Source organism: Pseudomonas sp. GW822-FHT04H02, assembly GCF_058800645.1.
Window position 1 is genome coordinate 367,922 of the sequence record NZ_JBXAMM010000004.1, and the last position, 57,671, is coordinate 425,592.

Sequence of the window (57,671 nt, forward strand, 5' to 3'; positions counted from 1 at the left end):
CCGGGCCGAGAGGATTGCCCTGGAAAATCCCGTTATCATCGGCCGCCATCTCACTTCACCGGCGCCCATGGGCCCGGGCAAACCCTCACCGGCAGGATTCGCCATGCACCTTCTCTACCCCAGCGACCCCTTCGACCCGAAGCGCCCGGACGAGCAGTACCTCGACGAATACCAGGCGATTCTGGCCGCCGGCCTGAGCGCTTCGCTATTTTCCTTCGAGGATTTCGAGAGCGGCAATTTCCGGGCGCGGCCAGCCCTCGAAGGAGGCACCCCGGTGCTGTACCGCGGCTGGATGCTGACGCCCGAAGGCTACCGCGAACTGGTGGAGCATCTGCAACGCCTGGGCGCCGTTGCCTTCACCAGCGTTGCCGACTACCGGGACTGCCATCACTTGCCCCAGTGGTATCCGCGGCTGGCCCGCTTCACTTGCGAAACCCGGGTGCTGGCGGCCGACGCCAACTTCACCCAGGCCCTGGCGGACCTCCACTGGCCGGGGTATTTCATCAAGGACTACGTCAAATCGCTGAACACCGGCAGCGGTAGCCTGGTGCACACCCCCGCGGATATCGCGCCACTGATCGAACGCATGCGCCAGTATCGCGGCCAGATCGAAGGTGGTGTCTGCGTCAGGCGTCGCGAGGACTACCAGGATGACACCGAGCGCCGCTACTTCGTCCTCAACGGCCAGGCTTACGGTGCTAGCGGTGAAGTACCGGCGCTGGTGCACGAATGCGCGGCACTGATCGACAGTCGGTTCTTCTCGGTGGATGTGGTGTTGCGGGCCGACGGCGTACTGCGCCTCGTGGAGGTGGGCGACGGCCAGGTGTCGGACCGCAAGGAATGGCCAGCCCGGCGCTTTGCCGCGATGCTCGCCGGCGCCCTGTAGAAAGCCGCTTAGCGCAGCAAGCGGCGCAGCCCCGCTTCGAAAGCGCCCTCCAGCGCCTGCGCGCCCTCCCCGGCCAGGGCCAGCGCCAGGGCGTGGCCGTGGCTGTAGTCCACCAGCAGGTCGAACAGCGCCGGGTCTGCATCGAAGGCCCGTACTTCCTCGCGCAAGCGCTGGCTGAAGGTGGCCAGGGAGCCGCCGAACAGCTGCGGGTCACCGAGAACGCACAGGGTCAGCGCCGGATGGCGGCGGACCCGGGCCATGTACTCCCCCAACAGCGCCTGGATTCTTGCCTCGGGTGGCCACTGCGCTGCCGGCTCGGCCAGCGGCTCGGCGTGCACCCGCTCCACCAGCAGGCGCATCAGGTTGCGCTGGTCGCCCACGTGGTAGGCCACCGACATCGGGGTAATCCCCAGCTGCCGCGCCAGGGCCCGGCCACCGAACCCCTGGGGCCCCAGCTCCTCCAGCAGCTCCAGGCCCACGTCGAGAACCTGGTCCAGGCTCAGTTCACGCCCTGCGGCAGGGCGGCCGCTGCGCTTGGGCCGGTCAGTCATGGACGGCGCCCCGCTCCACCCGGTAGCGGGTGCTCACCAGCCCATCCGGATACCGCCGGGAATCGACGCAGCGCAGGTGCAGGTCCCGGGGCAGTGCGCCGAACAGGGGGCGGCCCGTGCCCAGCAGCACCGGCACCCGGGTCAGGGTCATTTCATCGATCAGCCCGGCCTGGAGAAAGGCTTGAATCAGGGTGCCGCCATCGATGTAGGCGGTTCTCCAGCCCTCGGCCCGCAACTGCGCCACCAGCGCCACCGGTTGCAGCGCGCTGATGCGTACTTTGCCCTCCAGGCGCTGCGGCACGTCCTGCGTACTGAGGGTGCGGCTGAGCACCACCACCGGCTTGTCGAAAGGCCAGGGGGTGAAACCCAGCACGCTGTCGTAGGTAGCACGGCCCATGACAATTCCGTCCACCGACGCCATGAAGGCGCCGTAGCCGTAGTCCTCACCGGACTCGCCACTGGGCAGCCAGTCGATGGCACCGTCGTTGCGGGCGATGAAACCATCGACCGAGGTGGCGATGAATACCTTGCCGAATACCATGGGCGTTGCCTCCTGGGGGCTTAAACATACAGCGTATGATAAACCGCTGCCGGGGCCACCTGGCAACCCTTGCCGACACCCTGGCGGTCAATCGCCCCCGGCATAGGCCGCCAGCCCCTGCACCAGCGCGGCGAAGGTCACCGCGCAGCGCGGGCTGTTGCGCAGGTCTTCATGCATCGCCACCCAGGCTTCCAGGCTCGGTGCGAACTGCTCCGCCAGGACCCGCACCAGGCGTGGATCAGCTTCGGCCAGGCGCACCTGGCAGGCACCAATGCCAAACCCCGCGCGCAATGCCGCCAACTGCGCCAGGTCACTGTCACTGCGCCAGGCGAAGGCGCCCCGGGCCAGCATCGGGTACTGCTGTTGCAGGCGGCGGATAAACGCGGTTTCACGGTCGAAGCCAATCAGGGCGTGCCCGGCCAACTGCTCCAGCGAGAGCGGCGTGCCCTGCTGCTGCAGATAGTCCCGGTGGGCATGCAGGCCCAGTTCGATGTCGGCGACCCGGCGCACCAGCAGCGCTTCCTGGGTCGGGCGGAACATCCGCACGGCAATATCGGCCTGGCGTTGCAGCAGGTCGTCGGCACGGTTGGACAGCACCAGCTCCACCACCAACTGCGGATGCTGCTGGCGCAAGGTGGCGAGAATCGGCGGCAACACCTCCACCCCGATGATTTCGCTGGCCGAGATCCGCACACTGCCCTGCACCCCGGCGCCATGGCTGCTGGCCACCCGGCGCAAGGCCGCCTCCCCCGCCGCCAGCTGCAGCAGGTAGGGCTTGAGCTCCAGCGCCGCTTCGGTGGCGGCGAATCCGTCGAAGGAACGGGTGAACAGCTTCAGGCCCAGGGCCGCTTCCAACTGGTCGATATGCCGGCCCACCGTGGGCTGGGTCAAACCCATGGCACGGCCGGCGGCAGACAGGGAGCCACTGTCCAGCACTGCGAGAAAGGTGCGGTACCAGTCCCAGTGGGGGGGAGTATCCGTGGGGCTATGCATTTTTTTATAGAAACCATCGAAGTCTGGGCAATTTCCATTTAGCCGAGGAACTCGCACTCTGCAAGCTCTGTTCATCCACGAGGAACCCCGTCATGCCCCAAGTAGCCTTGTTCGGCGCCGTCGGCGCCATTGGCCAGAGCATTGCCCGGACCCTGCGCAGCCAGGGCCAGCCCTACCGCGTGGTGGGCCGCAGCCAGAGCAGCCTGCTAAAGGCCTATGGCGCCGACCCGTTGGCCGAGCCGGTCACCTGGGACCCCGACCAGCCCGCCTCGGTCGAGGCCGCAGCAGCCGGCATCGACACCTTGATCTATCTGGTGGGGGTGGACTATTGGCGCTTCGAACTGCACCCGCAACTGATGCGCCAGACCCTGGACGGCGCCATCGCCGCCGGGGTGCGCCGGATCCTGCTGATCGGCACCGTCTATCCCTACGGCATGGCTCGCAGCAACCCGGTGGCGGAGCAGCATCCGCGCCAGCCCAACAGCTTCAAGGGCCGCATGCGCAAGGCCCAGGAAGACCTGCTATGGAAGGCCCATGCCGACGGCAAGATCCAGGCCACGGTGCTGCGCCTGCCGGACTTCTACGGGCCCGGGGTCGATAAAAGCCTGCTGCACGGCGCGTTCCAGGCCGCGGTCCAGGGCGGCACGGCGAACCTGGTAGGCCCCCTGGACCGGCCCCATGAGTTTGTCTTCGTTCCCGACGTGGGGCCGGTGGTCTGCCGCTTGATCCAGCAGCCCGAAGCCTTCGGCAAGACCTGGCACCTGGGCGGCGCCGGGGTCACCAGCCAGCGCGAGCTGCTGGAGCTGATCCGGCAGCACGGCGGTACCCGCTTCAAGCAGCGGGTGATCGGCAAGCCCCTGCTGCGCCTGCTGGGGCTGTTCGACCCGCTGCTGCGCGAGATGGTGGAGATGCATTACCTGATCAGCTCGCCGCTGATCCTCGACGACTCGGCCCTGCAAGCTCTGATCGGGCCGATCGCCAAGACGTCCTATACCGAAGGGGTGCGCCAGACACTCGCGGCGAGCGCCAGTGCCCCTCAGAACGTGAAGCGGTAACCGAGGTTGGCGGCCCAGGGCCGGTCGATGTTCGAGCCTTCGCTGGTCTCGACCTCGGCATACACCTGATGCTGGCGGCTCAGCTCACCGGTCACGCCAACCCCGGCATACCAGCCACCGCCGTTGCCATCGGGACGGCTGGCGATGCCGTTGGTGCGGACCTTGTTCTGCGCCGACAGATCCTCGACCCAGCCAGCCTTGAGGTAGGGCTGCAAGCGTGTGCCATCTTGCAGCTGCAGGTTACGCCCGGCCCGGGCACCGGTGCGAATCTGGGTCGACAGCCCATCGCCGGGCTGCACCTGCAAGCCGTTGTCCAGGCGGTAGTTGTCGGAGCGGGCATAGAGCATGGAAACCTGCGCCTGGGGCTCGACGAACCAGCGGTTGCCCAGATCGATCTGCTTGCCGGCTTCCACCGACAGGCCCGCGCCCTTGCTGCGTGAATGCCCGGAGACCTTGGCGCCGTCGGTGCCCCATACATCCAGGCGGGTGGACCAGCGGTTCAGGGTCAGCAAGGTATCGGTATACCAGCCCGAGTCATCCAGGTAGGTGGCATAGCCGCCCAGGTGGTAGCTGTCGAGCTTGCCGCTGCCCTCGCCCTTGAAGTTGCGATCGGTCTGGCTGTAGCCGGCCAGCGCGCCAAGCACCAGGGTGCCACCGGCGGTGTCGAGCCGGGTGTCCATGCCCAGTTGCGTGCCCTGTACCTGTTGGGAAAACGTCCGGCCAACGCCGTTGTCCAGGGATTGCTGCTGGCCGAAACCACGGATCCACAGACCCTGGCGATCGGCCCCCTGGCGCAGGTCGCCGAGGCGCTGTACCAGGGTCGCCCGCTCGGCATCCCAGGTGGCCCGCAAGGTGGCGATGGCGCTGCTGTTGACCGCCGCGCTGGCGCCGGTGGAAAGGTTGTCCGGCCCCGGCGCCGGCTGGGTACGGCCGACGTTCACCAGGTTCCAGTTGCCCTGGGCATCGGCCGCAAGACCGTAGCGATAGGTCCCGGCATCCACCACCCCACCGCGGTTGGCCAGGCTGAACGAACCCGGGCCGCCGGCACTTTGCACCAGGGTCAGGCTCTGGCCCTCGGCCCCCGGTTCGCTGCCGGAGTTGCGCACCAGAATGTCGTTGTTACCGGTGACCTGGCCGCCGACGATCAACCGGTCACCCTGCTGCAGGCCCAGGTCGGTGTTCATGATGTAGTGGCCGTCGCCCTCGAGGTCGCCACTGACCTGCAACTGCTTGAAGGCCCCCGCCAGGCCGGGATCGGCGAACTCCACCACGCCGTTGTTGGCCAGGCGGGTGAGCTGGGAGTCGCCGCGCAGGGTCCAGACACTGCTGTCGTCCAGGCTTAGTTGGGTATCACGGCTGCCGCCCTTGATCGCCCCGTCCAGGCTGGAGTGGTCGGACAGGGACAGTTGCAGGCTGCCGCCGTCCACCAGCACATCACCGAACAGGTTCGAGCGCACGGCGTCCAGTTGCACCGCACCGGCCAGCACCCCGCTGGCGCGGTCGGTGATCCACAGCGCGGTGCCCTGCTCGCCACCGCTGCGGCCCACCAGGCTACTGTCGGTAAAGCGCGTGGTCAGGCCTCCGCCGTTGACCAGGATGCCGGCGCCGTCTTCAGTCTGGATATGGCTGGACGTGACCTCCACATCGTTCACCACCCCGGCGCCGGTGGCGAAACTGACGATGCCATGGGCGTTGCTGCCGTTGGTGACCACGGTCGAGCCCTGGAAGCGGGTCGTGGCGTTGTTGCTGATGGCCAGGCCGTGAGCCTGCTCGCCGGCGGTCTGCACGTCGCTGTCCTGCAGCTCCACGCTGGCACCGCGGCCCGAGGCGAACAGGCCATAGCCCAGGTCGCCGTGGGTGACGACGCTGCTGTTGCTCAGGCTGATGCTCGCCCCCGCCATGCGGGCCAGCGCCCCCACGGAGCCCCGGCCGCTGGTTTCGATCAGCACGCGGCTGACGTTGAACACCGCACCGGGGCTGTTTGTGGTGTCCGGCGAGGCGTACAGGGCATGGGAGTTGTCGCCAAGGGTGCTGATGACACCACCGTCCATGGTGAACACGCCGCCACGGTTGTCGATGGCCGCTGCACTAGAGCCTTGGGTTTCCAGGATGCTGTTCTTGACGTCGACCCGGGTGTTGTTGCCCGGCATCCAGATCGCCGATCCATGGTCGCCCAGGGTGGTGATCTGCAGGTTGTCCAGGTCGGCGCTGGCCTGGCTGGCGTTGACGTTGATGCCGTAGCCGTTCTGCGAGGTGATTCGGCTATTGCTGACCACCGCCGTGCCGCCCGGTTTCTGGTACACGCCGCTCAAGGTGATGCCGTCGCCCAAGGCGTTGATGCTGCCGTTGTGGAAGCTCAGAGCGGCACTGTTCACGCCAATGCCGCGGCCGCTTTCGGAGGTGATGTCAACCCCGTCGGCACTGAGAGAGGAACCAACACCCTCCACCACCACCGCACCAATGAACCCGTTGGAATGGATACTGACCCGTTGCAAATCGATGGACGCACCATCGGCGATGCTCACCACATTGACCGAACCGGTTCCGGTGGTGCTCAGGGTCAGGTCCGAGGCCTGGATGCTGGAGCCCTTGCCGGTGGCATACAAGACATCCGCCTGGTTGCCCGAGGTGGTGATGGCGCCGCCGGCCAGCTGCACTTGGCCGCCGGCCCTGGCCTCCACCCCGCGGCTCTGGTAGCCGCTGGTGGTGATCTGCACATCGTTCAGGGTCAGCTGGCTGCCGGCGCCGGTGGCTTGGGCCCCGGTGGCGTAATCAGAGTCGCCGGCGCGGATGCTCACGCCGCTCAGTTCGGCCTTGCCGCCGGCATCCACCTGCACGCCCACCACAGAACTGTGGGAGCTGTCCGGCGTGATCTGGATGTCATAGTTCTGACCTTGCAACTGGTTCTGTGCACCGCTCACCCGCACGGCCGGACCTTGGCCGGTGTAATCGATACCTACGTCATCCAGAGTCAGGGATTCACCTTCGGGAGAGGACAAGTCGATCTTTTCATAGTCGGCAGCGGTTGCCGGCTGAGCAACCAGCGTCAGCAACGATAGCGCGGAACTAACCGCGAGACTTATCGTCTTCTTAACCAGAACCATAACTTTAAAGCCTTCGTACTAGAACACCAGAAGAAGGCCGGCATGTTGTAGTCGAAGATCAAAACGAAAAATGAGAATTTTCTCAAACCCCAGGCATTAAGAATATTCTGAAGATTGGTATAGATAGTTCTCTTTATTATGGGCCGATGCCTACACAAGCCCACTTCCCCGCCCTGATCCGCCACTTCTCCGAAGCCTGTATTCCGGTGGTCTTGCTGCGCCTGTTCGTGTACAGCCTGCTAACTTGCGTCCTGATCATCGCCGGCTTCGTTATTCACTGGTCACTTAATGAAACACTCTCCAGCTATCGACGCCAGATGAATGCCGCGGTATTTAACGCCCAACAATTCTTCGGTCAGAGGGAGAGTCTACTCAAGGCGATTTCGTCTTCTGCGGTGACTACTAGCGATGATCGGCTTAGTTCTTTCAGCCGCAACTTCCTGGCAAGTAATAAACAACTTAGGGTGCTGCCGTTCGGCAATAACCCGGCGCGGCGCTGGGCCCTGGCGCTGACCGCACGAGACCTGGTGGAGATCGACAACACCCACAGCCAGTTGCTGTACCTGGTGCCGGAACAAGGCCTAGTCACACCCCTCTATGAGCCACCGGGCCTGCGCGGCAAACTCCACTCCATCCGGGCGCTCGATACCCCCTGGCTGAAGCAACTTGACCAGCGCGCCGCGCAGGACATGCTGGCTCAGCACCCGCAAGCCCGAACCCTGTGGTACTCGGCCGGCACCGACGGCAACCAGCAGGTGTACCTGCTGCGCCCGGTGGACGAGCTTCAGGCCAACGAGGGCTGGCTCGGCCTGGAGCTGACCGAGATCGACCTGGCTCTCGACCCCCAGGGCCTGCACCAGGGCAAATACCTACTGTATGACGCCGAGGGCGCGCTGGTGCTGCACAGCGCCAACTGGCAAGTGCCCGGCAGCCTGTCGCGCCTGCAGGCCGACGCCGACTCCTTTGGCCTGCATCGCCTGGGCGTGCTGCCCGACTACATCGTGCTGAACAAATCCGTGGGCAACGCCGGCTGGCGCCTGGTGTACTACGCGCCGGTCAGCCAACTGCTGCAGGACAGCGCTGGCCCGCTGTACAGCACCCTGCTGGTGACCCTGCTGCTGTTCGCGACAATCTTCTTCGGCGCGCGCTACATCCGCCTGCGCCTGGTGGAGCCCGCAGTGCGCCATTACAGTGCCCTGGCGGACAGCGTATCCCTCAACCGGCGCTTCATCGAGGTAGCGCCGGTGGGCCTGTGTCTGATGCGTCGCGACAACGGCCGGCTGATCCTGTGCAACGAATCCGGGCGACGCTGGCTGGCCTCGGTGCCCGGCTTGCGCGAGCGCATCCTTGGCCAACCGCGTACCCGGGTGCACGCCATCGACCATGCCCTGGAAGACGGCACCTTCATCCAGCTGACCTGCGCACCCACCGGCTACAACGGTGTGGCGGCGGTGCTGTGCTGCATCAGCGACGTCACCGACTTCAAGGTTGCCGAGCAGTCACTGCTGCAGGCCAAGCAGCTGTCGGACCAGGCCAACCGCGAGAAGACCCTGTTCCTCAGCACCCTGAGCCACGAGATCCGCACGCCCATGTACGGCATCCTCGGCTCTCTGGAAATGCTCCGCACCACCGCCCTCAGCGCCCAGCAGGGCGACTACCTGGAAGCCACCCAGCAAGCATCCTCGGCGCTGATGCGAACCATCAACGACACCCTCGACATGTCACTGATCGAGTCCGGCCGCCTGAGCCTCACCAGCGCCCCCTTCTCCCCGGTGCGGCTGGTGGAAGAAGTGGCCTTCAGTTACTCGGCCCGGGCCCGCAGCAAGGGCCTGCGCCTGTACGTGACCCTCGACCCGGATGTCGCCGAGCGGGTAGTGGGCGACAGCGAGCGCATTCGCCAGATCCTCAACAACCTGGTGAGCAATGCCATCAAGTTCACCGAGTCCGGCCATGTGGTACTGCGCCTGCATGCCGAACCAGCCCCAAACCGAGCGCCTAGCCTGCGTTTCCAGGTGGTGGACAGCGGCCCGGGGATCGCCCCGGAGTTCCAGGCCAACCTGTTCGAGCCCTATTACCGGGTGCCCGGCTGGCTGGGGCAGAAGGCCTCGGGCACCGGGTTGGGCCTGGCCATCTGCCAACGCTTGGCGCACATGATGCAGGGCGAGTTGAGCGCCATCAGCGAGCCTGGGCTGGGTTCCAGCTTCAGTTTCACCCTGGCCCTGGAGCCCTGCACCGCCGCTGCTGCAGCGGACCTGCCGCGCCTGGGGGTGACCCCGGTGTATGTGCGCGGGGACATCCAGGAAGTGACTCTCAATCTCTGCCACTGGTTGCGCCGTTGGGGCGCCCTGGCGATTCCCTATGTGGCCGAACGCGACCCGCCGACCCGCAAGGCGGTGCTGGTGGAAGCCTTTCTCGGCCCCTCGCGGCCAGTGGCCTGGAGCGGCCCGCGGGTGCTCATGCACGCCCCCGGCATGGGCCCGCCGCAGCGCCTGGCCGGCGACAGCTGGGTGGCCCGCACCTTCAGCCTCGACAGCCTGCGCAACGCCGTGGCCCAGGCCCAGTCCGGCATCGTTGCCGAACGGTGCTTCGCCTCCCCCGAAGCCCTGGCCCCGAGCCTGGACCTCAAGCTGCTGGCGGTGGACGACAGCCCCCTGTCGCTGCAGGTGATCTTTCAGCAGGGCCGCTACCTGGGCAACCGGATGGTGGCCTGCGCCAGCGCCGTCGATGCCTTGAAACGCACCGACCTGCTGTCCTTCGACGGCGTGCTGACCGATTTGCAGATGGATCCAATGGACGGTCTGTCGTTTGCTCGGGCCCTACGTGAACAGGGGTTCCACGGGCCCATCATTGGCATCACTGGTGAACTCTCCCCGGTGCTGCGCAGCCGCTGCGAATCCGCCGGAATCCGTCATTTGCTGATCAAGCCAGTACCTCTGGACGCCTTGAGCGAAGTACTGCAATCCATCAAGAGGAAAGTCATGTGAGCACGCTCAAGTCCCTGCGAGTCCTGGTGCTGGACGACCATCCGATCCACTGCCAGCAGGCCCGGCAACTGTTGCACGCGGCCGGGTTCGGCCCAGTGGACAGCGCTCTCGATGCGCGCGAGGCCCTGGCCATGTTGCACCGCCAGGTCTACGACCTGGTGCTGGTGGACCTGCACATGCCGGAAATGGATGGAGTGCAGTTCATCCATGCCCTGACCGGTGTCGACCAGGTGCCGATCCTGGCCATCGTCTCGTCCTGCTCGCGGCGGTTGATGAACAGCGTCAGCCTGATGGCCAAGGAGAAAGGCCTGGCGGTACTCGGCACCTTCCCCAAGCCTCTGGAAGCGATCCACGTCGAGCAGATCAGCGCCATCATCGGCAACAGCCAGGACCCGGTGCTGGCAGCCCGGCCCGAGCACGAGGCAGTGTTCGACCGCCAGGTCCTGGAGCGGGCCATCGAACGCCGCGAGCTCAAGGCCCGGTTCCAGCCCCGGCGCTCGCTGAGCACTGGCCGGATCGTCGGCGCGGAGGCCCTGGTGCGCTGGAACAGTCCGTCCTTCGGGCTGCTGATGCCGGACTCGTTCCTTGCCTCCATCAGCCGCTGCCAGCTGGACCATGCGCTGTTGCTGCTGATGCTCGGCCAGGCCATCCAGGCACAGCAGCACTGGCAGCGCCTGGGCCATCGCCTCACCGTCTCGGTGAACCTGCCCACCGGACTGCTGGACGACCCCGGCCTGCCCGACCAGTTGCAGCAGATCACCCTCGCCTCGGGGCTGGCCACCAGCGATATCTGCTTCGAGCTGCTGGAAACCGAGCGGCCACTGTCCCCCGGGCAGTATCATATGGGCGCCAGCCGTCTGCGCCTGAAAGGCTTCGGCCTGGCACAGGATGATTTCGGCATGGGCTACAGTTCCATGTACAGCCTGATTTCCACGCCCTTTACCGAGATGAAGATTGACCGCCACTTCGTGCATGGCGCCGCAGCCGACGATGCCCGCGCCGCAGCCCTGGTGGCGGCGGTGCAACTGGGCCGGCAACTGGGCCTGGAAGTGGTGGCCGAGGGCGTGGAATCGGCCCGTGACCTGGAATTTCTGCGCCAGATTGGCTGCGACAGTGCCCAGGGGTATCTTATTTCCGCCGCATTGGAGCTGGACGCCTTCACACAACTGCTGGGATGCACTGTTACTCCACCCTTTTCGTCACCTACCCGGCCCGCCTCCTCTCTCCCATGCCAGACATCCCGCTACGCCGCATCGCGAAAAACTTCCGACGATTGAATCTCGTGCTGTTCCTCATTCTGCCGTTGCTGCTGGTCATGGGCGGCGCGCTGTTCTGGGGCGGCCAGCGGATCATCCGCCAGGAACAGGAACGGATTGCCGTGGACTTCCAACTGCTGACCCGCTACATGAGCGAGCAGCAAGCCCTGCTCCAGCGGCTGGCCGGCGAGAAGCGCCTGCAATACAAGGACGCGGACCAGGATCCGGCGCAGCTCTTCCACCTCATGGAGCAACAGGAGGCGGTGGGCGCGACCCTGTTCCAGGGCAACCCCTCCTCAGTGGAAACCCCCTTCACCCTGGTCTGCCAGGACCAGGCCCAATGCCCCCACCAGAGCGCTGCAGCAGCCGGCCTTGGGCGCTACCTGGCCGATCTCTACTCCAGCTTCTGGGTGCGCTCGAGCTTTCCCGCTTCGGCCCTGCTGGTGGTGGACGCCGGTGCCGGCAGCAGCTTTACCGTGCCCACCATCGGCAGCCGCTGGCCGCGGCTGACCACCCCCCTGGTCCTGGCAGGCCTGCATGCGGTGCGCGCCAGCGCTACCAGCAGCGACAGCGACGCGATCCGCTGGATCCGTCTCAAGGACTTTCCCCAGCACATGATCGCCTTCATCGCCCTGCACAACCTTGCCCCCGGCAGCGGCCTGCAGAGTTCCGGCACCTATGCTGCCTGCCTCACCTACAGGGACCGCATCAACGTCTTCACCACGCCGCAGCGGCGGCACTTCTACGACAAGTTCTGGCTGCAGGGCCGGCTCGACGGCCTGCTGCTGGGGGATGAACCGGCGCCCCTGGCGCTGCACGAGGGGGCCAACGTACGCAGCGACGGCCTGCTGTTCCAGATCAACGACGCCAGTGGCCACTGGAGCGGTTACTACCTGTTGAGCTACCGCACCCTGTTCCTCGGCCACTCCTGGTCCCTGGCGGCGATCTTCCTGCTGCTGTTGCTCAGCCCCCTGGCCGCCAGGGTCTATGCGCGCTGGTACCAGCGCCGGGTCATAGCGCCGGCGCAACAGGCTCACGCCGAGCTGGTGGAAAACCATCAGTTCAGCCGCACCCTGCTGGAGACCACGCCAGTGGCCCTGTGCGTGCTCAGCCGCGAAGACCGGCGGATCGTCTTCGCCAACAACCTGGCCCTCAAGTGGTTCGTCACCCAGGTCGGGCAAAGCCTGGATGCCAGCGGGCTGGATAGCGAGCTGCTGGAGCAGATCACCCAGGCCCGTGAGCCGGGGGAAATCGAGAACTACCAGAGCTATGACGGACGCTCGTTCTACATCGCCTACGCGCCGACCCGCTACCGCAATCAGGAGGTGCTGATCTGCGCCTTCGCCGACCTCAGCGCGCGGGCGCAGATGGAGCAGCAACTGACCCAGGCGAAACAGGCCGCCGACAAGGCCAACGGCGCCAAGTCGGTGTTTCTCGCCACCATGAGCCACGAGATCCGTACGCCGCTGTACGGGGTCCTGGGCTCGCTCGAACTGATGAGCCTGACCGATCTGGACCGCGAGCAGCGCCAATTGCTCGAACGCATCCAGGTGTCCTCCGGGCTGCTGTTGCAGATCATCAGCGACATCCTCGACATCACCCGCATCGAGTCCGGCCAACTGTCTCTGGGCGACCAGCTGTTCAACCCCAGGGCACTGGTCCAGCAGTGCACCGCCAGCTTTGTCGACGCCGCGCGGAACAAGGGCCTGCTGCTGTTTTCCTGGGTCGACCCGCAACTGCCCCAGGCCCTGCTCGGTGACCCGGGGCGAATCAGCCAGATCCTCAACAACCTGATCAGCAACGCGATCAAGTTCACCCACTCAGGTCAGGTGATAGTGCGTGCCCGGGCCGAGCCCGGCAGCCAGGGACAGGTGCTGCTGTCGCTGCAGGTGGCGGACACCGGTATGGGTATCGGCAAGGAAGAACAGCAGCAACTGTTCGTGCCCTTCTACCAGATCGACGCCCATTCCCACACCGTGCACGGCGCCGGCCTGGGCCTGTCGATCTGCGCCAAGCTGGCGGCGCTGATGGGCAGCCAGATCCACCTGACCAGCGAGCTGGGCCTGGGTAGCAGCTTCTCCATGCAGCTGCAATTGCCGGTGGCCAGCGATCCTGACGGCGAACGCCAGCCCGACCTCGATGGCGCTCGGATCTACGTGCAAAGCCCGCACCACGAACTCACCGAAAACCTCTGCCAGTGGCTGCAGAAATGGCAGGCCCAGGCCTCGCCGCTGGAAGACTTGGCCCCTGCGCTCCAGGGCCGGGGCATACTCCTGCGACTGTTCGGTGACAGCCACGGGACGCCTGAACCGCCACCCTACGGACTGGTCTGCATCGACCTCGGTGGCCAGGCCCCAGGTGCCGGTCTGGCCGATGCCTGCGACTTCTACGCTATCGGCCGCCTGCTGGAACGCACCCTGGGTGGTGAACCCGACAGCGTCGTAGTGCTAGACCCGCCGCCAGCGCACATCGCCAGTCAGGCACCGCTGGGGCTCAACGTGCTGGTGGCCGAGGACAACCCGATCAACCAGGCAACCCTGAGCCATCAGTTGCAGCAACTGGGCTGTCGCAACACCCTTGCCGCCGACGGCGCCGAAGCCCTGGACCTGTGGCGGATTGGCGACTACGACCTGCTGCTAACCGACGTCAACATGCCACGCATGAACGGCTACGAACTCACCTGCATCCTGCGCGCTACCGGCGATGACCGGCCGATCATCGGTATCACCGCCAACGCCATGTGTGATGAAGAGACACGTTGCAAGGCCAGCGGCATGGATGCCTGGCTGGTCAAGCCGGTGCCGCTGCAGACCTTGCGCGCGAGCCTGGCACGGCTCACCAGCCTCGCCCCGGAACCCGGCCCCGCCCCCACACCCGCGGCAAGCGCCCCACAACCGGGCACCTTGCCGTCGAACCTGCGTGAGCTGTTCGCCCGCACCATGAGCCAGGATATCGAACACTTGCGCCAGGCCCTCGAACAGCAGGATTACGACCGCATCTTCCAACTGCTGCACCGAGTCCGCGGGTCCCTCGCGGTGGCTGGCCACGAAGGGCTGATCCTGCAGTTGCACGACCTGGGGCAGAGCTTGCGCCAGAGCGGTTTGACGCCCACCACGCACGCGCATAGCCTGACGCTGCTGCACGCCTTGCAGAACATCAGCCAGCCCGAATGAACGCTCGTAGTACCCGCATTTCTACGCATTCCCTTTTGACAACGGATCGTGTCCACCATGAAAAAAATACGCGTTGCCCTGGCCGACGATCATCCCCTGGTGCTCGCTGCCGTCAGCGACCTGTTGAAAAAGACCCGCCAGTACGAGGTGGTGGCGGCTGTCACCACCCCCAGTGCCCTGGTCCAGCAACTTTCGGATGACCCGCGGATCGACGTGGTCATCACCGACTACTTCATGGAGGGCGACCCGACCTTCGGCGATGGCATACGCCTGGTGACCTACCTGATCCGGCACTTCCCCAGGGTCCAGGTGCTGGTGCTGACCATGATGTCCAACCCGATGATCGTGGCCGCGCTGTATGACATCGGCGTGCGCTCGGTACTGCCCAAGCGCCATGACATGAGCGAGCTGCTCAGCGCCCTGGAGAACGTCCGCCAGGGGCGCATCCACCACCCGCCGAGCCTGGTGCAGAACGAGCTCAACAGCAGCCCGCTGCGCTCCATGGCCGACGGCCTGAGCAGCCTTACGCCCAAGGAATACGAAGTGCTGCGGCATTTCGTGCGCGGCGAATCAATGATGCAGATCGCCGCCAACCTCAAGCGCAGCGTGAAGACCGTCAGTGCGCAGAAGATCTCGGCGATCCGCAAGCTCAACCTGGACAGCGACCAGGCCCTGGTCGCCTTCTGCCTGGAGTCCGGCGAATTTCAGTAGGCCCTGGGGCCGGGGCAGCGCCGCGGCCAGGCGCTGCTGCTTCTGCATCCATGGCCTGCTCAACACTGCTGTTGCCTGCCTCGCTGGAACGCGAGCGCACGACCGCGCCGAAAGTACCTGCATGGCAATCATTGAATAGCCCGGCACAAAAAATCGAAAATCTGATGCCGCCCTACCTGGGTGGCGGCTGGGGAATCGCCAGGCGGCTGGTGGCCTTGACCTCGCGCAGCGCCAGGCTGGACTGGATCGAGGCAATGCCCGGCTGGCGCCTGAGCACGTGCTCGACAAAGTCGCTGTAGCTGTCCAGGTCACGGGCCAGCACCTGCAGCAGGTAGTCGGCGTCGCCGGTGATCTTGTGGCAGGCCTGGACCTCGGGCAGGCGCATGATCACCGTCTCGAAATCGTCCGGGGTCTGGTCGGAGTGGGTGGCGAACCGCACATGGACGAAGGCCAGGATGTCCAGCCCCAGCAGGCGCCGGTCGAGGTTGGCCTGGTAGTCCCTGATCACCCCCTCCTCCTCCAGGCGCTTGCGCCGCCGCCAGCAGGGGGTAAGGCTCAGGGACAGGCGCTCGCTGAGCTCGGCGTTGGAAATGCTCGCGTCCTGCTGCAACAGCGCAAGAATCGCCAGGTCGGTGTCGTCGAGGTTAACGCTGCGAGTCGTTTTTTTCACAATCAGCCACCAACGGGGAAAATATTACCCAAAACTCTAATTGCACCCGAACAAAAAGCAAAGAATTCGCAGCCATGCCGGAACAAACTATTTGCACCGGACAATAACAATGGATGCGTTCAGCATGCTTACCGTCTTCAGCGAATCCCACCGCCTGCACCATGGCACCGAATTGAAGGATGGCGTGCTCAAGCCCTCCTTCGAGCAACCCAGCCGCGCCGACACGGTGCGAGACCGGGTGCGCCACGTGGGGCTTGGCGAGATCATCGGCCCGCGGCGCTTCGACCGCGCCTGCTACGTGGCCGCCCACAGCGAACGTTACGTCAGCTTCCTGGAAAACGCCTGGAGCGAATGGACCGCCACCGGCCGCAGCCACGACGCCCTGCCCCTGGTGTGGCCGGTGCGCGACCTGGCCAACCAGCAGGTGCCCGAATTCATCGACGGCAAGCTGGGTTTCTTCGCCATGGACGCCGGCTCGCCGATCACCGCCACCACCTGGGATGCGGTGCGCACCAGCGCCGATATCGCCCTCACTGCCCTGGCCCTGATCGATGAAGGCCAGGACAGCGCCTTCGCCCTGTGCCGCCCGCCGGGGCATCACGCCGCACGGGAATACATGGGCGGCTACTGCTACCTGAACAACGCCGCCATCGCCGCGCAGCACGCCATCACCCGGGGCGCCAGGCGGGTGGCGGTGCTGGACGTGGACTTCCACCACGGCAATGGCACCCAGAACATTTTCTATGACCGTGGCGACGTGCTCTTCGTCTCGCTGCACGGCGACCCGGCCGTGTCCTACCCCTACTTCTCGGGCCATGCCAGCGAGCGCGGCAGCGGGGCCGGCGAAGGCTGCAACCTGAACCTGCCCCTGCCGAAGAACACCACCTGGCAGCACTACCGCCAAGCGCTGGAGCTGGCCTGCAAACAGTTGCGGGCCTTCGCTCCCGAACTGCTGGTGGTGTCCCTGGGCGTGGACACGTTCAAGGACGACCCCATCAGCCACTTCCTCCTGGAAAGCGAAGACTTTCTCGGCATGGGCCAGATCATCGCCACGGTGGGCACGCCCACCCTGTTCGTGATGGAAGGCGGCTACATGGTGGATGAGATCGGCATCAATGCGGTCAATGTGCTGCACGGCCATGCCAACCGCTAGCGCGCGCCAGGCGCGCTCTCCCGCAGTGTTCAACGTTCCGACCGAGAGGGAAATCACCATGACCTTGTTTATCGATGTGGATCAGGCAGCGGCGCTGTACAAGCGCCTGGGTGTCGCCAGGGCGATCCGTGAAATGGCCGGTTATATCCAGGCCGACTACCTGCGCTGGCAAGCCTTCGAAAAGTCCCCGCGCACCGCCAACCACTCGCCCACCGGAGTCATCGAACTGATGCCCGCCGACGATGGCCAGCAGTACGCCTTCAAGTACGTCAACGGCCACCCTGGCAATCCGGCCCGGCAGTTGCTCACGGTCATGGCCTTCGGCGTGCTGGCCGAGGTGGACAGCGGCTACCCGGTGCTGCTCAGCGAACTGACCCTGACCACCGCGGTACGCACCGCCGCCACCTCGGCCCTGGTGGCCCGTGCCCTGGCGCGCCCGGACAGCCGAACCATGGCGCTGATCGGCAATGGCGCCCAGAGCGAGTTCCAGGCCATCGCCTTCCACGACATGCTCGGCATCGACGAGCTGCGGATCTTCGACATCGACCCGGCCGCCTCCCGCAAGCTCAAGCACAACCTGCAAGCCTGGCCGGGCCTGAAGGTGCGCATCGCCGAGTCGGTGGCCGATGCGGTCAAGGGCGCCGACATCGTCACCACGGTGACCGCGGACAAGGCCTACGCCACCATCCTCACCCCGGAGCTGATCGAGCCCGGCATGCACCTCAATGCGGTGGGCGGCGACTGCCCGGGCAAGACCGAGCTGCACGCAGAGATCCTGCGCAATGCCCGGGTGATCGTCGAGTTCGAGCCGCAAACGCGCATCGAGGGTGATATCCAGCAGTTGCCGGCGGACTTTGCGGTGACCGAATACTTCCGCATCGCCCAGGGCCTGGAACCGGGCCGCGAGCATGCCCGGCAGGTCACGGTGTTCGACTCGGTGGGCTTTGCCCTGGAGGACTTCTCGTCCCTGCGCTACCTGCACGACCAGGCGCGCGAACACGGCATTGGCGAGCGGATCCACCTGGTGCCGACCCCGGCCAACATCAAGGACCTGTACCAACTGATCGGCCAGGGCCCCGACGCCGCCACAGGCGCCCCGCGCCGCCTGGCCAGCGGCTGAGGCAATACCCCCATGGCCGCTGCACGGGAAAACGCCCCGTGCCCCTGTGCAGCGGCCCAACCCGAACCGGTTGCGCCACCCCGACCTACAACCACAGCGCGCAGCCCCAGCCACCCTGCACTGCCAAAACTCGACAACTATAAAATCAAGAGGTTTTGTGATGACTCCAGATACCCTCGGGGCCCCTGCGCGCCCCGTGCTGCAACGCACCCTGCATAACCGTCATATCCAGCTCATGGCCATGGGCGGCGCCATCGGCACCGGGCTGTTCATGGGCTCGGGCAAGATCATCGCCATGTCCGGTACCTCGATCATCCTGATCTACATGATCATCGGCCTGTTCGTGTACCTGGTGATGCGCGCCATGGGCGAGCTGCTGCTGTCGAACCTGCAATTCAAGAGCTTCGCCGACTTTGCCGGCGCCTACCTGGGGCCGCGCGCGGCGTTTTTTCTCGGCTGGTCCTACTGGCTGAGCTGGAGCGTGGCGGTGGTGGGCGACGCCGTGGTGGTGGGCGGTTTCTTCCAGTACTGGTTCCCCGGGGTGCCGGCCTGGATGCCCGCGGTCAGCATGATGCTGACGCTGTTCGCCCTCAACGTGCTCACGGTGCGGCTGTTCGGCGAAGTGGAGTTCTGGTTCGCCATCATCAAGATCATCGCCGTGGTCACCCTGATCGGCGTCAGCCTGGTGCTGATCGCCAGTTCGTTCGTCTCGCCCTCGGGCGTGACCGCCTCGCTGGGCCACCTGCTGGACCGGCAAGCGGCCTTTCCCCACGGCCTGCTGGGCTTCTTCGCCGGGTTCCAGATGGCGATCTTCTCCTTCGCCGGCACCGAGCTGATCGGCACCGCCGCCGCGGAAACCCGCGACCCTCACAGCACCCTGCCCAAGGCCATCAACGCCATACCGCTGCGGATCATCCTGTTCTACGTGCTGGCCCTGGCCTGCATCATCGCCGTGACCTCCTGGCAGCAGGTGTCGCCGAACAAGAGCCCGTTCGTCGAGCTGTTCCTGATTGCCGGCTTCCCGGCGGCGGCGGGCATCGTCAACTTCGTGGTGCTGACCTCCGCCGCTTCCTCGGCCAACAGCGGCGTGTTCTCGGCCAGCCGCATGCTCTTCGGCCTCGCCGACCAGGGCAATGCGCCGCGCCTGTTCAAGCGCCTGTCGGGCCAGAGCGTGCCGGTCATCAGCCTGAGCTTCACCACCCTGCTGATGCTGCTGGGGGTGTTGCTGCTGTACGTGGTTCCCGAGGTGATGACCGCCTTCACCCTGGTGTCCACGGTGTCGGCGATCCTGGTGATCTTCACCTGGTCGACCATCCTCGCGTCCTACATCGCCTACCGCAAAAAGCACCCGCAACTGCACGCCCGTTCGCACTACAAGATGCCCGGCGGCGTGCCCATGGCCTGGTTTGCCCTGGCCTTCCTGCTGTTTGTCCTGTGCCTGCTGGCCCTGCGCCCGGACACCCGCCTGGCGCTGTGCGTGATGCCGGCGTGGTTTGTCTGGCTGGGCATTGCCTATCGCCTGACGGCGGGGCGCAAGGGGCGGGTTCATGGCCGGGCGGCATACCCGCGCTGAAGCGCAACAGTGCCAGGGATGGCACTCCCGGCTGCGGCTCAAAACGTAAAAACATCGACACACCCCCTGCGGTCTTGGTCTACTCGCGCGCCATCAACGTAGCCAGGGAGTGCTCACATGCAAGTCGCAGGCCCCACCTTTGAAGAGGTGTTAAGGAAGAATTTCAAGCGCGTGCTGACCTATTGGAGCCAGATCGGCACGGTCATGGGCTTGAGCGCCGTCGGGTTGGGGTTGATCAGCCTGTACATGTACACCCGGGCGATTGGCCGCACCGACCTGTTCATGGCTTCGATCGATGCAAAGTCGGCGCTGATGATCTGGCTGGTCATAGTGCTGGTGCTCATGAGCGCGTTTCTGTTTCTGCTGACCGTCACCACTCTGCTGTTCTGGCTGTCCGCCAGCCTGTTTCACAGAACCCCGGGGCGCCTGAAGGATGTAGTGGTGTGGCTGACACTCCCGTTCCTGGTGGGGTTCCTGGGATATGTCGTTGTCATTTACTACACCTCAGGCTGGCTGCCGGTAGGGCAATCCCTGCTTGGGCTGCTAGTGCTGTTTCTGCTCAGTTGCTGGGGGGTACTGTCACGCCCGGCGTTCAAAAAGGTAATTGAGGAAAACCTGACACCCACCAGGGACAAAATGGACTTTCTGCTTGTGTTGCTGACCTGCCTGCTTGGCACGCTCTGCGCAGCGCTCTTCCCCAGCCTGGTGACACTCAATGCCTATGTGAGTGAAGTCAGCAGCGACTCCCCGCACTATGTGGCGGCATTGAATCTGCTGATCCTGATCCTTACGTTGCTACCGGTCGTGATTTTCTACCACAAGGCCGGAAGCCTCAATAAACGCATCCTGTATTCGATATTGTCGGTGGCACTGTTTGCCCTGGCGTTTCTGTTTGTACTGCCCGGGGCCATGAGCAAGGTCACCTACAAGGCCGCAGGAGGGCTGGATGTACGCCAGGACGAAATCGAACGCTTCGTCCTGCTGGACGATCTCGAACTGCATGACCTGGACCCGCTGATGTGGAATACCCGCCTGACCTCGCAGCGCCACCTGGAGGTTCAGGGTTTTCAGCTGTTCTCTTTCGGTGAAACGCTGTTGATCTGTCCCAAGGGGCTACGCAACTTGCGGCTCAACCAGATGCACACCTATACCCGCCACTGCATCAAGACCCGCAACAGCTCGGTGACCCGTAAACCGCCAGGACCGCTGTACATCTCTCAACCGGCCTGTGCCAGCCTGGCGCCCCCTGCGACATGCTGGAAGCCGCAGGGTTCCTGACGCTTACACCCTGACGGCCTGCAACACCGAGGCGTAGTTGGCCACCGCCATGCCGCCCATGTTGAACAGCAGGCCGAACTCCGGCGAGCGCGCGGCGAGGCCAATGGGCTCGCCGGTCAACTGGCGAAAGCCCAGGGCATGCATCGACACACCGGTGGCGCCCACCGGATGTCCCTTGGCCTTGAGCCCGCCGGAGAGGTTCACCGGCAGGCGTCCGTCGGCATTCACCCAGCCTTCGTCCAGGGCTCGATGGCCTTCGCCCTTGGGCGCCAGGCCCATGGCTTCGTAGATCAGCAGTTCGGCGATGGTGAAGCAGTCGTGGACTTCGGCGAACGCCAGGTCGTCCAGGCCCAGGCCGGCTTCGTGCAAGGCGCCCTGGATCGCCAGTTGCGGGCCTTCGAAGGCCAGCACGTCGCGGCGCGCCATGGGCAGGAAGTCGTTCACCTGGCTCAGGGCGCGGATCGCCACTTCACGGCGGAACTCCCGGGCCCGGCGCGGCGACGCGAGGAGGATCGCCGCCGCGCCATCGCTGATCAGCGAACAGTCGGTCAGACGCAGGGGCTCGGCGATCAGCGGGTTGCCGGGCGAAACGCTGTTGCAGTGGGCAAAATCCATGGCCCGATGCATCTGCGCCAGGGGGTTGGCCATGGCGTTGGCGTGGTTCTTCACGGCAATCGCCGCCATGGCAGCCAGGGGGCTCTGGTAGCGCTCGGTGTAGCGCTGGGCCACTTGGCCGAACAGTTGGGCAAAGCTCAGGCCGGCCTCTTGCGGGTCGTTCTGGTAGCCGGCCCCGGCCAGGGCCCGGGTGACCTCGGCGGTGCTGTTGCCGGTCATCTTTTCCGCCCCCACCACCAACACCAGTTCGGCGGCGCCGCTGCGGATCGCGTTGATCCCGGCCTGGATCGCCGCCGAGCCGGAAGCACAGGCGTTTTCGCAGCGGGTGGCCGGCTTGAAGCGCAACTGCGGGTCGGCCTGGAGCATCAGGGACGCGGGAAAACCATCAGGCACCAGCCCGGAGTTGAACTGGCCGAGAAACAGCGCATCGATCGCCCCGGCGTCAATGGCGGCGTCCACCAGCACGTCGCGGGTGACCTGGACAACCAGGTCTTCCAGGCTGCCATCGAGGCGGCCAAAGCGGGTGTGGGCCGCCGCGACGATGCAAACGGATTCATGGTTCATGGGGGTTCTCCTGTACTGAAGGCGGGTGGTCCCGGCCAGCGGCCTGCGTGCGCAAGGGCCCTCGGCCGGGGTGACTGCCCATCAGTGTAGGTAGTGTTGCGCCAGGTGCTCAGGTCAGCGCGGCCTGGGCATCCAGGCGCAGCAGTTGCAAAGGTTCCAGAGTGGAGCCCTGCAAAGATTCCCCGGCATACAGCGCCTCGTTGGCCATGGCCATTTCAGCGCTGCGGCCGGCAACCATTTCGTAGGTCTTGCGCGGCAGGACCTCGCTCCAGCCGTTTTCAAAGGTGTTGTAGGCCAGGGTCAGCGCGGCGGTGAAATAGTGCTGGCCGGCCACTGGAATCCGGACCTCCTGGCCCGCCTCATCCAGGGCGATGAAGTGATTGGGCAAGTGCTCCACCCCCAGGCGCTTGAGCACTATCCAGGAGAAGGCCGACGGCACGAAGACGTTGAGTTTTTCTGCGGCGATGGCCGAGTAGCCACGCTCCTGCAGCAGTTGGACGATGTCGTCTTCACTGGCCTCGGGGTGGCCGGCCATCAATTCCAGGGTATCGAGCACACCCTGATGGGCACTGGCATGATCCAGGCAGCAACTGCAGTCCGGCGAATGTGAATCGTCATGCATGATCGGTCGATGATCCCTATCGGTCTTGGTGAGGGGGCGCAGGATAAACCCTGCGCCCGCCTCGCCACCAGCAAACAGCGGTTACTTGATGACGATGGGGTTCACCGGCGCTCCGCTGCCGCCGACGATCTTCAGCGGCGCGGCGGTGTAGAGGAAGGTCCACTGGCCATCGGCGGCGCAATCCTCGGCCAGTTCTTCAAGCAGCACGATCTCGGTGAAGGCGATCCCCAGGTTGCGCATCAGCGCGCAATGCAGGGGAATCTGCACCCCGGACACCGGGTCGGTGATCACCTCGTTGGCGATGGTGTCGGTGACCAGATTGGGGATCTCCATCTGGTTGAACCAGTCCACCAGTTCCCGGCTGTAGGTCAGCCCGGGTTCCACCAGGTCCTTGAAGAACTCGGTCTTGCCGTACTCGTAGAAGGCGCCCATGGAACCGGTGCGGATGATGAGGATGTCGCGCTTCTCGATGGCCACGCCCTGGGCCTGGGCAGCGGCCAGCAGGTCCAGGTGGTTGAAGGTCTCGCCGCGCCCCAGGTACTTCTTGCCGCGGTGCCGGGCCATGTCGATCAGCACCGCACGGCCCACCACGCCGCGCTCGGCAATCGGCAACACACTGGCCTTGGCCATGCCGCCGACAGTGCTGCTGGCGTCGTAGCCGTTCCACAGCTGGTTGTCGTACCAGGCATGGCCCAGGGCGTCGTACTGGGTCGAGCCCTGCAGCTGCATGAAGATCACGTCGTCGCAGTACTCGGCGCCACCGGTCATGGAGGGCTGCTTGCCGGCCTGATAGTGGCTGCGGTCCAGGGTATTGAAACGCATCGACGGGTTGCGTGCCGGCCACATCGGGTCGCCGCCGGGATGGCCGATCTGCACTTGCAGGGTGAAGGTCTTGCCCTGGCGCACGGCCGCCACGCCCCGCAGTACCTCGGCCTGTTGCAGGTAGTTGAGGGCACCGACTTCGTCGTCCGGGCCCCACTTGCCCCAGTTCTTTGGCAGGCCTTCAAGCAGTTGCCGGGTATTGGGGTGGTTCTTGTTGTTCTCGATCCCACACATGTCGAATGCACTCCATTGATTGGGTTGAAACGGGCGAAAATGCTCGCGTGGCCTTGCCTGGCGATCAACCGTCAAGCCCCGGCGCCCCCTGGAACCTTGCGGCCCTGCGGGCCGTTCGCAGCCTGCGGCAGCGGCTACACGAAGCGCAGATCACACGCGCCGGGGGCTCTGGCCTGGAGGGTTTTACAGATCATCAGACGCAACGTCCACCATCCACTTCCAGACAGGTGCCGGTGATGAAGGCCGCCTCGTCAGAGGCCAGGTACAGGCAGGCGTTGGCCACATCCTGGGGGGTGGAGAAGCGCCCCAGGGGAATGGTGGCCATGAACTTCTGGCGGTTTTCCGGGGTGTCCGGCACCCCCATGAACTCACTGAGCAGGGCCGTGGCGCCCACCACCGGGTTGACGCAGTTGACGCGGATGTTGTCCGGCCCCAGCTCGGCGGCCATGGTCTTGCTCATCACCACCACCGCGCCCTTGCTGCCGTTGTACCAGACCAGCCCCGGACGCGGCCGGATCGCCGCCGTGGAGGCGATGTTGATGAACACCCCGCCGCCCTGGCCACGAAAATGCGGCACGAAGTGCTTGGCGCTGAGGAAGATGCTTTTGACGTTGACCGCGAACACCCGGTCGAACTCGGCCTCGTCCACTTCCAGCATCGGCCGGTTGCGGTGGGTGGTGCCGGCGTTGTTGACCACGATGTCCAGGCCGCCGTATTGCTCCAGGGTGTTGCGCAGCAGCGCGGCAACGCTGGCGTCCTGGGCCACGTTGACCTCGATGAAGTGGGCCTGGCCGCCGGCATCGCGGATTTCCTGCGCCACCCGCTGGCCGCCCGTGGCGTTCATGTCGGCGATTACAACCCGGGCGCCCTGCTGGGCGAAGGTCTTGGCGATGCCTTCACCAAAGCCGGAACCGGCGCCGGTGACGATGGCAGTTTTATGGGCTAGACGCATGCTAGTGACTCCTGTTTTTGTTGTTATTGGCCGCCGTAGTGGCGGCCCTCAGTCGTGACGAATGGCGATGGTCTTCAAGGCGGTAAAACCCAGCAGGGCCTCGAAGCCTTTCTCGCGCCCGTAGCCGCTGGCCTTGACTCCGCCAAAGGGCAGTTCGACGCCGCCACCGGCGCCGTAGTTGTTGATGAACACCTGGCCACAGCGCAGCTTGTGAGCCATGCGCAACTGACGCGCACCGTCCCGGGTCCAGACCCCGGCCACCAGGCCGAAGGCGCTGTCGTTGGCCAGGCCAATGGCCTCGGCCTCGTCCTCGAAGGGCATCACCGCCAGCACCGGGCCGAACACTTCCTCCCGGGCCAGGCGACTGTCTGGCGGCACATCGCGAAACAGCACCGCTTCGTGGAAGTAGCCGCCGCTGCCGGCCTCGGCCACCACCTGCCCACGCGCCGCCACCCGGATACCGGCGGCCTCGGCCTCGCGGACGAACTCCCGGACCTGGCGCAGCTGTTTCTGGTTGATCAGCGGGCCCATGTCCAGGTCCAGCTCCGAGGGCCCGGCGCGCAGTTGGCCAAAGCACTGGGCCAGGCGTTCCAGCAGCGGTTCATACAGGCTGCGCTGCACCAGCAGGCGGCTGCCGGCGGAACAGGTCTGGCCGCAGTTCTGCACGATGGCGTTGATCAGCACGGGCAGCGCCCGCTCCACATCGGCATCGGCGAAGACGATCTGCGGCGACTTGCCGCCCAGCTCCAGGGTTACCGGGCAATGCCGTTCGGCCGCCGCCTTGGCCACCAGGGCGCCGGTGCCGGTGGAACCGGTGAACGAGATATGCGCGACGCCAGGATGGGCGCACAACGCGGCACCGGCTTCGTGGCCATAGCCGCTGACCACATTCAGGCTGCCCGCCGGGAAGCCGACCTGGGCCGCCAGCTCCGCCAGCCGCAGCAGCGACAGGCTGGCGTCCTCGGCGGGCTTGACCACGCAGGCATTGCCCGCCGCCAGGGCGGCGCCGACGCTGCGGCCGAAGATCTGCATCGGGTAGTTCCAGGGAATGATGTGCCCGGTAACGCCATGGGGCTCGCGCACCGTGAGCACGGTGTAGCCGGCCTGATAGGGCAAGGTCTCGCCGTGGAGCTTGTCGGCGGCCCCGGCGTAGTACTCGAAATAGCGCGCCAGGGCGGTGGCGTCGGCGCGGGCCACCTTGAGTGCCTTGCCGGTGTCCCGGGCTTCGATCTGCGCCAGCTCTTCGTGGTGCTCCAGCACTGCATGACTCAGGCGCGCCAGCAGACGCCCGCGCTCCAGGGCCGAGAGGCTGCCCCAGGGGCCGTCGAAATTGTCCCCCAGGGCCCGTTGCGCGGCCTGCACCGCCAGGTCGATATCGTCGGCAGTGCCCCGGGCGATCCGCGCGTAGCTGATGCCGGTGCTGGGGTCCTGCACCGGAATGTCTTCGGCCCAGGATGAGGCTTGCCATTGGTTGTCGATGTAGTGTTCGAGGGTCATCTGTTCAGCTCCTGTTTCCAGCCAGACACTCGGCAATCGCCCGCCCGACTTCCACGGTGCTGGCGGTGCCGCCCATTTCCCGGGTGCGCGGCCCTTCGGCGAGCACCGTCTCGATGCTTTCGACAATCGCCGCCGCGGCCCGCTGGTAAAGTTCGTCGCCCTGCCCCAGGTGTTCGATCATCAGGGCCGCCGACCAGATCTGGCCGATGGGGTTGGCCACGCCGAGACCGGCGATATCCGGCGCCGAACCATGCACCGGCTCGAACAGCGAGGGGTACAGGCGCTCCGGGTTGAGGTTGGCCGAGGGCGCAATGCCGATGGTGCCGGTGCAGGCCGGGCCCAGGTCGGAGAGGATGTCGCCGAACAGGTTGGAGGCCACCACCACGTCGAACCAGTCCGGGTGCTGGACGAAGTGCGCGCAGAGAATGTCGATGTGGAACTTGCGGGTCGCGACCTGAGGGTAGGCCTGGGCCAGCGCCTCCACCCGTTCGTCCCAGAACGGCATGGTGATGGCGATGCCGTTGGACTTGGTGGCCGCCACCAGGTTGCGCCGGGGCCGGCGGCTGGCGAGTTCGAAGGCGTAGTTCACCACCCGGTCCACACCATGGCGGGAAAACACCGACTCCTGCAGGGCAATCTCCCGCGGGGTACCCTCCCACATGCGCCCGCCGACGCTGGAATACTCGCCCTCGGTATTTTCCCGCACCACGATGAAATCGATGTCCCCGGGCGCCCGGCCGGCCAGCGGGCACGGCACCCCGGGCATCAGCCGCACCGGGCGGATGTTCACGTACTGGTCGAACTGGCGGCGGATCTTCAGCAGCGAATCCCAGACCGCAATATGGTCGGGCACGATGTCCGGCGCGCCCACGGCGCCGAAGAAGATCGCCTCGTGGCCACCGATCTGCTGCGCCCAGTCGTCGGGCATCATGCTGCCATGGGCCTGGTAGTGCTCGCTGCACCAGTTGAAATGATCGAATTGCAAGGCGATGCCGAAGCGCCGGCTGACGGCTTCCAGCACACGCAGGCCTTCGGGGACCACTTCGCGGCCGATGCCGTCACCGGCGATCACCGCAATGCGATGGGGAGGTTTTACAGCGGGATTGATCCTGGACAAGCCGTCTCTCCTGGTCTGACGTGTTGTTGTTATGGAGGCAGGTCAAGCGCACGGGCGAGCCCATTCTGGCCACAGCGCGGGGCCAGTGGGAATTGCTCATTATGGAAACCGCCTTCGCAAAATTCGAAGGCGCGCGGGAAGAGTCCTGCTATGACCGGCGGCTAGCCCGCGGCTGCCGCGGCCTGCTCGCAACCAGCCAGGTAGTCGAACAGCTCGCGGCTGGCCAGGGACGGCTGTTCCTGGCGCCGGCAGAGGTACATCTGGCGGTCGGCCCAGGGGTCGTCGATTTCGATAAAACGCAAGGCCATCTCCTTGCGAAAGATCTGCACGGCCCCCTGGGGCAGCACCCCCACGCCCTGCCCTGCGGCGATCAGCCGGCACACGGCCTCGAAGCTGCGCACCTGCACCCGCAGGCGCAAGGGCATGCTCACCGCCGCGGCCGCCTCGCTGATCAGGGGAGTGATCGCGGCGTTGTCCTCCAGGCCGACGAAGTCATAGCCCAACAGGTCCTGAAAGCGCGCGCGGCTCATCTTGAACGGGTGGTCCTGGGGCACGATCAGGCACAACCGGTCGCGGCAATAAGGGATGAAATGCAGGTCCTGGCCCCGTGGCCGGGTGGTGACGATGCCCACATCGGCCACGCCGTCACGCACCGCCAGGAGGATCTCGCGGCTGCGCTCCTCGCGGATGTCCACGCGAATGCCCGGGTGCAGGTCGCTCCACTGGGTCAATTGCCGGGGCAGTTCCTGGCTCATGGCCGAACTGTTGGCGTACAGGCTGACCCGGCCGGTGGCACCCTTGGCGAAGTCGGCCAGGTCGGCGTGCATCACATCCACCGCCCGCAGCAGGCTTCGCGCGTGCTCGGCCAGGGCCTGCCCCGCCGCCGTCGGCAATACCCCGGTGGAGGTGCGGGTCAGCAGCGCCACCTTGAAATGCTGCTCCAGGAGCGACAGGCGCCGGCTCGCGGCGGACAGCGACAGGTGCGACTGCTCGGCGGCCCGGGACAGGTTGCCCAGGGTCAGGGCCTTGAGAAACAGCTCGATGGAGGTCAGGTCCGGGGCCATGGCAGGGTCCTTGTGCGCGGTCCGTGAAAACTACCCAGTCGGGCGCGCCCTGTCCAACCTTGTGGCGGCTGCTCGCAGCCCCGGTCAGCGCCCGGAAAAACGCAGCCGCGACAGCTGGCGCAGATCCCCTTCCAGGTAGTAGGCGTTGCTCCAGCTGTCGTCCACCGCCAGGGGCTGGACCTGCTTGAGGGCCAGTTGCCTGGCGAAGTAGCGGAAGCGGTAGTGTTCGTAGAACCGCAGCAGCTCCAGGCCGTAGCGGTCCGCCAGGTCGATGTCGCCGCGGATGATCAGGAAGTTCTCGTCATTGCTCTGGCTCGCGCCGACGCTGAGGTTGTGACTGCCGCTGATGATCACCGGCGCCTCGCTGGTGAAGTCGGTGACGATGGCCTTGGTGTGCACCAGCAGGTTGCCCTTCTGGCCTTTGAGCCCCTCCTTGAGCCAGCCCTCCAGGCCATTGTTGAGCAAGGCGGTGGCGGCGAACTCGGCCGTGCGGTCGGCGTGAAAACCGGTGATGCGACTGGCGGTGTTCTGCAGGCCGTAGCGCAACACATCGTCGTGGGGCTGGCCGAGCAAGGCATCGAGAATGCTGTCGGGCAAGGCGAAGGCGGTGACGAACAGCAGGTCGCGGCGGGCGCCGTTGATGATATCGACGAACTCCGCGAGGTCGCCCTGGCCGCTGCGCGGGGAAAACCCGGCGAACAGCGACGCCTGCGGCTGCATCGGGTTGTTCCGGGTCAGCCAGGTGCGCGTGGCGCCGACATCCGCCGGCGTCGCCCAGACCTGTTCGAACACCTCCAGGTAGCGCGTGGCGATGTCCACGTGGTCGAGGCTGTGCAACACGTTGGCCTGACGGTAGACACCATTGGCGGTGAAGTTGGTGCTGCCGCACAGCACCGATTGCGGCTGGCGCTGGCCGGCGGCGTCGAGGCGGCCGAGGACGATGAACTTGTCGTGGAAGATCGCGTGGGTCACCCGCCCGCGCTTATTGGCCTCGGGCAGGTGCTGCAGGCTGGCCTGGTTCATCGTGGTGTCGGCATCGCCGGGGGCGGCGTGGTAAAGCACCCGCACCTGTACGCCGCGGTCGAAGGCCGCATTGACGGCATCGATGATCGCCTGCAACTGGTACTCGTAGATGGCGATGTCCAGGCTCCAGCTGGCGTCCGTGGCGCGCTGAATGAACCCCAGCAGCGCCTCCAGCAGGCCGTTTTCCAGCCACTGGCGGGGCGCGTCCGGCCACTTTTCGATGGGCAGGTTCTTGTTGGCGCTGAGCAACGCATCGAGCTCGGGAAACTTGCGCGAGAACGCCTGGCTGGCAGCCACCGCACGGTTGAAGATCACCCGCTGGCCGGGAGGCTGGCCGTTGTCGGCGGTGATGCTCAACTGCAGGGACTCGCCCAGTTGCGGCGCGTCCGGGCTGCCATAGGCCAGGTGCACCCGGTAGTTGAGGGTGGCACCGGGGTTGACCGCGTAGTCGGCCCAGCGGAATTTCTGTAGGGGCGCCTGATCGCTGGGGGTGGCGTTGTATTGGGGGAAGGTATGGGCCTTGCCGGGGAAGGTCAGGCTGTTGAACAGAAACAGCCAGGGCTTGCTGCCGGTCTGTTTTTCGATGGCAAAACCCAACAGGCCCTGGCGCCGCGACGCATCCAGGTCCATGGCCAGCAGCACCCCGTTGGTTCCGGCATAGGCCTTGACCCGGAAATCGTCCTTGTCGTTACGCACCAGTACCCGCATGAAGTCACTCCTGTGAAAGACAGCGCAAAGCGTAGCCGCTTCCCGCTCCGGCATGCCAAGGCAAAACCCTGTAGGAGCCGGCTTGCCGGCGAAGAGGCCCTTGTGACTTGCACCGCCAGGCCGGACGCTTTCGCTGGCAAGCCAGCTCCTACGGGGGATGTGCGGTGTGTCGGGGAGGTAGTCAGTCGATAGGCTGGTAGACAGCGTTGAGCCGAGTCGCCAGTTCGCGGGCGCGGCCCAGGCGGATCGGGCCTCGTTCGATGTCGAGCAGCAAGGTCGGGCAGTTCAGGGGCCTGGGCGGTGGCAGGTTCTTCAGCCGGCCATCGGTGATCAGCAGCACGCGCTGCTGCTCCGCCGGCAGGCGCCGTTGGCGTTGTTCCAGCCACTGGGCCGCTTCGTTCAGGGCTTGGGGCAAGGGCGTGCCGCCGCCGGCACCCAGGCCGTCGAGCCAGTGCCGCAGGTCCCTGGAGGCCTTCAGGCCCTGGACCTGCCAGCTCGGCGCACGGCCGCTGGCAGTGAGCAGGGCCAGGCGTGCACGCTGGCGGTAGGCGTCGTCGAACAGTTGCGCCAGCAGGCCCTTGGCATCGCTCAGGGCGCTGTGCCGGCGGGTCGAGGCCGACGCGTCGACTATCACCAGCCACAGCTCATGGGGCGAGCGGCTGCGCAAGCGAAACAGCAGCTCTGCACGCAACCGTGGACGGCCTTTGAGCAAGGTGCCGGGCCAGTTGACCGAACCGGCGCTGGCCTCGCGGCTTTTGCCTTGCCGGCCGTGATCCAGGTGCCCCGCCCGGGGCTTGGCATCCGCCCCCCGGTCAGTGCGGGGGCGGATGCCTAGGGCTTTTTTGGCCAGCTGGGCACTTCACGACGGGCGCCGGTGGGCAGGGCCTGGGCCGGCATTTCGCCCCATTGGCCCTGGCCTTCGCTGGGGTTGGCGTTGGCTGGCGCCGGTGCCTGGGGGCTTTGCCCGGACTGTGGCGCGCTGGGCGGTGTCTCCCGCCGCCGGTGGCGCAAGGCGAACTCGGCCACAGCATCGATATCCTCCTCGGCAATCGCCGGGGCGCCACGCCAGGCGGCATGGGCGCGGGCCGCGCGCAGCCAGACCAGGTCGGCGCGCAGGCCGTCCACGGCAGCAGCAAAGCAGCGCTCGGTAATCAGCGCCAGGGCCTGGTCGTCCAGCGGGATGCTGGCCAGGGCGGCCCGCGCCTGTTGGCAGCGCTCGCGCAATGCCGCCTGGGGTTCGGCCCACTGGGCGCAGAAGCCCTCGGGATCGCTGTCGAAATCCAGGCGGCGGCGGATGATCTGCCCCCGCTCCTGGGGCGCGGGCTGGCCGCTGAGGGCGACGTTGAGGCCAAAACGGTCCAGCAGTTGCGGACGCAGTTCGCCCTCCTCCGGGTTCATGGTGCCGATCAGCACGAACTTCGCCGAATGGCGGTGGGAAATACCGTCGCGCTCGATCAGGTTGGTGCCGCTGGCGGCCACGTCCAGCAACAGGTCCACCAAGTGGTCAGGCAGCAGGTTGACTTCATCGACGTAGAGCACGCCGCCGTCGGCCTTGGCCAGTACCCCCGGAGAAAATTGCGCCCGGCCCTGGCCCAGGGCGGCGTCCAGGTCCAGGGTGCCCACCAGGCGCTCTTCGGTGGCGCCCAGGGGCAAGGTGACGAACTGCCCGCTGGCCAACAGGTCCGCCAGGCCCCGGGCCAGGGTCGACTTGGCCATGCCCCGTGGGCCTTCGATCAGCACGCCGCCGATCTTCGGGTCGATGGCGGTCAGGCACAGGGCCAGTTTCAGTGCTTCGGCGCCGACCACGGCGGACAGCGGGAAATGTGGGGTGTCGCTCATGTCAGGGTCTCGCTTGGGTCGGGGGGTGTCCCGCAGGACGCTTTCGCGAGCAAGCTCGCTCCTACAACGGCAATGCCAGCCCTGTAGGAGCGAGCTTGCTCGCGATCGAGTGCGCAGTACTCGCCGCCTCAGGAATCTTCTTCTATATCCAGCAGCAGGTGTTCCAGGGCTTCACGATAATCGCCGGGCTCTTGCCACAGGCCACGCTGCTGAGCTTCCAGCAGGCGCTCGGTCATGTCCCGCAGGGCGTGGGGATTATGCTGGCGGACGAACTCGCGGGTCGAGCCATCGAGCAGATAGGCATCGGCCAGCAAGGCGTACTGGTGATCGTCGATCAGTTCGGTGGTGGCGTCGAAGGCGAACAGGTTGTCCAGGGTCGCGGCCATTTCGAAGGCGCCCTTGTAGCCATGGCGCTTGACCCCTTCGATCCACTTCGGGTTGGCCGCCCGGGAACGGATGACCCGGTTCAGTTCTTCCTTGAGGGTACGGATCTTCGGCAGGTCCGGCTGGCTGTGGTCGCCGTGGTAGCTGGCGGCCTGGTTGCCGCTGAGGCTTTCCACCGCCGCCAGCATGCCGCCCTGGAACTGGTAGTAGTCGTTGGAGTCCAGCAGGTCGTGCTCGCGGTTGTCCTGGTTCTGCAGCACCGCCTGCACCCGGCTCAGGCGGGTGGCGAACTGCTCGCGGGCGGCAGTGCCTTCGTCGCTGCCACCATAGGCGTAGCCACCCCAGTTCAGGTAGACCTCTGCCAGGTCCTCGCGGCTCTGCCACAGGCGGCCGTCGATGGCGCCCTGGACCCCGGCGCCATAGGCCCCCGGCTTGGCACCGAAGATCCGCCAGCCGGCCTGGCGCGCGGCGGCGTCGGCATCCAGCCCAGAAGCCTCCAGGGCCGCACGCTCGGCACGCACCCTGGCCGCCAGCGGGTTCAAGTCCTCGGGTTCATCGAGAGCCGCTACCGCCTGCACCGCCGCATCGAACAGGCGGATCAGGTTGGCGAAGGCATCGCGGAAGAACCCGGACACCCGCAGGGTTACGTCGACCCGCGGCCGGTCCAGCAGGCTCAGGGGCAGGATCTCGAAGTCATCGACCCGCTGGCTGCCGGTGGCCCACACCGGGCGTACCCCCATCAGGGCCATGGCCTGGGCGATGTCATCACCGCCGGTGCGCATGGTGGCGGTGCCCCAGACCGACAGGCCCAATTGCAGCAGGTGGTCGCCGTGATCCTGCAAGTGGCGTTCGAGAATCAGGTTGGCCGACTGGAAACCGATGCGCCAGGCGGTGGTGGTGGGCAGGTTGCGCACATCCACCGAGTAGAAGTTGCGCCCGGTGGGCAGCACGTCCAGGCGCCCGCGGCTTGGCGCGCCACTGGGGCCGGCAGGCACGAAACGCCCGTTCAGGGCGTCCAGCAGGCCGCGCATTTCCGCCGGGCCGCAGGCGTCCAGACGCGGTGCGACCACCTCGCGCAGGCCGTCGATGATGCTCTGCACCGGCTCCCAGCCGGGTTCGTCCAGCTGTGGGACGGGCCCTTGCAGCGCCGCTTCGATCAACCCGGCGGCGTAGAGCTCCAGGCGCTCGCGAACGTCACCGGCGGTGCGCCACAGCGCCTCGCTCAACTGTTGCAGCACGGGCGGGCGGCGCCCGGTCCAGGGCTCGGACAGGGCACAGTCCAGGGGGTCGAAGCCCAGGCCGAAAGCCTTGGCCAGGGCCCGCAGCAGGCTGGCATGGGCGCCTTTGCCGTCGCCCCGGGGAATGCGTAGCAGGGCCAACAGGGTGTCGATGCGCAAGCGCCCCTCGGGGGACTCGCCGAACAGGTGCAGGCCATCGCGGATCTGCGATTCCTTGAGGTCGCACAGGTAGGTGTCCAGGCGCGGCAGCCAGAGCGCGGCGTCGGCGTCGCTGTCGAGCTGTTCGCCCAATTGCAGCTCGCGGTCGATATGGGTCTCGCGCACCAGCTTGAGAATGTCCCGCTGCAGCTCCCGGGCCCGGCGCGGGTCCAGCAACTGGGCTTCGTAGTATTCGTCCGCCAGCAGTTCCAGGTTGCGCAGCGGGCCATAGGTCTCGGCGCGGGTCAGGGGCGGCATCAGGTGATCGATGATCACCGCCTGGGTGCGGCGCTTGGCCTGGGCGCCCTCCCCCGGGTCGTTGACGATGAACGGGTAGATGTTCGGCAACGGCCCCAGCAGCGCATCCGGCCAGCATTGCTCGGAAAGCCCCACGCCCTTGCCCGGCAGCCATTCCAGGTTGCCGTGCTTGCCGACATGGATCAGCGCGTGGGCGCCGTAGGCCTGGCGCAGCCAGAAGTAGAACGCCAGGTAGCCATGGGGCGGCACCAGGTCCGGGTCGTGGTAGACCGCGCTGGGGTCCACCTGGTAACCCCGGGCCGGCTGGATACCGACGAAGGTCAGGCCAAAGCGCAGGCCGGCGATCATCATCCGCCCGCCGCGGCACATCGGGTCCTGCTGCGGCGTGCCCCAGCGCGCCAGCACCGCTTTGCGGTTGGCTTCGGGCAGGGCCTGGAACAGCGTCAGGTAGTCGGCCATGGCCAGGCTTTGCTGGCAGGGGCGCTGGTCCAGGCTGTCCAGGTCGTTGCTGACCCCGCCCAGCAACTGCTGGATCAACTCGGTGCCGCTGGCCGGCAGTTCGGCCGGCAGCGGATAGCCTTCGGCGTGCAGTGCCTTGAGGATGTTCAGCGCCGCCGCCGGGGTGTCCAGCCCCACGCCGTTGCCGATGCGCCCGTCCCGGGTCGGGTAGTTGGCCAGTACCAGGGCCACGCGCTTGTGGCCGTTGTCCAGGCGCCCCAGTTCTACCCAGCGCCGGGCCAGTTCGGCGACGAAATCCATGCGTTCGGGCTGGCCGCGATAGCAGACCACGTCCGACTGGCTGCGCTCGCTGCGCCAGGCCAGGTCCTTGAAGCTGATGGGCCGGCTGATGATGCGCCCGTCCAGTTCCGGCAAGGCGATGTGCATGGCCAGGTCCCGCGGCCCCAGGCCCTGCTCGCTGTCACGCCAGCCCGGTTCGTTGTCCTGGGCGCAGATCGCCTGGATCACCGGAATATTGCGGCGGAACGGCCGCAGGTGCGGGGCTTCGGGGCTGGACTGGGCAAAGCCGGTGGTATTGAGGATCACCCCGGCCGCGGTTTCATCCAGCCAGTCTTCCACCTGGCTCAGGCAGCCCGGTTCCTTGAGGCTGGCCACCGCTATCGGCAAGGGGTTGAGGCCCGCCGCCAGCAAGCGCTGGCAAAACAGGTCGATAAAGCCGGTGTTGGCCGCCTGCAGGTGGGAACGGTAGAACAGCAGCGCCGCCACGGCTTGCCCCGGCTGCCAGTCGGCCTGCCAGTCACTGAGGGCAGCCTGGCTTTTGTGCGGGTGGTAGATCGCCGTGCGTGGCAGGGCCTGCGGTTCGCTCCAGGGGTAGTCGCGCCCCAACAGGCCGCTGGCCAGGCAGCGGTAGAAATTCAGCGCGTTGTCACGCCCGCCCTGGCGCAGGAACTGCCACAGGCGGTCGCGTTCGCCGGCAGCCACCGTGCTCAAGTCGCTGAGTTCCGGGTCCGGGCGGTCGTCCCCCGGCACCAGGATCAACTGCACCCCGCGCCTGGACAGCTCCACCAACTGCTCGACGCCGTAGCGCCAGTAAGCGATGCCACCGTGCAGGGAAATCAGGATGACCTTGGCGTGGCGCAGCACCTGGTCCACATACAGGTCCACCGAGGCGTGGTTCTGCACCTGCATCGGATTGGCCAGGCGAAAGCTGGGGTAGTCCTCGGGCAATTGCTCGGCGGCGTCCGCCAGCAGCGCCAGGCTGGAATCGCCGCTGCACAGGATCACCAGCTCGGCGGGGGTTTGTCCCAGGTCGGCAATGTTGTCATCCGACACGAAACCGCCGGGCTGGGTCCTGAGCAGGTGCATGGCTTAGACGCTGAGTGCGGCGCGCAGTTGCGCTTCGAGCTGGGCGGCGTCCAGTTCCTGGCCGATCAGCACCAGGCGCGTGGTACGGGCCTCGTCGGCGCCCCACTTGCGGTCGAAGTGCTTGTCGAAGCGCGTGCCCACGCCTTGGATCAGCAGGCGCATCGGCTTGTTGGGGATCGCGGCGAAACCCTTGACCCGCAGGATGCCGTGCTTGACCACCAGTTGGGTCAGGGCGTCCAGCAGCAGGCTTTCGTCGGCCTGGGGCAGCTCGATGGAGATGGAATCGAAGGCGTCGTGATCGTGGTCGTCGTGATCGTCATCGCCGTCATGGTGATGGTCGTGGTGGCTGTGGCGGCCGTCGATGTGTTCCTCGGAACCGGCACCCAGGCCCAGCAGCACATCCAGGGGCAGGCGACCGCTGCTGGCTTCGATGACCTTGACCGCCGGCGGCAGCTCCTCGGCCACTTCCAGGCGCACCTTGGCCAGGTCTTCGGGGCTGATCAGGTCGGTCTTGTTGAGGATCACCAGGTCGGCGCTGGACAGTTGGTCGGCGAACAGCTCATGCAGCGGCGATTCGTGGTCCAGGTTGGGGTCGAGCTTGCGCTGGGCGTCCACTTGATCGGGGAAGGCGGCGAAGGTGCCGGCGGCCACAGCCGGGCTGTCGACCACGGTGATCACCGCATCGACGGTGCAGGCACTGCGGATTTCGGGCCACTGGAAGGCCTGGACCAGAGGCTTGGGCAGCGCCAGGCCGGAGGTCTCGATGAGGATGTGGTCCAGGTCGCCACGGCGCGCCACCAGTTCGCGCATCACCGGGAAGAACTCCTCCTGCACGGTGCAGCACAGGCAACCGTTGGCCAGCTCGTAGACTCGGCCGCTGGCCTCTTCCTCGGTGCAGCCGATGGCGCATTGCTTGAGGATTTCGCCGTCGATGCCCAGCTCGCCGAATTCGTTGACGATCACCGCAATGCGCCGGCCCTGGGCATTGTCCAGCATGTGCCGCAACAGGGTGGTTTTGCCCGAGCCGAGGAAGCCGGTGACGATGGTGACGGGAAGTTTGGCCAGTGTTTTCATCGGATGCCCTTTGGCAAAAGGAGGCGGGCAAACGGGACGAGAACCGCAACGCCGGGCGCGCGGAGATTTCGCCACCGGATCACCCCGCCCGGTTGTAGTGAGAATCTTGGATCGAGGCAGGTCTCCTGGCTGAGGGCTTGCCAGTCGTCGGACCGGCGATTGCTGCGCCTTCCCACCGGCGTCGTCGACACCCATGCAGTGGCCTTGCAGCAATCGAACCCTTCACAGTTGCGGGGGCAGCCGCGGCATCGACCGCGTTCCCTTCTTAGCTTCGACCCATGGCCGAAGAACCTCGAAAGCGCAAGGCTACGCAGAGCCAGGGGGTCGGTCAATCGACAATGCGCCCGTAGCAGCCGGCTTGTCGGCGAAAGGGCCATTGAACCTTGCACGAACGCGGCGCACACCTGCGCAGCGGTCACGGCAATTGACGCCCCTGCCCCGCCCATGATCTCCTACACACCTTGTTACGGGTGCCCTTTACAGGGTGAAACGGGAAACCGGTGAATCACGTGCTTAACTAAAAAGCCGTGGCCAGTCCGGTGCTGCCCCCGCAACGGTAAGCGAGCGAAGTGTCAGATCCACTGTGCCAAGGCATGGGAAGGCGACACTTGCCGGCACGGCATGACACAGCCCTGCCCCTCGCAAGCCCGGAGACCGGCCCGCAACACTTACATAACAACCCGCGGTGGGCGGGCGCTGTTGCAAACCCTGCGTGGCCATCACGCGGGGTTTTCCTGCGCCTCTACCCCGCTGACACTCCAGAGGGAAGCGCCATGTCGATCATCAGCAGCACCAGCCACTCCGCCAGCACGACCTCCACCCTGAGCCAGCGCCTGGTGGCCGCCATCGGCGCCTCGATCCTCGGCGCGTGCCTGGTGTACTTCGCCGGCTTCTCCCACATCGAGGCGGTGCACAACGCGGCCCACGACACTCGCCACAGCGCCGCCTTCCCTTGCCATTGAGACCTGCCGACATGATCAAGCGTATCGCGCAAACCGCAGGTTTCACCGGCCTCTTGGCCGCCCTGCTGCTGACCCTGCTGCAAAGCTTCTGGGTCGCCCCGTTGATCCTGCAGGCGGAAACCTATGAAAAGGCCCCCGCGGCCGAAGTCCATGAGCACGCCGAAGGCGCCATGGCCGCCCACAGCCACGATGCCGAAGCCTGGGAGCCGGAAGACGGCTGGCAGCGCGTGCTGTCCACCACCGGAGGCAACCTGGTGGTGGCCGTGGGCTTCGCCCTGATGCTGGCCGGCCTCTACACCCTGCGCGCGCCGAACCGCACGTCCCAGGGCCTGCTCTGGGGCCTGGCCGGCTATGCCACCTTCTGCCTGGCGCCGACCCTGGGCCTGCCGCCGGAACTGCCGGGCACCGCCGCAGCCGACCTGGCACAGCGGCAGATCTGGTGGGTCGGCACCGCCGCCTCCACCGCTGTGGGCATTGCCCTGATCGTGTTCGCCCGCAACTGGCTGCTGAAGGTCCTGGGCGCGGCCATCATCGCCGTACCCCACGTGATCGGCGCGCCGCAGCCGGAAGTGCATTCGATGCTGGCCCCGGAAGAACTGGAAGCGCAATTCAAGATCGCCTCGCAGCTGACCAATGCGGCCTTCTGGCTGGCCCTCGGGCTGATCAGCGCCTGGTTGTTCCGGCGCAAGAGCGCGGGCCAGTACTCGGCATGATCGAAGTGAGCGCAGCGCCGACCCTGGTGGTCGGCCTGGGCTGCCAGAAAGGCTGCCCGGTGACCACGCTGCGCGCCTTGCTCGACCAGGTCCTGGCGGCGCACCAGTGGCAGGCCCGGCAGGTCCTGGCCCTGGCCAGCATCGACCTCAAGCGCAACGAACCCGGCCTGCTGCAACTGGCGGAGCAACTGGAACTGCCGCTGACCTGTTTCAGCAGCGGCCAGCTCGCCCCCTTTGCCCTGCGCCTGAGCCACCGCTCGCAAATCGCCTTCGAACGTACCGGCTGCTACGGCGTGGCCGAAAGTGCCGCCCTGGCCCTGGCCGAACAGCTGTCACCCGGCCCGGCCACACTGCTTGTTCCCCGGCAAAAATACGCCCAAGCCACCCTGGCATTGGTCGCCGCCCGGTAGAATCCCCGATAATTCCCGCCTTCGATCATGAGCAATCTTCATCTGAAGCACGGCTCCCGACCTTTTTTCACAGGACACAGCCATGACTGTCTATTTCATCGGCGCCGGCCCCGGCGACCCGGAACTGATCACCGTCAAGGGCCAGCGCCTGATCCATCGTTGCCCGGTGATCATCTACGCCGGCTCCCTGGTCCCCCAGGCAGTGCTCGACGGGCACCGCGCGGAGCGGGTGATCAATAGCGCCGAACTGCACCTGGAGCAGATCATCGAGGCCATCAAGCAGGCCCATGCCCGGGGCCAGGACGTGGCCCGGGTGCATTCCGGCGACCCGAGCCTGTATGGCGCCATCGGCGAGCAGATCCGCTGCCTGCGGGAGCTGGGCATCCCCTTCGAGATCATCCCCGGGGTCACCGCCACCGCCGCCTGCGCTGCCCTGCTGGGGGCCGAACTGACCCTGCCGGACGTCTCCCAAAGCGTGATTCTTACCCGCTACGCGGACAAGACCGCGATGCCTGCCGGCGAGGATTTCGCCAGCCTGGCGGCCCACGGCGCCACCATGGCCATCCACCTGGGGGTCAATCACCTATCGAAGATCGTTGCCGAGTTGCTGCCCCACTACGGCGCAGACTGCCCGATTGCAGTGGTGCACCGCGCCACCTGGCCGGATCAGGACTGGGCCCTGGGAACCCTGGCGGACATCGTCGATCAGGTGGCGGCCAAGGGTTTTCGGCGCACGGCACTGATCCTGGTGGGCCGGGTGCTGGCCACGGATGCATTCAGCGAATCGTCGCTGTACCGCGCCGGGCACGCACACCTCTATCGCCCCTGACACACACCCTGTGTAGGAGCTGGCTTGCCAGCGAAGGCGATCTTGGCATCGTGCAAGGCTTGAGGGCCCATTCGCCGGCAAGCCGGCTCCTACGAGGTGGGAGTTCCTATGTTGCCGCGCTGGGCGCTTTGTAGGAGCTGGCTTGCCAGCGAAGGCGATCTGGGAATTGGTGCAAGGCTCTAGGGCCCTTTCGCCGGCAAGCCGGCTCCTACGGAGGCTTTGGGGGGAGCCGGCTTGGGGGCATAAAAAAACGGCGCTCACGGGGCGCCGTTTTTTCAAGTCGCAGCGAACGCCTTAGTAGTAGGCGTTTTCTTTCTGCGTGTGGTCGGTGACGTCACGTACGCCCTTGAGCTCCGGAATGCGCTCGAGCAGGGTGCGCTCGATGCCTTCCTTCAAGGTCACGTCGGCCTGGCCGCAGCCCTGGCAACCGCCGCCGAACTGCAACACGGCAATGCCGTCCTCGACCACGTCAATCAGGCTGACCTGGCCGCCGTGGCTGGCCAGCCCCGGGTTGATCTCGGTTTGCAGGTAGTAGTTGATGCGCTCGTTGACCGGGCTGTCGGCATTGACCATCGGCACCTTGGCGTTGGGCGCCTTGATGGTCAGCTGGCCGCCCATGCGGTCGGTGGCGTAGTCGACCACCGCATCATCGAGGAAACCTTCGCTGAAGGCGTCGATGTAGGCGGTGAAGCTTTTCAGGCCCAGGGCCTTGTCTTCGGGTTTCTCTTCGCCCGGCTTGCAATAGGCGATGCAGGTCTCGGCGTACTGAGTCCCTGGCTGGGTGATGAAGATGCGGATGCCAATCCCCGGGGTGTTCTGCTTGGATAGCAGATCAGCCAGATAATCGTGGGCGGCGTCGGTAATGGTTATGGCGCTCATGGTGGTTCCTCGCAGACGTGGGCGCAGTTTACGCCAATCCAAGCCGCTGACAAAGTCCTAGTATTTTTGTCGGGATAGACTTTGGTATAGAGCGTCCCCGGGCCGCGCCAAGGCGCAGTCCGGGGGCGATGACAGCTCTATGTCAGAGGTTTTCGTAACGGTTCATGTCCAGGACCCCGGCTTCCACCGGATCGGTTTCCTGCAGGTAGCGGGTCTGGTCATGGAAGTACTGCCAGAACTGCGGATGGCTGCGGCGGATGCCCCAGCGCTCGACGATCTTCTCGAAGCTGGCGGCGTCCCGGGCCGCCTGCATGGCGTCGACGAACTCCGGCACTTGCCCGGCCGGTACGTTGAACATGAAGTTCGGATAGCTGCTGAGAATCCCCGGGAATATGGTCAGGGTGTCCAGCCCCGGCTGATAGCGCAGCGACTCGCCGAGCATGAAGGCCACGTTACTGTGGGCGCGGTTGCGCAGCATGCTGTAGAACTCGCGCTTGCCGCTGGCGGTCTGGACACGCAGCAGGGTCGCTTCCGGCAACTGTTCGATGACCTTGAGGCCCGCCGCCGGGCGCGATGCCAGGCGGCTCAGGGCCTGCTCGGCATCCTGCAGCGCCGGGTCGATGTTCGGGCGTGAGCAGTAGGCGCTGTCACAGCGGTTGATCGGATCCGGCTTGGCGTTGAGGTCGCCATAGCGGGCCAGCAACTGGTTGGCGAAGTCCTTTTTCGGGTCCTTGAGGTCGAGCTTCAGCGCGCTGCGCTTGTCGTCGTCGATGGACTCGTAATCCAGCCACATCTTGAACTTGCCGCTGTTCTGGTACCAATCGTCGAGGAAATCCTCGCGGGTGCCGGCGGGCATCAGGCGCAGGAAGTTCTGCTCCGCGCCATTGCGGATCAGGTCGAAGTACAACCGGGTCTGGGCCTGGTGCGAGACGTTGCCGAACACGTCGAAGTTCACCGCCAATTGATAGTAGGTGCGCTCCAGCAGCGGGTAGTCGAACAACCACATCGTCTGTGGCACTTCGCCGATCAGGCCCTTGGTCACCGAGGCGCTGTCGAAGTGGCGGAAGATGCTCAGCAGCGCGTTGTCGTTGCCGGCCCACAGGGTCGACCAGCTGGGCGCCGGCGAATCGGCATAGGAATCGCGGCGCAGGGCCTCGTACTCGTTGCGCTTGTCGCGATAGGCCAGCCACAGGCTAAGCACGCTGCCGACGTCGTCGTTCTGCCCGGGCATGGCCAGCAACGGCGTGGCCTGGCCGCGATAGGCCGGGTCGGTGATGTACAGGTCATGTTCGGGGGCCTGGAACAGCGCCCAGAAGTTGTCGCGGATCACGTCGGTGGCGATCTGCCCGCGGCACACCGGGCCACGGATAAAGGTGCGCACGAAGTATTCGGCGTTATCCAGCATGAACTGGTAGCGGGCCTTGGCCGGAATCGCCTCGAAGGTCTCGAACGGGTTGGCCCGGCGCGCCGGCCCGTAGCCCGGCAGGGCCGTGACCTGCCAGTCGCCGCTGTAGAACAGGGTCTTGACCCGGGCCATCTTCGCCGCGCTCAGCGGGTAGGTGATATGGGTCTTGTGCACGATCACCCCTTGCACCGGCCACAGGCGGTAGTACACCTGGGTGCCCGGGTCGTCGTTGGGGCGACGGGTGTTGATCAGGTCGATGGGCTGGCCACTGGGGGTACGGGAACGCACCCACTGGAAGAAATGCCCCGGCTCACCGCCTTCAAAATAGAGATGGGCGAGGAACAAGTGTTCATAGAGCCAGCGCGCCACCAGGCTCTCCCGGGCGCCAGGGGCGTTGAGCAGGTTTTCCCACTGAGCCACTTGCAGGCTTTCCCAGGCACTGGGGGCCAGGCCTTGCTCGTCGATGGGCGCGCCCGAGGCCAGCCAGCGTTGCAGGGTCAGGTATTGCTGATCGGTCAGGCCGGTGACCGCCAGGGGCATGCCTTCCTTGGGGTGAGCCCCGGCATAGGCGTCGAACTCCGCCGGCTGCGGGCACATGTTCTCGCGGCTCAGGCCCAGGGCGATCTCGCTGGGCAACTTGGCGTTGGGTTGCAGCGGGGTGCGATGGCCCAGTTCCAGCATGCGCGCCATCAGCGCCGCCTGGCTGCCCTGGGCGTCAAGCACCGAATAGAAGCCCTTCTGCTGCCAGGCACGCTGGCCAGTGGCGTCATAGAACAGCCGCGTAGGCGCTTGGGCCTTGCTGCGCTCGCCGTCGTACACCGGAATCTTCGAAGCACCACGGCTGGCCCCTTCACCACTGCCCAGGTTGAGCTGACAGGCGGAGTCGTAACAGGCATGACAGGCCACGCATTTCTCGGTAAAGATCGCCTGGATGTCGCGGGTATAGGAAATCGCCGGCGCCGGACCTTGTGCCAGGCACACTGAACTCAGAAGCAGCAGCGCGCTGCTGACGATAAAACGAAACGGCATGTCCCTGGTCCCGAAAGAAAAAAACGCCGCGATTCTACCGGTCTCACCCCTCGACCAACATGAGCGATATTCATGCAAAAACCACGCATGCCGCAAAACCATGCAGGTTTGCTATGATCGCCGCCCTTCGCAATGGCCTTACCAGGTAGTTCTCATGTCCGATCGCAGTGCTCGCCTCCACGCCCTCCAGCAAGCCCTCAAAGAGCGCATTCTGATTCTCGATGGCGGCATGGGCACCATGATCCAGAGCTACAAGCTCGAAGAACATGACTACCGTGGCAAGCGCTTCGCCGACTGGCCCAGCGACGTCAAGGGCAACAACGACCTGTTGGTGCTGACCCGCCCGGACGTGATCGGCGCCATCGAAAAAGCCTACCTGGATGCCGGTGCCGACATCCTCGAGACCAACACCTTCAACGCCACCCAAGTGTCCCAGGCCGACTACGGCATGGAAGAACTGGTCTACGAATTGAACGTAGAAGGCGCCCGCCTGGCGCGCAAGGTGGCGGACGCGAAAACCCTCGAGACCCCGGACAAGCCACGTTTCGTCGCTGGCGTCCTGGGCCCGACCAGCCGCACCTGCTCGCTGTCGCCGGACGTCAACAACCCCGGCTACCGCAACGTCACCTTCGATGAACTGGTGGAAAACTACACCGAGGCCACCAAGGGCCTGATCGAAGGCGGTGCCGACCTGATCCTGATCGAGACCATCTTCGACACCTTGAACGCCAAGGCCGCGATCTTCGCCGTGCAGGGCGTGTTCGAGGAGTTGGGCTTCGAACTGCCGATCATGATTTCCGGGACCATCACCGATGCTTCCGGGCGCACCCTCTCCGGCCAGACCACCGAAGCCTTCTGGAACTCCGTGGCCCACGCCAAGCCGATCTCGGTGGGCCTGAACTGCGCCCTGGGCGCCAGCGAGCTGCGCCCCTATCTGGAAGAGCTGTCGAACAAGGCCAGCACCCACGTCTCGGCGCACCCCAACGCCGGCCTGCCGAACGAGTTCGGCGAGTACGACGAGTTGCCGGAACAAACCGCCAAGGTCATCGAAGAGTTCGCCCAGAGCGGCTTCCTCAACATCGTCGGCGGCTGCTGCGGCACCACCCCGGGGCATATCGGCGCCATCGCCAAGGCCGTGGCCGGTTATGCCCCGCGACAGATCCCGGACATCCCCAAGGCCTGCCGCCTGTCGGGCCTGGAGCCCTTCACCATCGATCGCAACTCGCTGTTCGTGAACGTCGGCGAGCGCACCAACATCACCGGCTCGGCCAAGTTCGCCCGGCTGATCCGCGAGGACAACTACACCGAGGCCCTGGAAGTCGCCCTGCAGCAGGTGGAAGCCGGCGCCCAGGTGATCGACATCAACATGGACGAGGGGATGCTGGATTCGAAGAAGGCCATGGTGACCTTCCTCAATCTGATCGCCGGGGAGCCGGACATCTCCCGCGTGCCGATCATGATCGACTCTTCCAAGTGGGAAGTGATCGAGGCCGGCCTCAAGTGCATCCAGGGCAAGGGCATCGTCAACTCCATCAGCATGAAGGAAGGCGTCGAGCAGTTCATTCACCATGCCAGGCTGTGCAAGCGCTACGGCGCCGCCGTGGTGGTGATGGCCTTCGACGAGGTCGGCCAGGCCGATACCGAGGCGCGCAAGAAGGAAATCTGCAAGCGCTCCTACGACATCCTGGTCAATGAAGTGGGCTTCCCACCGGAAGACATCATCTTCGACCCGAACATCTTCGCCGTGGCCACCGGCATCGAGGAACACAACAACTACGCCGTTGATTTCATCAACGCCTGCGCCTATATCCGCGACGAGCTGCCCTATGCCCTGAGCTCCGGCGGTGTGTCCAACGTGTCGTTCTCGTTCCGCGGCAACAACCCGGTGCGTGAAGCGATCCACTCGGTGTTCCTGCTGTACGCGATCCGCAACGGCCTGACCATGGGCATCGTCAACGCCGGCCAGCTGGAGATCTACGACCAGATCCCGCAACAGCTGCGCGACGCCGTGGAAGACGTGGTGCTCAACCGCACGCCCAACGGCACCGACGCGCTGCTGGCCATCGCCGACCAGTTCAAGGGCGACGGTAGCGTCAAGGAAGCGGAAACCGAGGAATGGCGCGGCTGGGAAGTCAACAAGCGCCTGGAACACGCGCTGGTCAAGGGCATCACCACCCATATCGTCGAAGACACCGAAGAGTCGCGCCAGAGCTTCAGCCGCCCGATCGAGGTGATCGAAGGCCCGCTGATGTCCGGCATGAACGTGGTCGGCGACCTGTTCGGCGCCGGCAAGATGTTCCTGCCCCAGGTGGTTAAATCCGCCCGGGTCATGAAACAGGCGGTGGCCCACCTGATTCCCTTCATCGAGCTGGAAAAAGGCGACAAGCCGGAAGCCAAGGGCAAGATCCTCATGGCCACGGTCAAGGGCGACGTGCACGACATCGGCAAGAACATCGTCGGCGTGGTCCTGGGCTGCAACGGCTACGACATCGTCGACCTCGGGGTGATGGTGCCGGCGGAGAAGATCCTCCAGGTGGCCAAGGAGCAGAAGTGCGACATCATTGGCCTGTCCGGGCTGATCACCCCGTCCCTGGACGAGATGGTCCACGTCGCCCGCGAGATGCAGCGCCAGGATTTCCACCTGCCGCTGATGATCGGTGGCGCCACCACCTCCAAGGCCCACACCGCGGTGAAGATCGAGCCCAAGTACAGCAATGACGCGGTGGTCTACGTCACCGACGCCTCCCGCGCGGTGGGCGTGGCCACCCAGCTGCTGTCCAAGGAGCTCAAGGCCGGCTTCGTGCAGAAGACCCGCGAGGAATACGTGGAAGTGCGCGAGCGCACCGCCAACCGCAGCGCCCGCACCGAGCGCCTGAGCTACCCGGCGGCCATCGCCAAGAAGCCGCAGTTCGACTGGAGCAGCTACCAGCCGGTCAAACCGACCTTCACCGGCGCCCGGGTGCTGGACAACATCGACCTCAAGGTGCTGGCCGAATACATCGACTGGACGCCGTTCTTCATCTCCTGGGACCTGGCCGGCAAGTTCCCGCGCATCCTCGAAGACGAAGTGGTGGGCGAAGCTGCCACCGCGCTGTACAAGGACGCCCGGGAGATGCTCGACAAGCTGATCAACGAAAAGCTGATCAGCGCCCGCGCCGTGTTCGGCTTCTGGCCGGCCAACCAGGTGCAGGACGACGACCTGGAAGTCTACGGCGATGACGGCCAGCCCCTGGCGCGCCTGCACCACCTGCGCCAGCAGATCATCAAGACCGATGGCAAGCCGAACTTCTCCCTGGCCGACTTCGTCGCGCCCAAGGACAGCGGCGTCACCGACTACGTCGGCGGCTTCATCACCACCGCCGGAATCGGCGCCGAAGAAGTGGCCAAGGCCTACCAGGATGCCGGTGACGACTACAACTCGATCATGGTCAAGGCCCTGGCCGATCGCCTGGCCGAAGCCTGCGCCGAGTGGCTGCACCAGCAGGTGCGCAAGGAGTACTGGGGTTATGCCAAGGACGAACAACTGGACAACGAGGCACTGATCAAGGAGCAGTACAGCGGTATCCGCCCTGCCCCGGGCTACCCGGCCTGCCCGGACCACACCGAGAAGAGCACCCTGTTCGCCCTGCTCGACCCCGAGGCCAGCGAAGGCCGTGCCGGCCGTAGCGGCGTGTTCCTTACCGAGCATTTCGCCATGTTCCCGGCGGCCGCCGTCAGCGGCTGGTACTTCGCTCACCCGCAGGCGCAGTACTTCGCCGTGGGCAAGGTCGACCAGGACCAGGTTCAGAGCTACACCGAACGCAAGGGCCAGGACCTGGCCGTGAGCGAACGCTGGCTGGCACCCAACCTGGGCTACGACAACTGACCCACGTTGTGCAGGAGCCGGCTTGCCGGCGAAGGCGGTCCCCGGGGCCTCTTCGCTGGCAAGCCCATTCCTGCAACCGCCCGCCACCCCGGGCGGCATTGTCTATGCTCTGTTGACACCCAACCGTGTCGAGGGATTTATGGACGATCCAAGCAAGGACAATCAGCCTCCGACCTTCCTGCAGATGCTGCAAAGCGTGCTGGCCGCCGCCTTCGGCGTACAGAGCGGGAAGAACCGCGCCCGCGACTTCAGCCACGGCAAGCCCAGCCACTTCATCGTGCTGGGCATTCTGTTCACCACCCTGTTTGTTCTGGTGCTGCTGGGCATCGCCAACCTGGCGATGCACCTGGCGGGGGTCTGAAGCGGCGTCAGCGCAGCAACAGCTGCAAACCGAAGGGATAGCGGTAGCTGTCCGGCTTGCCTTGGGCGGACAGCCCGCGAAAATCGACCCTGGTGCCCACCTGATCCCCCAGGCGCAACAACTGCCGGGCCTGGGCCGGGGTCAATGCCTGGAACAGCGACAGCTGCCAATCCGGCCCGCCCAGGCGCCGGGCGTCCAGCCCCAGGGCATCATCGTGCAACGCCACCAGGGCCCAGCCCCCCAGGGTGAAGTGCCCCGCCTCCAGCACCGACAACTTGCCGTCGATCAGGGCCTGCAAGGCCTCGGGCGAACTGTTGACTCCACTGAACAGCAGATCCGTTCCCGGCTTGCGGCCCAGTTCCCGGGCCGCTTGCATGGCCCCCAGGGCCATTTCGTCATTGGCCGACCAGACCAGTTGGGTTTTCGGGTAGCGCTTGAGCAACTGTTGCGCCTGGAGGTAAGCGCGCTCCCGGTTCCATTCGCCATAGACCAACTGACGCAAATGCACCTGCGGATGTTCGGCCAGGGCCCGGCGCAGACCGCGCTCGCGCAACTGCGCCGCAGGTGTGACCTTGAGCCCGGAAAATGCCAGGAGTTCGATGCCGTGCCCTGCCGGGACCGGCTCAAGCTTGTGCAGCAGCTCCTTGAGCATGCGGTAGCCGGCTTCCTCATCGTCGCCCACCATGCTGCCGATCCAGTCCGAATAGTTCTGCCGGCTCTGCCCGATCAGCTCCCGCTGGTCCAGGGTCAAAGGGCTGTTGACGATAAACAGCTTGATCCCGGAGCCCTGGGACAGACGCAGGATCTGCGGAGCCACGTACTGTTCGTTCACCAGCATCAGGTAATCGGGTTTGTCGCGGCCCTGGAACAGCTCCCGGGCCTGCTGCAGAGTGTTCTGCGGATCGCGCTCGGCATAGAGGATGCGCAGGTCAAGCCCCAGGTCCCGGGCCGCGGCCTGCATGAACTGCGAATAACTGACCCAGAAGGTCTCCGTGGAATTGCCGGGATTGAGAAACACCACCGATGTGGCATGAGCGACCGCCCAGAACGGCAGACTCAGGCACAACAGCCACTTGCACAGACGCTTGAACATTACGAGAAGAGCCCCAGAATTTCGCCCAGGCAGTATAACTGGCAAAGTGCTGGCCAACGGCGGCAAATTGTCATGATTGTCCGACAATTCAGGCTCTTTTTTATCGCTCGACTACTGGTGACTGACCCAGAACACGGCCGTACCCACGACCAGTATGATCAGAAAGAGAATGGCCCAAGCATCAACGCTACTGTCACTTTTCCTTACTTTGGTTGGATGGCTCATAGCATCGCCTCTAGTAGATTTTGTCGGTGACTGCTCAAAGACTCGTCCACAGTTAAGACCAGGATTGCCCCTACCACAAATGGGGTTACTCTCACGCCCCTACCGTTAGTCGTTTTGGTTCTGTGCATATACTCAAACATCACTTTTGCGCATAACCGCAAACTGGTATCGTTCGGCGGCTCCGTTGGGAGTGCGCGGCCGTGCGCGCAGATTTGCTTACATGGGTGGCGTGAAGCGTGAACGAAGGCAAGACGAGGTGAGACCGGCGAAAACCGCGCTGGACGCCAGTCCGAGCAGCGTACCGAAGCCGTTCACCGCAGTATTTGCCAAGTGCGCTTGAGCGCCGCCTGTAGCCTGAGAACTGGACCTATATGTACGTATACGACGAGTACGATCAGCGGATCATCGAGGACCGCGTCAAGCAGTTCCGTGATCAGACCCGACGCTATCTGGCAGGCGAGCTGAGCGAAGAAGAATTCCGCCCCCTGCGCCTGCAGAATGGCCTTTATATCCAACGTTTTGCCCCGATGCTGCGGGTCGCCGTGCCTTACGGCCAACTGACCTCGCGCCAAGCGCGGATGATGGCCAAGATTGCCCGCGACTACGACAAGGGCTACGCGCACATCAGCACCCGGCAGAACGTGCAGTTCAACTGGCCGGCCCTGGAAGACATCCCGGACATCCTCGCCGAACTGGCCACCGTGCAGATGCACGCGATCCAGACCAGCGGCAACTGCCTGCGCAACGTCACCACCGACCAGTTCGCCGGTGTCGCCGCCGACGAGCTGATCGACCCGCGCCCCTGGTGCGAGATCGTCCGCCAGTGGACCACCTTCCACCCGGAATTTGCCTACCTGCCGCGCAAGTTCAAGATCGCCATCAACGGCTCGACCTCTGACCGCGCGGCCATCGAAGTCCATGACATCGGCCTTGAGCCTGTGTACAACGCCGCCGGTGAGCTGGGTTTCCGCGTGCTGGTGGGTGGCGGCCTCGGCCGTACCCCGGTGGTCGGTGCCTTCATCAACGAGTTCCTGCCGTGGCAGGACCTGCTGAGCTACCTCGACGCCATCCTGCGGGTCTACAACCGCTACGGCCGGCGTGACAACAAGTACAAGGCGCGGATCAAGATCCTGGTCAAGGCCCTGACCCCTGAAGTGTTCGCCGAGAAGGTCGAGGCCGAGATGGCCCACCTGCGCGGCGGCCAGACCACCCTGACCGATGCCGAAGTGCATCGCGTGGCCAAGCACTTCGTCGACCCGGACTACAAGACCCTGAGCAACCAGGACGCCGAACTGGCCGCCCTGGACCAGCAGCACCCGGGCTTTGCCCGCTGGCGCACGCGCAACACCCTGGCCCACAAGAAGCCGGGCTACGTGGCCGTGACCCTGTCGCTCAAGCCCACCGGCGTAGCGCCGGGAGACGTCACCGACAAGCAGTTCGACGCCATCGCCGACCTGGCCGACCGTTACAGTTTCGGCCAGCTGCGCACCTCCCACGAGCAGAACATCATTCTCGCCGACGTCGAGCAGAGCCAACTGTTCACCCTGTGGGGCGAGTTGCGGGAGAACGGCTTCGCCACGCCGAACATCGGCCTTTTGACCGACATCATCTGCTGCCCGGGCGGCGACTTCTGCTCCCTGGCCAACGCCAAGTCGATCCCGATCGCCGAATCCATCCAGCGCCGTTTCGACGACCTGGACTACCTGTTCGACATCGGTGAACTGGACCTGAACATCTCCGGTTGCATGAACGCCTGCGGCCACCACCACGTGGGCCATATCGGCATCCTCGGGGTGGACAAGAAAGGCGAGGAGTTCTACCAGGTGTCCCTGGGTGGCAGCGCCAGCCGCGACGCCAGCCTGGGCAAGATCCTCGGCCCGTCCTTCGCCCAGGACGACATGCCCGACGTGATCTCGAAGCTGATCGACGTGTACGTGGAACAACGTACCGAAGACGAACGCTTCATCGACACCTATCAACGTATTGGCATCGACCTCTTCAAGGAGCGCGTCTATGCAGCGAATCATTAAGAACAACGAGGTCATCGACGAAACCTGGCACCTGCTGCCCAAGGACGCGACCCTCGACGGCATTTCCAACTGCGACGACCTGATCGTGCCACTGGCCCTGTGGCGCGAGCATGCCCACGCCCTCAAGGCCCGCGATGGCGGCCTGGGTGTATGGCTGGATGCGGACGAAGAAGCCGAGGAAATCGGTGACGACGTCGAGCAGTTCCAGGTGATTGCCCTGAACTTCCCGGCCTTCACCGATGGCCGCAACTACTCCAACGCCCGCCTGCTGCGTGACCGCTACGGCTACAAGGGCGAGTTGCGAGCGATTGGCGACGTGTTGCGCGACCAGCTGTTCTACCTGCACCGCTGCGGCTTCGACGCCTATGCACTGCGGGCCGACAAGGACCCCTACGAAGCCTTGGAAAGCCTCAAAGACTTCTCGGTGACCTACCAGGCCGCCACCGACGAACCGCTACCGCTGTTCCGTCGCCGCTAAGCCCTGGCGCCAACAAAAAGCCCTGGAACGGTTTCCCGCTCCAGGGCTTTTTTGTTTCCGCGCCTCCCACCTACCGCAGGAACCGGCTTGCCGGCGAAGAGGCCCTCGGGCCTTGTGCAAAGCTTGCAACCGCCTTCGCTGGCAAACCAGCTCCTACAGCAGACGCCCGCAAACGACGCACTCCCTGTACGAACCGGCTTGCCGGCGAAAGGGCCCTCGGGCCTTGTGCAAAGCTTGCAACCGCCTTCGCTGGCAAGCCAGCTCCTACAGCAGACGCCCGCAAACGACGCACTCCTGTAGGAGCCGGCTTGCCGGCGAAAAGGCCCTCGGGCCTTGTGCAAATCTTGCGATCGCCTTCGCTGGCAAGCCAGCTCCTACAAAGCCAGCTCCTACAAAGCCAGCGCCTACAAAGCCAGCTCCTACAAAAAGCCAGCGCCTACAAAGCCAGCTCCTACAAAAAGCCAGCGCCTACAAGGCCGGGGGGTTACCAGAAGCGCTGTTGGGTCAGGCGGCTCCACCAGGTCAGCAGCACGCGGTCGATGGAGCCGCTGGCCGCCAGCCCTACCCGCTCTTGCAGGCTCTTGCGCTCGGCATAGTGCAAGTGGAAGACCTCGGCACTCTTGGCCTTGTCCGCCAGGTATTCGTCACTGGTCTGCAACTCGTCCACCAGCAGTTTTTCCTGCGCCGCCACGCCCAGCCAGACTTCACCAGTGGCCACTTCATCAATGGCCAGTTGCGGGCGATAGCGGGAAACGAAGTTCTTGAACAGTTGATGGGTGACGTCCAGGTCTTCCTGGAATTTCTCCCGGCCCTTCTCGGTATTTTCGCCAAACACCGTCAAGGTGCGCTTGTACTCACCAGCGGTCAGCACTTCGAAATCGATGTCGTGCTTCTTCAGCAGGCGGTTGACGTTGGGCAACTGGGCCACCACGCCAATGGAACCGAGGATGGCGAACGGCGCGCTGATAATCTTTTCACCGATGCAGGCCATCATGTAGCCGCCGCTGGCCGCTACCTTGTCGATGCACACCGTCAGCGGCACGCCAGCCTGGCGGATACGCGCCAGCTGCGACGAAGCCAGCCCGTAGCTATGGACCATGCCGCCACCGCTCTCCAGGCGCAGCACCACTTCATCCTTGGGCGTTGCCAGGCTCAGCAGGGCAGTGATTTCATGGCGCAGCCCTTCGGTGGCCGAAGCCTTGATGTCGCCATTGAAGTCCAGCACGAAGACCCGGGGCTTGGCCTCGGCCGGCTGTTTCTTGTGCTTCTTCTGGCTCTTTTCGGTCTTGCTCTTGGCCTTGCGCAGGGCCTTGAGCTGATCCTTGTCCAGCAGGCTCTGCTCCAGGCGCTCGCGCAGCTCCTTGTAGAAATCATTCAGCTTGCTGACCTGCAACTGCCCCACACCCTTGCGCCGCCCCTTGCTGCGCAGCGCAGCGGCGGTGATCAGCACCACCAGGATGGCGACCACCAGGGTCACGGTCTTGGCCAGGAAACTGGCATATTCGGCGATAAACTCCACAGGGACTCCTCAAACATGGACCGCTGCCAACGAGCGGCGTAATGGGCTAAAGCATACCGGCGCGACTGGTCGGCCACCAGTCGGGAAACCTTGTGTAACCAAGCTCCAACAATCATTTCAAACAAGCGTATGTTTTTTCATTGACAGCTCACCGGCATCCTCATAACCTCGCAAAACTTTCAACGTACCGGGATGACGCGGACGTGGGCAGCATCTACTTGATTCGACATGGCCAGGCCTCCTTCGGTGCAGACGACTACGACGTGCTGTCGGCCACTGGCGTGCGCCAGGCGGCGGTGCTCGGCGAACACCTGGCAGCGCTGGGCATCGGCTTCGATCGCTGCCTGTCCGGCGATCTGCGGCGCCAGCAGCACACCGCCCAGGCCGCTCTGGAACAGATGAGCGCCGCAGGCTTTGACAGCCCGGCCCTGGAAATAGATTCCGCCTTCAACGAATTCGATGCCGACGCCATCATCCGCGCGCTGCTGCCCGACCTGCTGCCCCAGGAACCCGAAGCCCTGAACATCCTGCGCAACGCCGCGCAGAACCGCGGTGAGTTCCAGCGCATCTTCGCCCTGATCATCCAGCGCTGGCTGGCCGGCACCTACGACCCGCCGGGCCTGGAAAGCTGGCTGGGTTTTGTCGAACGCGTCCAGGGCGGCCTGCAACGGATTCTCGAAGCAGCCAACAACCAGCAGAAGATCGCCGTGTTCACCTCCGGCGGCACCATAACCGCCCTGCTCCACCTGATTACCCGGATGCCCGCCCAGCAGGCTTTCGAACTCAATTGGCAAATCGTCAACACCTCGCTCAACCAGCTGAAGTTCCGCGGTCGCGAGGTGTCCCTGGCTTCCTTCAACGGTCATGCCCATCTGCAACTGTTGAAGGCCCCGGAGCTCATCACCTTCCGTTGAGCCCGGCTTACTGTGACCCTTGCTGTAACCACCCCATAAAAGGATCGAACCATGACCTCCGTAGCTGACGCCGTACAAGCCATGCAAGCCAAGTTCAACCCAGCTGCCGCTGCCGGCCTGGACCTGGTTTTCGGTTTCCGCATCGATGACTCCAAGCACTTCTCGCTGGTCGTCAAGGACAGCACCTGCGAACTCAAGGAAGGCGAGAACCCGGACGCCCAGGTCACCCTGGTGATGGACGGCGAGACCCTGGACGGCATCGTCAGCGGCGAGACCGACGGCATGCAAGCCTTCATGGGCGGCAAGCTGCGCGCCGAAGGCGACATGATGCTGGCCATGAAACTGAGCGAGCTGTTCCCAGCCTAAGACCGCGCAAGGTCCGGCTGTACCCGAATCCCGCCCCTGTGGCGGGATTCGTCGTTTCTGGCTGCCGCAACCGCTCTGGCCCGTGCCTTTGCCCTGAATCAATACCGCTGGGCGGCTGGCATTTCAGGCGAGACGCTTGATTGATCTCGGTCAGTTCCCACCCCGCAACGCCCCTCTACTCTTGCGCCTTCCATCGCGGCCAGGGACGGCTCAGCCGGAGCCACCTGCCATACCGCCATCACTCACGGAAGAGTCTGCATTATGCGATCACTGAAGATCATCCTGCTGTCTACCGCCTTCAACGGCCTGACCCAACGCGCCTGGCTCGACCTGCGCCAGGCCGGCCACCGCCCCAGCGTGGTGCTGTTCACCAGCGAAGAAGAGGTCTGCCGGCAGATCGAAGAGGCCGAGGCCGACCTGGTGATCTGCCCGTTCCTCAAGGACCGGGTCCCCCAGCAACTGTGGAGCCATCCCAAGCGCCCGGTGGTGATCATCCACCCGGGTATCGTCGGCGACCGCGGGGCCAGCGCCCTGGACTGGGCCATCAGCAAGGAACTCAAGCGCTGGGGCGTCACCGCGTTGCAGGCGGTGGAAGAAATGGACGCCGGGCCGATCTGGTCGACCCACGAATTCAACCTGCCCGCCGGGCTGCGCAAGTCCGAGCTGTACAACGGCCTGGTGAGCGACGCGGCGATTCACTGTATCCGCGACGTGGTGGAGAAATTCCGCAACGGCTACACCCCCCAGCCCCTGGACTACGACAAACCCTCGGTCCTCGGGCGCCTGCAACCGAACATGAAGCAATCCGACCGCACCTTCAGCTGGCACGACAGCGCCCAGTTCATCAAGCGCAGCATCGATGCCGCCGACGGTCAGCCCGGCGTCCTGGCCAGCCTCGCCGGCGGCCAGTACTACGTGTACGACGCCCACCTGGATTCGCGCACCGGCATGCCCGGGCAACTGCTGGCGGTGCACGACGACGCAGTACTGGTGGCCTGTGGCGATCACAGCCTGTGGATCGGCTCCCTGCGCCAGAAGCCCCAGCCTGGCGAAGAAACCTTCAAGCGCCCCGCCCGCCACGTGCTCGGCGAGCGCCTGGCCGATGTCCCGGTGCTGGACTGGTCGGTGGCCAACAGCCCGTTCAGCACCGAGGCCTACCAACCTATCCGCTACCGCGAAACGGGCAAGATCGGCGAACTGACCTTCGAGTTCTACAACGGCGCCATGAGCACCGAACAGTGCCAACGCCTGGTCAGCGCCCTGCGCTGGGCCAAGGCCCGGGACACCCAGGTGCTGCTGGTGCGTGGCGGCCGCGGCGCCTTCAGCAACGGCGTGCACCTCAACGTGATCCAGGCCGCCGAAGTACCGGGCCTGGAAGCCTGGGCCAATATCCAGGCCATCGACGACGTCTGCCTGGAACTGCTCACCGCCCGCCAACTGGTGGTCAGCGGCCTGACCGGCAATGCCGGCGCCGGCGGCCTGATGCTGGCCCTGGCCGCGGACGTGGTCCTGGCCCGCGCCGACACCGTGTACAACCCCCACTACAAGAGCATGGGCCTGTACGGCTCAGAGTACTGGACCTACAGCCTGCCCCGCGCCGTCGGCCAGGCCATGGCCAAGCAGTTGACCGAAGCCTGCCTGCCCATCAGCGCCCTCCAGGCCCTGCAGATGGGCATGGTGCAGGAGATCGGCCCGCGCTGCCCGGACGAGTTCGGCCTGTGGCTGCTGCAACGGGCCAACGGCGTTCTCAACGACCCGCGCTACCAGCACCTGCGCCAGCGCAAGCTGGATGCCGACCCGCAACTGATGCAGCACTGCCGCAACGCCGAGCTGGAAGAGATGCACATGGACATGGTGCAGAACCGCAAGGGCTTCGCCGAGAAGTGCAGCAACTTCGTCTACAAGCGCAAGACCTGCTGCACCCCGGAGCGGCTGATCGAAGCCTGGGCGCTGCCGCAGCCCGCCACTTTGATCGTCCGATCAGCCTAGCCGTCGGATCTGCTCGTCCACTCACGCCACGCAGCCGCAAAGGCTGCGTGGCGTGCGGTCACATGAAACGCAACACAAACACCACCAGCAACAGCCAATGGTTCAGCGACTCTGATGCGCATTGAGCCCCATGATCTTGCGTAGCTATGCTAGCGTCTATCAACTTCCTTCTACCTGCTCAAAACTATGCCAACCCAAAACAAACTGCATTGGCTGCATCTGTCAGATATCCACTTTCATAAAAATACCGCCTGGTCCGATAACCACACCCACAGCAGGCTGCTGAGTTTCTTGGAGCGCAAGTTCCAAGCCAACGATCTGCCAAAGCCGCAGTTGATTTTCTGCACCGGCGATATCGCATTTGGGCAGACAGCGGATTGTCCAATGGCCGAGCAGTACCAGCCGGCAAAGCAGTTCTTCGATCAGTTGCTGGCTCTTTGCGGCCTGGAGCGGGATCGACTGTTCGTGGTACCCGGCAATCATGATGTGAACCGCAAGAAAGTACTCCAGGGCCAACAGCGTCACCTGTGGGAAATGGCCAAAAACCCCGTGCAGTACACCCGGGAAATCAGTTCCCGATTTGCCAGCCTGTCTGCAGAGTTCAAAGAGGACATGCGGCGAATGGAGGACTATGGCGTCTTTGTCGCCGAGTACCTGCCGCATCAGCATGATCCCGTGCGACACCTCTACGCGCGGCAGGTCACGGTGAATGGCATCAAGGTCGGAATTGCAGGCTTCAACTCCGCATGGAGCTGCTTCAACGACAGCGATAAAGGGCAGATGTGGCTGGGAGCAGAATGGCAGTTCAACCACATGCATGGAGCCCTGGAAGGCGCAGACCTGAAAATCGGTCTAATTCATCATCCCCGGGACTGGTTCAATCAGGCCGAAACCCAGATCATCAAACAGCGCAAGGCCCATGACTTCCAGTTCTGGTTGCATGGACATAGCCATAATCCCTGGCTCGAGCCTGGGCAACGGTTGATCAAGCTGGAAGCAGGCGCCATTGGTGCCGATACCGATGACCAGTTCGGCTTCAATCTTGTCAGTCTCGACCTGCAACAGGGCAGCGGAGTCGCCCATCTGTTCGAATACAAGAACGGCTGGAAGGTACAAACGGTTGCCGATATGGCGGAAGACGGGCATTGGCACTTCAAGCATTCGGCCCTGGTAGCTCCGAGCTCAGAGGTTTCGGACAGCACGGAAACGCCGCCATTGCCCACCCCGGAAAATCCTCCAGCTGAAGAAGCTCCAAAGCCGACGGAGTTATTCGGTCGTGACAAGCTGATCGCCAGTCTCACCACAGCACTCAAGGAAAAGCCTTGCATTGCGCTGCACGGTCTTAGTGGTAACGGCAAGACCACGCTGATTAAAGCACTGCACCGGCAAGCAGCATTTCAAAGAACCGTTTTTGTAGATATTCATTCAAGCCGTCAGATGACCGCCGGCGAACTGTTTCGTCGTTTGCTGGACGCACTGAGTAACCGACGTGAAGATCCACAGCCACCCAGTGGAAGCGTCGA

The 57,671-nt window shown here is 65.0% G+C and carries 43 protein-coding genes, 2 pseudogenes and 2 riboswitches (1 of these 47 cut by a window edge); of the genes and pseudogenes, 23 read left to right on the top strand and 22 right to left on the bottom strand.

Going from position 1 to position 57,671, the window contains the following annotated elements; genetic code table 11:
* The first annotated feature begins 103 nt into the window (after positions 1 to 103).
* Positions 104 to 886: an ATP-grasp domain-containing protein gene (locus tag AC1RMG_RS19130; protein ID WP_401017865.1), complete on the top strand. Its 783-nt coding sequence runs from the start codon at positions 104 to 106 to the stop codon at positions 884 to 886.
* A gap of 8 nt (positions 887 to 894) precedes the next feature.
* Here the strand turns inward: AC1RMG_RS19130 and AC1RMG_RS19135 are convergent, their stop codons facing one another.
* From AC1RMG_RS19135 to AC1RMG_RS19145, 3 genes are all read right to left on the bottom strand, one after another.
* Positions 895 to 1,437 carry a TetR/AcrR family transcriptional regulator gene (locus AC1RMG_RS19135; protein WP_015636058.1) on the bottom strand — a complete coding sequence of 181 codons (543 nt, stop codon included), beginning with the start codon at positions 1,435 to 1,437 and terminating at the stop codon, positions 895 to 897.
* A complete protein-coding gene (locus tag AC1RMG_RS19140) occupies positions 1,430 to 1,978 on the bottom strand; it encodes a dihydrofolate reductase family protein (protein WP_493169943.1) in 549 nt (182 codons plus the stop codon). Before AC1RMG_RS19140 ends, AC1RMG_RS19135 begins: the two co-directional genes overlap by 8 nt.
* A gap of 87 nt (positions 1,979 to 2,065) precedes the next feature.
* A complete protein-coding gene (locus tag AC1RMG_RS19145) occupies positions 2,066 to 2,971 on the bottom strand; it encodes a LysR family transcriptional regulator (protein ID WP_011061908.1) in 906 nt (301 codons plus the stop codon).
* A 92-nt stretch (positions 2,972 to 3,063) separates the two neighbouring features.
* Here AC1RMG_RS19145 and AC1RMG_RS19150 point away from each other — a divergent pair, with 92 nt between their 5' ends.
* The gene (locus tag AC1RMG_RS19150; RefSeq protein WP_183001479.1) at positions 3,064 to 4,026 is read left to right on the top strand and encodes an SDR family oxidoreductase; all 963 of its coding nucleotides are present in this window, start codon (positions 3,064 to 3,066) and stop codon (positions 4,024 to 4,026) included.
* Here AC1RMG_RS19150 and AC1RMG_RS19155 read toward each other — a convergent pair.
* Positions 4,008 to 7,025 carry an autotransporter outer membrane beta-barrel domain-containing protein gene (locus tag AC1RMG_RS19155; RefSeq protein ID WP_493169946.1) on the bottom strand — a complete coding sequence of 1,006 codons (3,018 nt, stop codon included), beginning with the start codon at positions 7,023 to 7,025 and terminating at the stop codon, positions 4,008 to 4,010. The genes AC1RMG_RS19150 and AC1RMG_RS19155 overlap by 19 nt on opposite strands.
* Positions 7,026 to 7,276: 251 nt before the next feature.
* On the opposite strand from AC1RMG_RS19155, the gene AC1RMG_RS19160 reads away from it, so the two are divergent.
* From AC1RMG_RS19160 to AC1RMG_RS19175, 4 genes are read left to right on the top strand one after another with little or no spacing between them, the layout of a single operon-like run.
* Complete coding sequence (locus tag AC1RMG_RS19160; protein ID WP_493169948.1) at positions 7,277 to 10,114, top strand: ATP-binding protein; 2,838 nt, start codon at positions 7,277 to 7,279, stop codon at positions 10,112 to 10,114.
* Complete coding sequence (locus AC1RMG_RS19165; RefSeq protein WP_493169950.1) at positions 10,111 to 11,391, top strand: EAL domain-containing response regulator; 1,281 nt, start codon at positions 10,111 to 10,113, stop codon at positions 11,389 to 11,391. The genes AC1RMG_RS19160 and AC1RMG_RS19165 overlap by 4 nt, the downstream gene beginning before the upstream one ends.
* Before the next feature lie 5 nt (positions 11,392 to 11,396).
* Positions 11,397 to 14,543: a hybrid sensor histidine kinase/response regulator gene (locus AC1RMG_RS19170; RefSeq protein WP_493169952.1), complete on the top strand. Its 3,147-nt coding sequence runs from the start codon at positions 11,397 to 11,399 to the stop codon at positions 14,541 to 14,543.
* Positions 14,544 to 14,600: 57 nt separating this feature from the next.
* Positions 14,601 to 15,254 carry a response regulator gene (locus AC1RMG_RS19175; RefSeq protein WP_011061914.1) on the top strand — a complete coding sequence of 218 codons (654 nt, stop codon included), beginning with the start codon at positions 14,601 to 14,603 and terminating at the stop codon, positions 15,252 to 15,254.
* Between the two features lie 172 nt (positions 15,255 to 15,426).
* On the opposite strand, the gene AC1RMG_RS19180 is transcribed toward AC1RMG_RS19175, so the two are convergent.
* Positions 15,427 to 15,927: an Lrp/AsnC family transcriptional regulator gene (locus AC1RMG_RS19180; protein ID WP_493170255.1), complete on the bottom strand. Its 501-nt coding sequence runs from the start codon at positions 15,925 to 15,927 to the stop codon at positions 15,427 to 15,429.
* Positions 15,928 to 16,048: 121 nt separating this feature from the next.
* Between AC1RMG_RS19180 and AC1RMG_RS19185 the strand changes: the two genes are divergently transcribed.
* From AC1RMG_RS19185 to AC1RMG_RS19200, 4 genes are all read left to right on the top strand, one after another.
* Positions 16,049 to 17,077, top strand: coding sequence for a histone deacetylase family protein (locus AC1RMG_RS19185; protein ID WP_026020116.1), 1,029 nt, complete (start codon positions 16,049 to 16,051; stop codon positions 17,075 to 17,077).
* A gap of 58 nt (positions 17,078 to 17,135) precedes the next feature.
* Entirely contained in the window at positions 17,136 to 18,197 is a 1,062-nt protein-coding gene (ocd, locus tag AC1RMG_RS19190; protein ID WP_103290009.1) for an ornithine cyclodeaminase, read from the top strand.
* Between the two features lie 160 nt (positions 18,198 to 18,357).
* On the top strand, positions 18,358 to 19,770 hold the full coding sequence (locus AC1RMG_RS19195) for an amino acid permease (RefSeq protein WP_041118874.1): 1,413 nt from the start codon (positions 18,358 to 18,360) through the stop codon (positions 19,768 to 19,770).
* Positions 19,771 to 19,887: 117 nt separating this feature from the next.
* Positions 19,888 to 21,048: a hypothetical protein gene (locus tag AC1RMG_RS19200; RefSeq protein ID WP_065364338.1), complete on the top strand. Its 1,161-nt coding sequence runs from the start codon at positions 19,888 to 19,890 to the stop codon at positions 21,046 to 21,048.
* Positions 21,049 to 21,051: 3 nt separating this feature from the next.
* Here the strand turns inward: AC1RMG_RS19200 and AC1RMG_RS19205 are convergent, their stop codons facing one another.
* From AC1RMG_RS19205 to AC1RMG_RS19240, 8 genes are all read right to left on the bottom strand, one after another.
* Positions 21,052 to 22,227 carry an acetyl-CoA acetyltransferase gene (locus tag AC1RMG_RS19205; RefSeq protein ID WP_011061920.1) on the bottom strand — a complete coding sequence of 392 codons (1,176 nt, stop codon included), beginning with the start codon at positions 22,225 to 22,227 and terminating at the stop codon, positions 21,052 to 21,054.
* A 109-nt stretch (positions 22,228 to 22,336) separates the two neighbouring features.
* On the bottom strand, positions 22,337 to 22,849 hold the full coding sequence (locus AC1RMG_RS19210) for a hypothetical protein (RefSeq protein WP_047337179.1): 513 nt from the start codon (positions 22,847 to 22,849) through the stop codon (positions 22,337 to 22,339).
* 81 nt (positions 22,850 to 22,930) lie between these two features.
* Entirely contained in the window at positions 22,931 to 23,905 is a 975-nt protein-coding gene (locus tag AC1RMG_RS19215) for a cyclase family protein (protein WP_026020115.1), read from the bottom strand.
* Between the two features lie 193 nt (positions 23,906 to 24,098).
* Entirely contained in the window at positions 24,099 to 24,857 is a 759-nt protein-coding gene (locus tag AC1RMG_RS19220) for an SDR family oxidoreductase (RefSeq protein ID WP_011061923.1), read from the bottom strand.
* 48 nt (positions 24,858 to 24,905) lie between these two features.
* Positions 24,906 to 26,354 carry an aldehyde dehydrogenase family protein gene (locus AC1RMG_RS19225; RefSeq protein ID WP_125063346.1) on the bottom strand — a complete coding sequence of 483 codons (1,449 nt, stop codon included), beginning with the start codon at positions 26,352 to 26,354 and terminating at the stop codon, positions 24,906 to 24,908.
* Between the two features lie 4 nt (positions 26,355 to 26,358).
* Entirely contained in the window at positions 26,359 to 27,471 is a 1,113-nt protein-coding gene (locus tag AC1RMG_RS19230) for a tartrate dehydrogenase (protein ID WP_041118883.1), read from the bottom strand.
* Between the two features lie 161 nt (positions 27,472 to 27,632).
* The gene (locus AC1RMG_RS19235) at positions 27,633 to 28,535 is read right to left on the bottom strand and encodes a LysR family transcriptional regulator (RefSeq protein ID WP_065364340.1); all 903 of its coding nucleotides are present in this window, start codon (positions 28,533 to 28,535) and stop codon (positions 27,633 to 27,635) included.
* Between the two features lie 84 nt (positions 28,536 to 28,619).
* Positions 28,620 to 30,266: a phospholipase D-like domain-containing protein gene (locus tag AC1RMG_RS19240; RefSeq protein WP_401025123.1), complete on the bottom strand. Its 1,647-nt coding sequence runs from the start codon at positions 30,264 to 30,266 to the stop codon at positions 28,620 to 28,622.
* 107 nt (positions 30,267 to 30,373) lie between these two features.
* On the opposite strand from AC1RMG_RS19240, the gene AC1RMG_RS19245 reads away from it, so the two are divergent.
* Positions 30,374 to 30,466 (top strand): hypothetical protein, encoded by a 93-nt coding sequence (locus AC1RMG_RS19245; protein ID WP_370505793.1) that lies wholly within the window; start codon positions 30,374 to 30,376, stop codon positions 30,464 to 30,466.
* Here the strand turns inward: AC1RMG_RS19245 and AC1RMG_RS19250 are convergent.
* The 4 genes from AC1RMG_RS19250 to cobW all read right to left on the bottom strand — a co-directional run bounded on the left by AC1RMG_RS19250 (position 30,448) and on the right by cobW (position 37,081).
* Complete coding sequence (locus AC1RMG_RS19250) at positions 30,448 to 31,044, bottom strand: vWA domain-containing protein (protein ID WP_342403887.1); 597 nt, start codon at positions 31,042 to 31,044, stop codon at positions 30,448 to 30,450. The two genes, AC1RMG_RS19245 and AC1RMG_RS19250, sit on opposite strands and share 19 nt — an antisense overlap.
* A 53-nt stretch (positions 31,045 to 31,097) precedes the next feature.
* Entirely contained in the window at positions 31,098 to 32,105 is a 1,008-nt protein-coding gene (locus AC1RMG_RS19255; protein WP_493169956.1) for a magnesium chelatase ATPase subunit I, read from the bottom strand.
* A gap of 128 nt (positions 32,106 to 32,233) precedes the next feature.
* Positions 32,234 to 36,007: a cobaltochelatase subunit CobN gene (cobN, locus tag AC1RMG_RS19260; RefSeq protein ID WP_493169958.1), complete on the bottom strand. Its 3,774-nt coding sequence runs from the start codon at positions 36,005 to 36,007 to the stop codon at positions 32,234 to 32,236.
* Between the two features lie 3 nt (positions 36,008 to 36,010).
* On the bottom strand, positions 36,011 to 37,081 hold the full coding sequence (gene cobW / locus AC1RMG_RS19265) for a cobalamin biosynthesis protein CobW (RefSeq protein WP_011061931.1): 1,071 nt from the start codon (positions 37,079 to 37,081) through the stop codon (positions 36,011 to 36,013).
* A 98-nt stretch (positions 37,082 to 37,179) separates the two neighbouring features.
* Positions 37,180 to 37,391, bottom strand: a riboswitch (cobalamin riboswitch).
* A 141-nt stretch (positions 37,392 to 37,532) separates the two neighbouring features.
* Positions 37,533 to 37,758: riboswitch (cobalamin riboswitch) on the top strand.
* 96 nt (positions 37,759 to 37,854) lie between these two features.
* Between cobW and AC1RMG_RS19270 the strand changes: the two genes are divergently transcribed.
* The 4 genes from AC1RMG_RS19270 (at position 37,855) to cobM (ending at position 39,995) form a co-directional block, all read left to right on the top strand.
* Positions 37,855 to 38,043 (top strand): CbtB domain-containing protein, encoded by a 189-nt coding sequence (locus AC1RMG_RS19270; protein ID WP_011061932.1) that lies wholly within the window; start codon positions 37,855 to 37,857, stop codon positions 38,041 to 38,043.
* Positions 38,044 to 38,054: 11 nt separating this feature from the next.
* Positions 38,055 to 38,756 carry a CbtA family protein gene (locus AC1RMG_RS19275; protein ID WP_103289999.1) on the top strand — a complete coding sequence of 234 codons (702 nt, stop codon included), beginning with the start codon at positions 38,055 to 38,057 and terminating at the stop codon, positions 38,754 to 38,756.
* On the top strand, positions 38,753 to 39,166 hold the full coding sequence (locus AC1RMG_RS19280) for a cobalamin biosynthesis protein (RefSeq protein WP_011061934.1): 414 nt from the start codon (positions 38,753 to 38,755) through the stop codon (positions 39,164 to 39,166). Before AC1RMG_RS19275 ends, AC1RMG_RS19280 begins: the two co-directional genes overlap by 4 nt.
* 82 nt (positions 39,167 to 39,248) lie before the next feature.
* The gene (cobM, locus tag AC1RMG_RS19285) at positions 39,249 to 39,995 is read left to right on the top strand and encodes a precorrin-4 C(11)-methyltransferase (RefSeq protein WP_019094335.1); all 747 of its coding nucleotides are present in this window, start codon (positions 39,249 to 39,251) and stop codon (positions 39,993 to 39,995) included.
* Positions 39,996 to 40,289: 294 nt separating this feature from the next.
* On the opposite strand, the gene nfuA is transcribed toward cobM, so the two are convergent.
* Positions 40,290 to 40,874: a Fe-S biogenesis protein NfuA gene (gene nfuA, locus AC1RMG_RS19290; RefSeq protein ID WP_011061936.1), complete on the bottom strand. Its 585-nt coding sequence runs from the start codon at positions 40,872 to 40,874 to the stop codon at positions 40,290 to 40,292.
* A 142-nt stretch (positions 40,875 to 41,016) separates the two neighbouring features.
* Complete coding sequence (locus AC1RMG_RS19295; protein WP_493169961.1) at positions 41,017 to 43,308, bottom strand: fatty acid cis/trans isomerase; 2,292 nt, start codon at positions 43,306 to 43,308, stop codon at positions 41,017 to 41,019.
* A 154-nt stretch (positions 43,309 to 43,462) separates the two neighbouring features.
* Between AC1RMG_RS19295 and metH the strand changes: the two genes are divergently transcribed.
* Both metH and AC1RMG_RS19305 read left to right on the top strand, forming a co-directional pair.
* A complete protein-coding gene (metH, locus tag AC1RMG_RS19300; RefSeq protein WP_210483734.1) occupies positions 43,463 to 47,173 on the top strand; it encodes a methionine synthase in 3,711 nt (1,236 codons plus the stop codon).
* Positions 47,174 to 47,312: 139 nt separating this feature from the next.
* On the top strand, positions 47,313 to 47,534 hold the full coding sequence (locus AC1RMG_RS19305) for a DUF2970 domain-containing protein (protein ID WP_015636084.1): 222 nt from the start codon (positions 47,313 to 47,315) through the stop codon (positions 47,532 to 47,534).
* 7 nt (positions 47,535 to 47,541) lie between these two features.
* On the opposite strand, the gene AC1RMG_RS19310 is transcribed toward AC1RMG_RS19305, so the two are convergent.
* Positions 47,542 to 48,627 carry an ABC transporter substrate-binding protein gene (locus tag AC1RMG_RS19310; protein WP_493169963.1) on the bottom strand — a complete coding sequence of 362 codons (1,086 nt, stop codon included), beginning with the start codon at positions 48,625 to 48,627 and terminating at the stop codon, positions 47,542 to 47,544.
* A 596-nt stretch (positions 48,628 to 49,223) separates the two neighbouring features.
* On the opposite strand from AC1RMG_RS19310, the gene AC1RMG_RS19315 reads away from it, so the two are divergent.
* Entirely contained in the window at positions 49,224 to 50,882 is a 1,659-nt protein-coding gene (locus AC1RMG_RS19315) for a nitrite/sulfite reductase (RefSeq protein WP_011061941.1), read from the top strand.
* Positions 50,866 to 51,360: a DUF934 domain-containing protein gene (locus tag AC1RMG_RS19320; RefSeq protein WP_011061942.1), complete on the top strand. Its 495-nt coding sequence runs from the start codon at positions 50,866 to 50,868 to the stop codon at positions 51,358 to 51,360. Before AC1RMG_RS19315 ends, AC1RMG_RS19320 begins: the two co-directional genes overlap by 17 nt.
* Before the next feature lie 484 nt (positions 51,361 to 51,844).
* Here the strand turns inward: AC1RMG_RS19320 and sohB are convergent, their stop codons facing one another.
* Positions 51,845 to 52,879 (bottom strand): protease SohB, encoded by a 1,035-nt coding sequence (gene sohB / locus AC1RMG_RS19325; RefSeq protein WP_041118900.1) that lies wholly within the window; start codon positions 52,877 to 52,879, stop codon positions 51,845 to 51,847.
* Positions 52,880 to 53,082: 203 nt separating this feature from the next.
* Between sohB and AC1RMG_RS19330 the strand changes: the two genes are divergently transcribed.
* The 3 genes and pseudogenes from AC1RMG_RS19330 to AC1RMG_RS19340 all read left to right on the top strand — a co-directional run.
* Positions 53,083 to 53,793: a histidine phosphatase family protein gene (locus tag AC1RMG_RS19330; protein ID WP_019094330.1), complete on the top strand. Its 711-nt coding sequence runs from the start codon at positions 53,083 to 53,085 to the stop codon at positions 53,791 to 53,793.
* Between the two features lie 51 nt (positions 53,794 to 53,844).
* Positions 53,845 to 54,159 carry an SCP2 sterol-binding domain-containing protein gene (locus AC1RMG_RS19335; protein WP_011061945.1) on the top strand — a complete coding sequence of 105 codons (315 nt, stop codon included), beginning with the start codon at positions 53,845 to 53,847 and terminating at the stop codon, positions 54,157 to 54,159.
* 261 nt (positions 54,160 to 54,420) lie between these two features.
* A pseudogene (locus AC1RMG_RS19340) lies at positions 54,421 to 56,010 on the top strand (hydrogenase maturation protein); the annotation flags it as partial.
* Between the two features lie 12 nt (positions 56,011 to 56,022).
* Here AC1RMG_RS19340 and AC1RMG_RS19345 read toward each other — a convergent pair.
* Positions 56,023 to 56,121, bottom strand: a pseudogene (locus tag AC1RMG_RS19345) (hypothetical protein); the annotation flags it as partial.
* Between the two features lie 213 nt (positions 56,122 to 56,334).
* On the opposite strand from AC1RMG_RS19345, the gene AC1RMG_RS19350 reads away from it, so the two are divergent.
* Positions 56,335 to 57,671, top strand: partial view of an AAA family ATPase gene (locus tag AC1RMG_RS19350; protein WP_015636090.1) — the 5' portion only. The gene runs 1,945 nt beyond the window's last position; only the first 1,337 of its 3,282 coding nucleotides appear in the window; it begins with the start codon at positions 56,335 to 56,337; its stop codon lies beyond the right edge, outside the window.

Bases quoted from the DNA above. Each gene is read 5' to 3' on its own strand.
- AC1RMG_RS19130 (WP_401017865.1), top strand. From the start codon at position 104: ATGCACCTTCTCTACCCCAGCGACCCCTTCGACCCGAAGCGCCCGGAC.
- AC1RMG_RS19135 (WP_015636058.1), bottom strand. From the start codon at position 1,437: ATGACTGACCGGCCCAAGCGCAGCGGCCGCCCTGCCGCAGGGCGTGAA.
- AC1RMG_RS19140 (WP_493169943.1), bottom strand. From the start codon at position 1,978: ATGGTATTCGGCAAGGTATTCATCGCCACCTCGGTCGATGGTTTCATC.
- AC1RMG_RS19145 (WP_011061908.1), bottom strand. From the start codon at position 2,971: ATGCATAGCCCCACGGATACTCCCCCCCACTGGGACTGGTACCGCACC.
- AC1RMG_RS19150 (WP_183001479.1), top strand. From the start codon at position 3,064: ATGCCCCAAGTAGCCTTGTTCGGCGCCGTCGGCGCCATTGGCCAGAGC.
- AC1RMG_RS19160 (WP_493169948.1), top strand. From the start codon at position 7,277: ATGCCTACACAAGCCCACTTCCCCGCCCTGATCCGCCACTTCTCCGAA.
- AC1RMG_RS19175 (WP_011061914.1), top strand. From the start codon at position 14,601: ATGAAAAAAATACGCGTTGCCCTGGCCGACGATCATCCCCTGGTGCTC.
- AC1RMG_RS19185 (WP_026020116.1), top strand. From the start codon at position 16,049: ATGCTTACCGTCTTCAGCGAATCCCACCGCCTGCACCATGGCACCGAA.
- ocd (WP_103290009.1), top strand. From the start codon at position 17,136: ATGACCTTGTTTATCGATGTGGATCAGGCAGCGGCGCTGTACAAGCGC.
- AC1RMG_RS19195 (WP_041118874.1), top strand. From the start codon at position 18,358: ATGACTCCAGATACCCTCGGGGCCCCTGCGCGCCCCGTGCTGCAACGC.
- AC1RMG_RS19200 (WP_065364338.1), top strand. From the start codon at position 19,888: ATGCAAGTCGCAGGCCCCACCTTTGAAGAGGTGTTAAGGAAGAATTTC.
- AC1RMG_RS19205 (WP_011061920.1), bottom strand. From the start codon at position 22,227: ATGAACCATGAATCCGTTTGCATCGTCGCGGCGGCCCACACCCGCTTT.
- AC1RMG_RS19210 (WP_047337179.1), bottom strand. From the start codon at position 22,849: ATGCATGACGATTCACATTCGCCGGACTGCAGTTGCTGCCTGGATCAT.
- AC1RMG_RS19215 (WP_026020115.1), bottom strand. From the start codon at position 23,905: ATGTGTGGGATCGAGAACAACAAGAACCACCCCAATACCCGGCAACTG.
- AC1RMG_RS19220 (WP_011061923.1), bottom strand. From the start codon at position 24,857: ATGCGTCTAGCCCATAAAACTGCCATCGTCACCGGCGCCGGTTCCGGC.
- AC1RMG_RS19225 (WP_125063346.1), bottom strand. From the start codon at position 26,354: ATGACCCTCGAACACTACATCGACAACCAATGGCAAGCCTCATCCTGG.
- AC1RMG_RS19235 (WP_065364340.1), bottom strand. From the start codon at position 28,535: ATGGCCCCGGACCTGACCTCCATCGAGCTGTTTCTCAAGGCCCTGACC.
- AC1RMG_RS19240 (WP_401025123.1), bottom strand. From the start codon at position 30,266: ATGCGGGTACTGGTGCGTAACGACAAGGACGATTTCCGGGTCAAGGCC.
- AC1RMG_RS19255 (WP_493169956.1), bottom strand. From the start codon at position 32,105: ATGAGCGACACCCCACATTTCCCGCTGTCCGCCGTGGTCGGCGCCGAA.
- cobN (WP_493169958.1), bottom strand. From the start codon at position 36,007: ATGCACCTGCTCAGGACCCAGCCCGGCGGTTTCGTGTCGGATGACAAC.
- cobW (WP_011061931.1), bottom strand. From the start codon at position 37,081: ATGAAAACACTGGCCAAACTTCCCGTCACCATCGTCACCGGCTTCCTC.
- AC1RMG_RS19270 (WP_011061932.1), top strand. From the start codon at position 37,855: ATGTCGATCATCAGCAGCACCAGCCACTCCGCCAGCACGACCTCCACC.
- AC1RMG_RS19275 (WP_103289999.1), top strand. From the start codon at position 38,055: ATGATCAAGCGTATCGCGCAAACCGCAGGTTTCACCGGCCTCTTGGCC.
- AC1RMG_RS19280 (WP_011061934.1), top strand. From the start codon at position 38,753: ATGATCGAAGTGAGCGCAGCGCCGACCCTGGTGGTCGGCCTGGGCTGC.
- cobM (WP_019094335.1), top strand. From the start codon at position 39,249: ATGACTGTCTATTTCATCGGCGCCGGCCCCGGCGACCCGGAACTGATC.
- nfuA (WP_011061936.1), bottom strand. From the start codon at position 40,874: ATGAGCGCCATAACCATTACCGACGCCGCCCACGATTATCTGGCTGAT.
- AC1RMG_RS19295 (WP_493169961.1), bottom strand. From the start codon at position 43,308: ATGCCGTTTCGTTTTATCGTCAGCAGCGCGCTGCTGCTTCTGAGTTCA.
- metH (WP_210483734.1), top strand. From the start codon at position 43,463: ATGTCCGATCGCAGTGCTCGCCTCCACGCCCTCCAGCAAGCCCTCAAA.
- AC1RMG_RS19305 (WP_015636084.1), top strand. From the start codon at position 47,313: ATGGACGATCCAAGCAAGGACAATCAGCCTCCGACCTTCCTGCAGATG.
- AC1RMG_RS19310 (WP_493169963.1), bottom strand. From the start codon at position 48,627: ATGTTCAAGCGTCTGTGCAAGTGGCTGTTGTGCCTGAGTCTGCCGTTC.
- AC1RMG_RS19315 (WP_011061941.1), top strand. From the start codon at position 49,224: ATGTACGTATACGACGAGTACGATCAGCGGATCATCGAGGACCGCGTC.
- AC1RMG_RS19320 (WP_011061942.1), top strand. From the start codon at position 50,866: ATGCAGCGAATCATTAAGAACAACGAGGTCATCGACGAAACCTGGCAC.
- AC1RMG_RS19335 (WP_011061945.1), top strand. From the start codon at position 53,845: ATGACCTCCGTAGCTGACGCCGTACAAGCCATGCAAGCCAAGTTCAAC.